The 56,250-nt window shown below is 66.4% G+C and carries 56 protein-coding genes and 1 pseudogene (2 of these 57 running past the window's edge); 31 read left to right on the forward strand and 26 right to left on the reverse strand.

Going from position 1 to position 56,250, the window contains the following annotated elements; all coding sequences use genetic code 11:
• Positions 1-98, forward strand: partial view of a class I poly(R)-hydroxyalkanoic acid synthase gene (gene phaC, locus IPV08_RS02010; protein ID WP_207410493.1) — the 3' end only. Its footprint begins 1,705 nt before the window's first position; only the last 98 of its 1,803 coding nucleotides appear in the window; its start codon lies off the left edge, out of view; it ends in the stop codon at positions 96-98.
• A gap of 248 nt (positions 99-346) precedes the next feature.
• Here the strand turns inward: phaC and IPV08_RS02015 are convergent, their stop codons facing one another.
• Positions 347-1,663 carry an outer membrane protein transport protein gene (locus IPV08_RS02015; protein ID WP_246747739.1) on the reverse strand — a complete coding sequence of 439 codons (1,317 nt, stop codon included), beginning with the start codon at positions 1,661-1,663 and terminating at the stop codon, positions 347-349.
• A 396-nt stretch (positions 1,664-2,059) separates the two neighbouring features.
• Here IPV08_RS02015 and IPV08_RS02020 point away from each other — a divergent pair, with 396 nt between their 5' ends.
• The 3 genes from IPV08_RS02020 (at position 2,060) to bioB (ending at position 5,157) form a co-directional block, all read left to right on the forward strand.
• Positions 2,060-2,944 carry a fumarylacetoacetate hydrolase family protein gene (locus tag IPV08_RS02020; protein ID WP_207410496.1) on the forward strand — a complete coding sequence of 295 codons (885 nt, stop codon included), beginning with the start codon at positions 2,060-2,062 and terminating at the stop codon, positions 2,942-2,944.
• Positions 2,945-3,053: 109 nt separating this feature from the next.
• Positions 3,054-4,046, forward strand: a complete 993-nt coding sequence (locus IPV08_RS02025; RefSeq protein WP_207410498.1) for a DUF808 domain-containing protein — start codon at positions 3,054-3,056, stop codon at positions 4,044-4,046.
• 91 nt (positions 4,047-4,137) lie between these two features.
• On the forward strand, positions 4,138-5,157 hold the full coding sequence (bioB, locus tag IPV08_RS02030) for a biotin synthase BioB (RefSeq protein ID WP_056423798.1): 1,020 nt from the start codon (positions 4,138-4,140) through the stop codon (positions 5,155-5,157).
• Positions 5,158-5,159: 2 nt separating this feature from the next.
• On the opposite strand, the gene IPV08_RS02035 is transcribed toward bioB, so the two are convergent.
• The 4 genes from IPV08_RS02035 to mnmA all read right to left on the reverse strand — a co-directional run bounded on the left by IPV08_RS02035 (position 5,160) and on the right by mnmA (position 9,505).
• On the reverse strand, positions 5,160-6,620 hold the full coding sequence (locus tag IPV08_RS02035; RefSeq protein WP_246747755.1) for a HAMP domain-containing sensor histidine kinase: 1,461 nt from the start codon (positions 6,618-6,620) through the stop codon (positions 5,160-5,162).
• A 216-nt stretch (positions 6,621-6,836) separates the two neighbouring features.
• Positions 6,837-7,619, reverse strand: coding sequence for a VTT domain-containing protein (locus tag IPV08_RS02040; protein ID WP_207410502.1), 783 nt, complete (start codon positions 7,617-7,619; stop codon positions 6,837-6,839).
• Between the two features lie 22 nt (positions 7,620-7,641).
• A complete protein-coding gene (locus IPV08_RS02045) occupies positions 7,642-8,292 on the reverse strand; it encodes a class I SAM-dependent methyltransferase (protein ID WP_207410505.1) in 651 nt (216 codons plus the stop codon).
• A gap of 55 nt (positions 8,293-8,347) precedes the next feature.
• The gene (gene mnmA, locus IPV08_RS02050; protein WP_207410508.1) at positions 8,348-9,505 is read right to left on the reverse strand and encodes a tRNA 2-thiouridine(34) synthase MnmA; all 1,158 of its coding nucleotides are present in this window, start codon (positions 9,503-9,505) and stop codon (positions 8,348-8,350) included.
• 265 nt (positions 9,506-9,770) lie between these two features.
• On the opposite strand from mnmA, the gene IPV08_RS02055 reads away from it, so the two are divergent.
• The 10 genes from IPV08_RS02055 (at position 9,771) to IPV08_RS02100 (ending at position 19,485) form a co-directional block, all read left to right on the forward strand.
• Positions 9,771-11,384, forward strand: coding sequence for a flagellar hook-length control protein FliK (locus tag IPV08_RS02055; RefSeq protein WP_246747740.1), 1,614 nt, complete (start codon positions 9,771-9,773; stop codon positions 11,382-11,384).
• A 10-nt stretch (positions 11,385-11,394) separates the two neighbouring features.
• Entirely contained in the window at positions 11,395-12,075 is a 681-nt protein-coding gene (locus tag IPV08_RS02060; protein WP_207410511.1) for a flagellar hook capping FlgD N-terminal domain-containing protein, read from the forward strand.
• Positions 12,076-12,179: 104 nt separating this feature from the next.
• The gene (locus tag IPV08_RS02065; protein ID WP_018044452.1) at positions 12,180-12,455 is read left to right on the forward strand and encodes a DUF1153 domain-containing protein; all 276 of its coding nucleotides are present in this window, start codon (positions 12,180-12,182) and stop codon (positions 12,453-12,455) included.
• Positions 12,456-12,703: 248 nt separating this feature from the next.
• Positions 12,704-14,317 carry a flagellar basal-body MS-ring/collar protein FliF gene (fliF, locus tag IPV08_RS02070; protein ID WP_056424440.1) on the forward strand — a complete coding sequence of 538 codons (1,614 nt, stop codon included), beginning with the start codon at positions 12,704-12,706 and terminating at the stop codon, positions 14,315-14,317.
• A gap of 55 nt (positions 14,318-14,372) precedes the next feature.
• Complete coding sequence (fliG, locus tag IPV08_RS02075) at positions 14,373-15,422, forward strand: flagellar motor switch protein FliG (RefSeq protein WP_056423785.1); 1,050 nt, start codon at positions 14,373-14,375, stop codon at positions 15,420-15,422.
• A complete protein-coding gene (locus IPV08_RS02080; protein WP_056423783.1) occupies positions 15,419-16,012 on the forward strand; it encodes a FliH/SctL family protein in 594 nt (197 codons plus the stop codon). Before fliG ends, IPV08_RS02080 begins: the two co-directional genes overlap by 4 nt.
• A gap of 45 nt (positions 16,013-16,057) precedes the next feature.
• Positions 16,058-16,402, forward strand: a complete 345-nt coding sequence (fliN, locus tag IPV08_RS02085; protein WP_056423780.1) for a flagellar motor switch protein FliN — start codon at positions 16,058-16,060, stop codon at positions 16,400-16,402.
• A 52-nt stretch (positions 16,403-16,454) separates the two neighbouring features.
• Positions 16,455-17,819 carry a sigma-54 dependent transcriptional regulator gene (locus IPV08_RS02090; protein WP_056423778.1) on the forward strand — a complete coding sequence of 455 codons (1,365 nt, stop codon included), beginning with the start codon at positions 16,455-16,457 and terminating at the stop codon, positions 17,817-17,819.
• Between the two features lie 145 nt (positions 17,820-17,964).
• Positions 17,965-18,264, forward strand: coding sequence for a (2Fe-2S) ferredoxin domain-containing protein (locus tag IPV08_RS02095; RefSeq protein ID WP_244478134.1), 300 nt, complete (start codon positions 17,965-17,967; stop codon positions 18,262-18,264).
• Between the two features lie 144 nt (positions 18,265-18,408).
• The gene (locus tag IPV08_RS02100) at positions 18,409-19,485 is read left to right on the forward strand and encodes a lysylphosphatidylglycerol synthase domain-containing protein (protein WP_207410762.1); all 1,077 of its coding nucleotides are present in this window, start codon (positions 18,409-18,411) and stop codon (positions 19,483-19,485) included.
• A 7-nt stretch (positions 19,486-19,492) separates the two neighbouring features.
• On the opposite strand, the pseudogene IPV08_RS02105 reads toward IPV08_RS02100, so the two are convergent.
• From IPV08_RS02105 to IPV08_RS02150, 10 genes and pseudogenes are all read right to left on the reverse strand, one after another.
• Positions 19,493-20,299 (reverse strand): annotated as a pseudogene (locus IPV08_RS02105) (SDR family oxidoreductase).
• 143 nt (positions 20,300-20,442) lie between these two features.
• Positions 20,443-20,832, reverse strand: a complete 390-nt coding sequence (locus IPV08_RS02110; RefSeq protein ID WP_207410514.1) for a glyoxalase superfamily protein — start codon at positions 20,830-20,832, stop codon at positions 20,443-20,445.
• Between the two features lie 13 nt (positions 20,833-20,845).
• A complete protein-coding gene (gene gmk, locus IPV08_RS02115) occupies positions 20,846-21,499 on the reverse strand; it encodes a guanylate kinase (protein ID WP_056423771.1) in 654 nt (217 codons plus the stop codon).
• Between the two features lie 11 nt (positions 21,500-21,510).
• Positions 21,511-22,389, reverse strand: a complete 879-nt coding sequence (locus IPV08_RS02120; protein WP_207410518.1) for a YicC/YloC family endoribonuclease — start codon at positions 22,387-22,389, stop codon at positions 21,511-21,513.
• 158 nt (positions 22,390-22,547) lie between these two features.
• Complete coding sequence (gene mltG, locus IPV08_RS02125; protein WP_207410763.1) at positions 22,548-23,924, reverse strand: endolytic transglycosylase MltG; 1,377 nt, start codon at positions 23,922-23,924, stop codon at positions 22,548-22,550.
• 628 nt (positions 23,925-24,552) lie between these two features.
• Positions 24,553-25,812, reverse strand: a complete 1,260-nt coding sequence (gene fabF / locus IPV08_RS02130; RefSeq protein WP_056424431.1) for a beta-ketoacyl-ACP synthase II — start codon at positions 25,810-25,812, stop codon at positions 24,553-24,555.
• A gap of 93 nt (positions 25,813-25,905) precedes the next feature.
• Positions 25,906-26,142, reverse strand: a complete 237-nt coding sequence (locus IPV08_RS02135; RefSeq protein WP_018044468.1) for an acyl carrier protein — start codon at positions 26,140-26,142, stop codon at positions 25,906-25,908.
• Between the two features lie 292 nt (positions 26,143-26,434).
• Positions 26,435-27,175, reverse strand: a complete 741-nt coding sequence (gene fabG / locus IPV08_RS02140; RefSeq protein WP_207410520.1) for a 3-oxoacyl-[acyl-carrier-protein] reductase — start codon at positions 27,173-27,175, stop codon at positions 26,435-26,437.
• A gap of 14 nt (positions 27,176-27,189) precedes the next feature.
• Positions 27,190-28,131: an ACP S-malonyltransferase gene (gene fabD / locus IPV08_RS02145; protein WP_207410523.1), complete on the reverse strand. Its 942-nt coding sequence runs from the start codon at positions 28,129-28,131 to the stop codon at positions 27,190-27,192.
• 241 nt (positions 28,132-28,372) lie between these two features.
• Positions 28,373-29,095 carry a carbonic anhydrase gene (locus tag IPV08_RS02150; protein ID WP_207410526.1) on the reverse strand — a complete coding sequence of 241 codons (723 nt, stop codon included), beginning with the start codon at positions 29,093-29,095 and terminating at the stop codon, positions 28,373-28,375.
• Between the two features lie 255 nt (positions 29,096-29,350).
• Between IPV08_RS02150 and rpoZ the strand changes: the two genes are divergently transcribed.
• The 4 genes from rpoZ to IPV08_RS02170 all read left to right on the forward strand — a co-directional run bounded on the left by rpoZ (position 29,351) and on the right by IPV08_RS02170 (position 33,924).
• Complete coding sequence (rpoZ, locus tag IPV08_RS02155; RefSeq protein WP_019904660.1) at positions 29,351-29,761, forward strand: DNA-directed RNA polymerase subunit omega; 411 nt, start codon at positions 29,351-29,353, stop codon at positions 29,759-29,761.
• Between the two features lie 179 nt (positions 29,762-29,940).
• A complete protein-coding gene (locus tag IPV08_RS02160) occupies positions 29,941-32,178 on the forward strand; it encodes a bifunctional (p)ppGpp synthetase/guanosine-3',5'-bis(diphosphate) 3'-pyrophosphohydrolase (protein WP_056423761.1) in 2,238 nt (745 codons plus the stop codon).
• A gap of 104 nt (positions 32,179-32,282) precedes the next feature.
• On the forward strand, positions 32,283-32,873 hold the full coding sequence (gene pyrE / locus IPV08_RS02165) for an orotate phosphoribosyltransferase (RefSeq protein WP_056423759.1): 591 nt from the start codon (positions 32,283-32,285) through the stop codon (positions 32,871-32,873).
• Between the two features lie 352 nt (positions 32,874-33,225).
• Complete coding sequence (locus IPV08_RS02170) at positions 33,226-33,924, forward strand: NYN domain-containing protein (protein ID WP_056423758.1); 699 nt, start codon at positions 33,226-33,228, stop codon at positions 33,922-33,924.
• Between the two features lie 78 nt (positions 33,925-34,002).
• Here the strand turns inward: IPV08_RS02170 and IPV08_RS02175 are convergent, their stop codons facing one another.
• Positions 34,003-34,626: a prephenate dehydrogenase/arogenate dehydrogenase family protein gene (locus IPV08_RS02175; RefSeq protein WP_207410528.1), complete on the reverse strand. Its 624-nt coding sequence runs from the start codon at positions 34,624-34,626 to the stop codon at positions 34,003-34,005.
• A 246-nt stretch (positions 34,627-34,872) separates the two neighbouring features.
• Between IPV08_RS02175 and IPV08_RS02180 the strand changes: the two genes are divergently transcribed.
• Positions 34,873-35,013 (forward strand): hypothetical protein, encoded by a 141-nt coding sequence (locus tag IPV08_RS02180; protein WP_207410530.1) that lies wholly within the window; start codon positions 34,873-34,875, stop codon positions 35,011-35,013.
• A gap of 223 nt (positions 35,014-35,236) precedes the next feature.
• On the opposite strand, the gene smpB is transcribed toward IPV08_RS02180, so the two are convergent.
• On the reverse strand, positions 35,237-35,710 hold the full coding sequence (gene smpB, locus IPV08_RS02185) for an SsrA-binding protein SmpB (protein ID WP_018044478.1): 474 nt from the start codon (positions 35,708-35,710) through the stop codon (positions 35,237-35,239).
• A gap of 136 nt (positions 35,711-35,846) precedes the next feature.
• Positions 35,847-36,746 carry a 4-hydroxy-tetrahydrodipicolinate synthase gene (gene dapA / locus IPV08_RS02190; protein WP_056424428.1) on the reverse strand — a complete coding sequence of 300 codons (900 nt, stop codon included), beginning with the start codon at positions 36,744-36,746 and terminating at the stop codon, positions 35,847-35,849.
• A 185-nt stretch (positions 36,747-36,931) separates the two neighbouring features.
• Here dapA and IPV08_RS02195 point away from each other — a divergent pair, with 185 nt between their 5' ends.
• Positions 36,932-39,238 (forward strand): transglycosylase SLT domain-containing protein, encoded by a 2,307-nt coding sequence (locus IPV08_RS02195; RefSeq protein ID WP_207410532.1) that lies wholly within the window; start codon positions 36,932-36,934, stop codon positions 39,236-39,238.
• Positions 39,239-39,266: 28 nt separating this feature from the next.
• Here IPV08_RS02195 and IPV08_RS02200 read toward each other — a convergent pair whose 3' ends face one another.
• From IPV08_RS02200 to IPV08_RS02225, 6 genes are all read right to left on the reverse strand, one after another.
• Complete coding sequence (locus IPV08_RS02200; protein WP_207410534.1) at positions 39,267-39,650, reverse strand: hypothetical protein; 384 nt, start codon at positions 39,648-39,650, stop codon at positions 39,267-39,269.
• Positions 39,651-39,662: 12 nt separating this feature from the next.
• Positions 39,663-41,672, reverse strand: coding sequence for a BON domain-containing protein (locus IPV08_RS02205; protein WP_246747742.1), 2,010 nt, complete (start codon positions 41,670-41,672; stop codon positions 39,663-39,665).
• 812 nt (positions 41,673-42,484) lie between these two features.
• Positions 42,485-44,299: an ATP-binding cassette domain-containing protein gene (locus IPV08_RS02210; protein ID WP_207410544.1), complete on the reverse strand. Its 1,815-nt coding sequence runs from the start codon at positions 44,297-44,299 to the stop codon at positions 42,485-42,487.
• Between the two features lie 57 nt (positions 44,300-44,356).
• Positions 44,357-44,587 (reverse strand): hypothetical protein, encoded by a 231-nt coding sequence (locus tag IPV08_RS02215; RefSeq protein ID WP_056162480.1) that lies wholly within the window; start codon positions 44,585-44,587, stop codon positions 44,357-44,359.
• Positions 44,588-44,669: 82 nt separating this feature from the next.
• Complete coding sequence (locus IPV08_RS02220) at positions 44,670-44,987, reverse strand: polyhydroxyalkanoic acid system family protein (RefSeq protein ID WP_027172816.1); 318 nt, start codon at positions 44,985-44,987, stop codon at positions 44,670-44,672.
• A gap of 213 nt (positions 44,988-45,200) precedes the next feature.
• Positions 45,201-45,506 carry a septal ring lytic transglycosylase RlpA family protein gene (locus IPV08_RS02225; RefSeq protein ID WP_018044485.1) on the reverse strand — a complete coding sequence of 102 codons (306 nt, stop codon included), beginning with the start codon at positions 45,504-45,506 and terminating at the stop codon, positions 45,201-45,203.
• A 646-nt stretch (positions 45,507-46,152) separates the two neighbouring features.
• Between IPV08_RS02225 and IPV08_RS02230 the strand changes: the two genes are divergently transcribed.
• On the forward strand, positions 46,153-47,346 hold the full coding sequence (locus IPV08_RS02230; protein ID WP_281435311.1) for a site-specific DNA-methyltransferase: 1,194 nt from the start codon (positions 46,153-46,155) through the stop codon (positions 47,344-47,346).
• 67 nt (positions 47,347-47,413) lie between these two features.
• On the opposite strand, the gene mutY is transcribed toward IPV08_RS02230, so the two are convergent.
• Positions 47,414-48,739, reverse strand: coding sequence for an A/G-specific adenine glycosylase (gene mutY, locus IPV08_RS02235; RefSeq protein ID WP_246747757.1), 1,326 nt, complete (start codon positions 48,737-48,739; stop codon positions 47,414-47,416).
• A 136-nt stretch (positions 48,740-48,875) separates the two neighbouring features.
• On the opposite strand from mutY, the gene IPV08_RS02240 reads away from it, so the two are divergent.
• The 9 genes from IPV08_RS02240 to IPV08_RS02280 all read left to right on the forward strand — a co-directional run bounded on the left by IPV08_RS02240 (position 48,876) and on the right by IPV08_RS02280 (position 54,999).
• The gene (locus IPV08_RS02240; protein WP_056430444.1) at positions 48,876-49,367 is read left to right on the forward strand and encodes a DciA family protein; all 492 of its coding nucleotides are present in this window, start codon (positions 48,876-48,878) and stop codon (positions 49,365-49,367) included.
• Between the two features lie 130 nt (positions 49,368-49,497).
• Entirely contained in the window at positions 49,498-50,151 is a 654-nt protein-coding gene (locus IPV08_RS02245) for a DsbA family protein (RefSeq protein WP_056430592.1), read from the forward strand.
• A 204-nt stretch (positions 50,152-50,355) separates the two neighbouring features.
• Entirely contained in the window at positions 50,356-50,751 is a 396-nt protein-coding gene (locus IPV08_RS24405) for an AtpZ/AtpI family protein (protein WP_207410550.1), read from the forward strand.
• Between the two features lie 82 nt (positions 50,752-50,833).
• Positions 50,834-51,589, forward strand: coding sequence for a F0F1 ATP synthase subunit A (locus tag IPV08_RS02255; protein WP_018044492.1), 756 nt, complete (start codon positions 50,834-50,836; stop codon positions 51,587-51,589).
• Between the two features lie 90 nt (positions 51,590-51,679).
• Positions 51,680-51,907, forward strand: a complete 228-nt coding sequence (locus IPV08_RS02260; RefSeq protein ID WP_018044493.1) for a F0F1 ATP synthase subunit C — start codon at positions 51,680-51,682, stop codon at positions 51,905-51,907.
• 106 nt (positions 51,908-52,013) lie between these two features.
• A complete protein-coding gene (locus IPV08_RS02265) occupies positions 52,014-52,577 on the forward strand; it encodes a F0F1 ATP synthase subunit B' (RefSeq protein WP_207410551.1) in 564 nt (187 codons plus the stop codon).
• Positions 52,578-52,649: 72 nt separating this feature from the next.
• Entirely contained in the window at positions 52,650-53,135 is a 486-nt protein-coding gene (locus tag IPV08_RS02270) for an ATP F0F1 synthase subunit B (protein ID WP_207410765.1), read from the forward strand.
• Positions 53,136-53,284: 149 nt separating this feature from the next.
• The gene (locus IPV08_RS02275) at positions 53,285-54,211 is read left to right on the forward strand and encodes an ABC transporter ATP-binding protein (RefSeq protein WP_207410552.1); all 927 of its coding nucleotides are present in this window, start codon (positions 53,285-53,287) and stop codon (positions 54,209-54,211) included.
• A gap of 26 nt (positions 54,212-54,237) precedes the next feature.
• Complete coding sequence (locus IPV08_RS02280) at positions 54,238-54,999, forward strand: ABC transporter permease (protein WP_207410766.1); 762 nt, start codon at positions 54,238-54,240, stop codon at positions 54,997-54,999.
• 6 nt (positions 55,000-55,005) lie between these two features.
• On the opposite strand, the gene IPV08_RS02285 is transcribed toward IPV08_RS02280, so the two are convergent.
• Positions 55,006-55,770 (reverse strand): alpha/beta hydrolase, encoded by a 765-nt coding sequence (locus IPV08_RS02285; protein ID WP_207410553.1) that lies wholly within the window; start codon positions 55,768-55,770, stop codon positions 55,006-55,008.
• 263 nt (positions 55,771-56,033) lie between these two features.
• On the opposite strand from IPV08_RS02285, the gene IPV08_RS02290 reads away from it, so the two are divergent.
• On the forward strand, positions 56,034-56,250 hold the 5' end (the start) of the coding sequence (locus tag IPV08_RS02290; RefSeq protein WP_207410554.1) for an SRPBCC domain-containing protein. It continues 230 nt past the right edge of the window; only the first 217 of its 447 coding nucleotides appear in the window; it begins with the start codon at positions 56,034-56,036; the stop codon falls past the right edge of the window.

Consider the following 56,250-nt stretch of genomic DNA (forward strand, 5'->3'; position numbering starts at 1 on the left):
AGCAGGCCCCCGCCCGCGTGCCTGCCCGGATTCCGGGAGAAGGAGGCCTCGCCTCCCTCGGGCCGGCGCCCGGGACCTATGTCCGCATGAAGGCGTGATCGGATCGAATGGCCGAGTCGAGAACGGGATCGTCGGTGGCTCGTGCGGCCGGCTGACAAGTGTTCGACTGCCTTTTTTCGAATCCCCGTCACCTCATTCTGAGGTGACGGAGCGTAGGCTTTGAGGGAGCCCTCCAGTTCGCGCAACGGTGTCTGGAGGGCTCCTTCGGGGCGGCTATCGCTGCACCTCAGGATGAGGTCGAGGGGGGAAGATCTCCTCAAAGCCGCGGTGTTGCGGTCGAGGACCCTCAGAATTTCCGCACCAGCGGCGCGGGAGCGATCGGAGCGGCCGGCGTTCCGAAGACGTAGCGGAAGCCCACTGAAACGATGTCCGCGCTGCCGCTCGTATCGGCCGCTAAGGGGATGTCGCGGAAGTTGTAGTCGCGGCCCGGCCCAGCGAGGAGCTTCGAATCGCCCACGAGGAAGAGGTGGGAATAGGCGATGTTCAGGGTCAGCTTCTCGCTCCAGCGATAGCTGCCGCCGAGCGAGACGTTGAAGCGGTCGCTGTCGGGCAGCCGCACCGAGCGGTTCGAGAAATCGATGGGCGATTGTTCGTAGGCGAGACCGGCCCGAACGGTAAGGGCCGGCGACCAATCGTACTCGCCGCCGACGGAATAGGTGTAGCCGTCCTTGTAGTTCAGGGGCAGCGTGGTCGCGATGCCGCCGGTGGTGCGGCCGACGATGCCGACATCGCCGAGCCTCGACCAATTGTCCCACTCGAAACCGAGATTGATACGGGCGACCGGGCTGACGGCCTGGGTCAGGCCGACGCTCAGCTTTTCCGGGGTGTTGAGGTTGGCGGTCACCTGCTGGCTCAGGAAGGCCGCCGGCCCCGGCAATAGGAAGGCACCTTCGATGTCGTGATGCACGGAGGAGCGATAGCCGACGCCCAAAGCCGTCCCGGCCCAGGGGGTGATGAGCACGCCCGCCGTGAAGCCGACGCCCCAGGATTCCCCCTTGAGCGACGCGTTGGGGGCGATGAGCGGGCTGAAGGAGAGCGGGAAGGCTTGGCGAAGGGTCAGCCGGAAATACTCGATGTTCGGCCCGGCGGCGATCGAGAGCCACTCGTTGACCTTGAAGCCGATGGTCGGGTTGAAAGAGAGCGAGAAGATGCGGCTCGACCGTCCATAGACTTCGCCCGCCCAATCGTCGCGGGGCTTGGTCACGAGGCCGAACGGAGCGCCGGTTTGGATACCGATCCAGAGCCGGTCGGTGAGCTGATAGGAGGTGGCGCCGGCCGGGATCACGGCTCCCTGGCCGATATCGCCGCTGCCGCCCAGTGGCGCGAATAACGGCGAGGTGCCGTCGGTCGGGGTGATCTTGGAGGAGAGGTTGATGAAGCTGAGATTCTGCTCGCTGACCCAGCCGGGGTTCATGGTGATCGTGGCCGGGTTCCAGAACATCGACGAGACGCCACCGGAGCCGGACGCCGCACCGGCGAAAGCCTGACCTTGGGCAAGGGTGCTCTGTTCGCGGATACCGAACGCGCCGGCCAGGGCTCCCCCCGCCGTCAGGGTCAGGAGCGCGGTAGAAATTCCCGCCAGAGCCGCGTTGCGAATCGTCATGGCCATGTCCTCTTCCCGACCCTTGCTTACGATGCTCGGATTTACCGTGGAGTGATCCCCGGCCCGCATCTTGAGCAGAAGAGTGCCGTTCTTGGCCGGTCTATGCAATCCATGTTAGTTGAGGTGTTAATCGTTTCCTAATTTGAGATTTACTTTGAAGATGCATTCGATGACATCATCGGCCTGTGTCACCGAAAAGCATCGCGGTAGATGGTTCACATCTAAACTGTCGGATTTACGTATCGGCGTTCATGCAAGAAAATGCGTATTCTGGCGGGTTTCCCGAGCGGTGTATGAATTATGCAACATGCGCCTGTCCGGCCTCTACACCTTGCCAGGGACGGTGGTGGAACCGATCTCAGTGCCAGTCCATCGATCGAAGGGGAGTGAGAGCCGATGAAGCTGGTGCGTCATGGTGATGTGGGCGACGAGAAGCCGGGTCTGATCGATGCTCAGGGCGGATTGCGGGATCTGTCCGGTGTCCTGCGCGATATTTCCGGTTCCGCCCTCGCGACGACGTCGCTGGAGCGGCTGCGGTCCGTCGATCCCGAAACCTTGCCGCTCCTGTCGCCGGAGACACGCCTCGGTCCTTGTGTCGGCGGAACGCGCAACTTCATCGCCATCGGGCTGAACTATACCGATCACGCGGCGGAGATCGGCGCGGATATCCCGGCCGAGCCGATCGTCTTCAACAAGGCGCCGTCCTGCATCTCCGGTCCCAACGACCGGGTCATTCTGCCGAAAGGGTCGGCCAAGACGGATTGGGAGGCGGAGCTCGCCATCGTCATCGGCGCACGTGCATCCTACGTCCATGCCAACGAGGCTTTGTCCTATGTGGCCGGCCTCTGCCTCTGCAACGACGTCTCCGAGCGGGAGTACCAGTTCGATCGCGGCGGGACATGGAGCAAGGGCAAGGGCTGCCCGACTTTCGGCCCCCTCGGGCCCTGGCTGGTGACGCTGGACGAGATCCCCGACCCGGCGGCCCTCGACATCTGGCTCGACGTGAATGGCGAGCGGATGCAGACGGGGTCGACCTCGAGGATGATCTTCGACGTCGCCCAGATCGTCGCCTATCTCTCGCATTTCATGATGCTGGAGCCGGGCGACGTGATCACCACGGGAACACCCCCTGGCGTCGGCATGGCGCGCAAGCCTCCGCGTTTCCTCAAGAGCGGGGACGTGATGACCCTCGGCGTCACCGGCCTCGGTGAGCAGCGGCAGGAAATCGTCGCCTTCGACGATTGGACCGCGAAGGTCGCGGCCGGCGAACCGACTCATTGAAACGGGGCGGGGATCGAAATCCCCGCTCGCTCGTCTCCTCTGCTAGAGGCAGCTTGGCCGGTAACCTGCGTCGCGCGGCCCGGCCCATGGCAGTTGGAAGGACCTAATCTTGAGCATCGGACTGATCGCCCTCCTCGACGACATCGCGGGGCTCGCCAAAGTCGCGGCCGCTTCCCTCGACGACGTCGCCGGGCAAGCCGCCAAGGCCGGTGCGAAGGCGGCGGGGGTCGTCATCGACGACGCCGCCGTGACGCCGCGCTACGTCGTGGGCTTCGCGGCCGAGCGCGAATTGCCGATCGTGGGCAAGATCGCCATCGGTTCGCTGCGCAACAAGATGCTGTTCCTGCTGCCGGCGGCCCTGCTGCTGCAGGCCTTCGCCCCTTGGGCCATCACCCCGCTGCTGATGCTCGGCGGGGCCTACCTCTGCTACGAGGGCACCGAGAAGGTCTACGAGGCGCTGTTCCCGCACAAGGCGCATGCGCATGAGGCCAAGCTCGACGCCGATGCCGGCGACGGCGCGGCTCTGGAAGCGCGCAAGGTCTCCAGCGCGATCAAGACGGATTTCATCCTGTCGGCCGAGATCATGGCGATCTCCCTGGCCTCCCTTCCCGAAGGCAGCATCTGGACGAAGGCGATCGTGCTCGCGGTCGTCGCCATCGGCATCACGGTCTTTGTCTATGGCGGCGTGGCGCTCATCGTGAAGGCGGACGATGCCGGGGTCGCGATGGCGAAGAACAATTCGACGTCCGTGTTCGGCAGCGCGATCCGCGGCTTCGGCCGTGCCCTGGTCAAGGGCATGCCGGTCTTCCTGCAGCTTCTGGCCATCATCGGCACAGCCGCGATGATCTGGGTCGGCGGCGGCATCCTCGTCCATGGTCTCGAAGGTTACGGCCTGCCCCAGGTCGCCCACGTGATCCACGAAGCCGCTGCTGGCAGCGCGAAGATGGTGCCGCCGGTTGGGGCCATCGTCGAATGGATCGTCACCGCCATCGGCTCCGGCATCGTCGGTCTGGTGGTCGGGGCTGCGCTGATTCCGATTACCAGTTACCTCATCGCCCCCCTCTGGTCGGGCCTGTCGGGGTTGCGCGGCAAGACGGCGTGAGGGGGCTATCCTGGCCGGCCTGAAGCCAAATGCACCGGGGCATGCGGCCGGCCCGGCTTGATTTTCCGGCGAAGATTCGCCTCATGGGGCCATGACTGACACCGTGGCCCCCCTCGCCCCCTTCCCCGCCACCGAGATCCCTGCGATCCGGCACGATTGGACCGTGGCGGAGATCCAGACGATCCACGACCTGCCGCTCCTCGACCTCGTGTTCCGGGCGGCACAGGTCCACCGCGCGCATAACGACCCGGCCGATATCCAGCGCGCCGCCCTGCTGTCGATCAAGACCGGCGCCTGTCCGGAGGATTGCGCCTATTGCCCACAATCGGCGCATCACAAGGGCACCGGCCTGCCGCGTGAGCGCCTGATGGCGGTGGACAAGGTGCTGAAGGAGGCCGCCGCCGCGAAAGCCGCCGGGGCCCATCGTTTCTGCATGGGTGCCGCCTGGCGCCAGCCCAAGGACGGGCCGGAATTCGATGCGGTCCTCTCCATGGTGCGCGGTGTCCGCGGCCTCGGAATGGAAGCCTGCGTCACGCTCGGCATGCTCACCCCGTCCCAGGCCGGGCGCCTCGCCGAGGCCGGGCTGACCTCCTACAACCACAACCTCGATACCGGCCCGGATTTCTACGGCGACATCATCTCGACGCGGACCTACGAGGATCGCCTCAACACCCTTCAGAACGTGCGCGATGCCGGGATCGGCGTCTGCTGCGGCGGCATCGTCGGCATGGGCGAGGGCGTGAAGGACCGCGCGGCGATGCTCCAAGTGCTCGCCAACCACGCCCCCCATCCCGAGAGCGTTCCGATCAACGCCCTGGTGGCCGTCGAGGGGACACCTCTCGAGGACCGTCCGCCCGTGGACCCGCTCGATCTCGTCCGGATGTGCGCCACCGCCCGCATCGTCATGCCGAAGGCGCGTGTGCGTCTCAGCGCCGGCCGCAAGGGGCTCACCCGAGAAGCGCAGATCCTATGCTTCCTCGCCGGCGCGAACTCGATCTTCTACGGTGAGCGTCTTCTCACCACGGCCAATAACGAGACCGACGCCGATGCGGAACTGCTTCGCGACATCGGCATCACCGTGCCGGGCCTGACCCTGGCGGCGGCGGAATAAGCTCAGAGCGAAATTGGCGCGCGGTCCGGGATCACGATCCGGAAGCGGGCGCCCTCGCCTTCCTGCGTCTGATCGAGGGTGAGACGCCCGCCCTGAAGCTGGATCAACTCGGCGGCGATCGGCAGGCCGAGCCCCGTCCCCCCCGCGCGCATCGACCCCTCGAAGGGCGCGAACAGGTTCGCTCGCGCCCGTTCGGGAAGCCCGGGTCCGTTATCCGAGACGACAACGGTCAGGTTTCCCGAACCCGGCTTACCGTGGCGGCTGGCCTCGATCTCGATGACCGGATCGGGCGCTCCGGCTTTCTCGGCGCCCATGGCCTGCACGGCGTTGCGCACGATGTTGGTGAGCGCGCGCGAGAACTGGTCCGGATCGATCTCCACCTCGATATCCGGCTCGCAGACGACGCGGATCGTCACGCGTGACGCGTCGTCGAGCCTCGCCAGATCGGACAGTTCGGCCAGCAGCGGTGCGAGCTGGATTGTGCGCCGCTGCGGCATTGCCTCGGTCGCCCGACCATAGGCCAAGGTCTCCTCGCAGAAACGGATCGCCCGGCCGAGCGTGGCGAGGAGGCGGGGGGCGATACGCTCCACCGCCGGGTCGGACACCGCCTCGAGACGGTCTCCGAGCAGCTGGGCGGTGGTGAGGAGGTTGCGCAGCTCGTGGTTGATCTTGCTCACCGACAGGCCAAGCTCGGCGAGGCGGCGCTTCTGGCGTAGCTCGCCCGCGAGCGCCGTCTCCATACGGGCGAGGGCCACCTCAGCGTGGCCGATCTCGTCGGTCCTGCGCGAGGGCGTGATGATGCGGTCGCTCCCCTGGGGATCGTCCGCGAATTCCGTGATGTTGCGGGCGAGGCGCCGAACCGGGCGAACGATGATCCGCTGCAGCATCAGGAAGACGAGGCCGGCCACCGTGGCGGCGATCGCCAGCGACGAGAGCAGCAGACGATCGGCGAAGTCGATCAGCGCCTCGCGCAGGGGCGCTTCGTCGAGCAGGATCTCCACGAGGTCGAATCCGTCCCGCCCATGGCCAATGACCCGGATCGGACCCTGATTCTCGGAGAAGACGGTCCGCCATGCCCCCCCGATGGAGGTGATCCAGTCATGCGAGCGCAGGTCGACATGGCCGGTGACCTCCGACGGCACGGCGTCCACCGCGAGCAGGCGGCGTGTCCCGTCGCCACGAACCGCGATGGCACTGGCACCGACACCCTTCAGAAGATGCCGGGCCAGTTCATCCGAGACATGCTGATCCGGCGAGGCATCGAGGACGAGAGCGGCGATCTGCGCGGCGGCGATCCGGTCCGACAGCCACATGCGCCGGTAATTCGCGACGGTGGGCACGTAGATCAGGATTTCGACGAGGGCGACGAAGGCGATGGTCACGAGGAACAGCCGGCCCGACAGGCCGAGATGTCGGCCGATCCCCGCCCGAGCCTCCGCTGCGACGGGGACAGGTGTTTCCATGTCGGCGCGTGGCGTCGCGTCCATCACGGGGTCCCGATCATCCCTGCTCCCGGGGTTCTTTGCTCGTCCCGGTTGCTCCGGCGCGGCACCGGGCCAACACCGACACTCCGTTCCCTCGGCGTCGAACGACACATGTCGATCTTGTTGTTTGCGTGACGGTTACGCTTCGCGCGCGGCCCCGTCGAGTACCCCGCAATGGGGATCTGGTGTGAGGGGCTAGGACGGACCCGCGCGTCTGCGGGCGAAGCGGCGTCTCAACGCGATGGAGAGGAGCGCGAAAGCGGCGATCCCGCCGAGGCCCGCGGCTGTCTTGACGGTCACCAGCGACCGCAGGGACAGGGCCTCGTCGCACGCGGCGGCGCCGCTCTCCAGGCACGCCGCCTTGGCGGCTTCGTTGGCCGCGATGACGTCCTCGATCGCCGCTCCGGCCGCCGCATAGACGAAGGCGCCGGGGGCCAGGCCGAGAAACGTGGCGAGCACGAAGGTGCGTAGGGATACGCCAAAGGCCGCCGGGGCGAGGTTGGTCATCCAGAACGGAAAGATCGGCAGGAGCCGCAGGACGAGGATGTAGCCGAACGCGTCGTCGCGAAATCCGGCGGCCAGACGTCCGAGGCGCGGTCCGGCGCGGGTGACGAGAAACTCGGACATCGGACCACGGCCGATGGAGAAGACGATGGCCGCCCCGGTCGTCGCCGAGACGAGAGCGATCCCCGCCCCGGTGGTCGTCCCGAATAGAAAGCCCGACAGGATGGTCAGCACCAGCGAGGCCGGCACGGACACGATCACGCAGCCGATATAGACGAGGCAGGCGATCCCGATGGACCGCAACCGGTCCTCGGCCACCGCCTCCATGAGCGCTGCGCGATAGGACAGCAGGCGGTCCAGGCTGAAGAGATGCGGCGCTCCGGAGACGAGCACACCCAGCGACAGGGCCACCAGGGCGAGGACGGGCAGCCACCGCATGGCGCGTCGGAGCGCGCCGCTCGAGTTGCGTGTCATTTCCCCGCTTCGCCGCGCCGGATCAGCCGGCCTTCCGCATCCTCAGGATCTTGAAGAATCCACCGGGAAAGGTCGGTGAGACGCCGATGAACTCGACGCCGTTGCGCTGAGCCCAGGCCTCGATCCGGGTCGATTTGAACGCCGAGGACCAGCCGATCTTGGTGCAGAGCGGCGCCACGATCTCCTCCACCTTCGCCACGGCCCCCTTGGTCTGGCCGAAATGGTTGGCGAGCACGATCTCTCCGCCCGGCCGCACCACCCGGAGGAATTCCGACAAGGCGGCCTCCGGGTCGGGCACCAGGGTGATCAGGAACTGCGCGACCACGGCATCGAAGCTGGCATCGGCATAGCCGAGACGGCACACATCCATCACTTGAAGACCGCGGACATGGGTGAGCCGGCGGCGGAGTACCTTGGCGCGGGCGCGCTTCAGCATGTCTTCGGAGAGATCGACGCCGCAGACGAAACTGCCCGCCGGATAATAGCCGAGCGATAAGCCGGTGCCGACGCCGGCCTCCAGGATGCGCGGCCCGCAGGCGGTGGCGGCCATCACTGCATCGCGCGCGGCAGGCTCGGTCAGCTTGTCGTAGACGACGTCGTAGACCGGTGCCCAACGGGCATAGGCCTTGCGCATCAGGGCCGTGCTCGGACCGGCCTGCGGCTCGCTCAGCATATCGTCTCTAGATCCTGCGGATGGGAAGGTTTTGGCTCGGGTCTGCGGGTCGGCGTCAGGCGGCTTGCGCCGCTCCGGCTGCCAACGCGTCGATGCGACGAATGGTGCCGCCGCCGAGCACACGTGAGCGTGGGCCGTCATCGGCATAAATGACGCAGGCCTGGCCCGGAGAGACGCCGTCTTCCGGTGTGGCCAGGACGACCTCGGCAGCCGCCCCGTCCCGATCGACCGTCAGATGCGCGGCGCGTGGCTCCCGGGTCGAGCGGACCCGCACGGCCACCGGCATGTCGACGACCCCGCCGGGGGGCATGCCGCCGAGCCAGTTCAAGTCGTCGAGCCGGATGCGGCTGGTGGCCAGGGCGGAACGCGGACCCACCACCACGCGGGCGGAACCCGGCTCCAGGCGGATCACGTAGAGCGGCTCTCCGACAGCGAGGCGAAGGCCCTTCCGCTGCCCGATCGTGTAATGGATGATGCCGTCATGCTGGCCGAGCACACGGCCTTCGAGATCGACGATGTCACCGGCGCGCGCCGCATCCGGCCGCAGCTTGGCGATGACGTCGGCATAGCGACCCTGCGGAACGAAGCAGATGTCCTGGCTGTCGGCCTTCTCGGCAATGGCGAGGCCGAGTTCGCGGGCGAGGCGACGGGTCTCGTCCTTCGGCAGTTCGCCCAGGGGGAAACGCAGGAAATCGAGCTGCTCGGCTGTGGTGGCGTAAAGGAAGTAGCTCTGGTCGCGGGCCGGATCCAGGGCGCGGTAGAGGCCGCGCCCGCCGGCTTCGAGGGGGCGACTGGCCACGTAATGGCCGGTCGCCAGCACGTCGGCATCGAGGTCGCGGGCGGTGGCCAGAAGATCGCGGAACTTGATCGAGCGGTTGCACTCGACGCAGGGGATCGGCGTCTCGCCAGCCAGATAGCTTTCGGCGAAACGGTCGATCACCGATTCCCGGAAGCGGTCCTCGTAATCGAGGACGTAGTGCGGGATGCCGAGCGTCTCGGCGACCCGGCGCGCATCGTGGATGTCCTGGCCCGCGCAGCAGGCACCCTTGCGATGGACCGCCGCCCCATGGTCGTAGAGCTGCAGCGTGATCCCAACGACATCGTAGCCCTGTTGGCTGAGCAGGCCTGCCACCACGGAGGAATCCACGCCGCCGGACATGGCGACGACGACACGTGTCTCGTGCGGGGCCTTGGGGAGGTCGAGGGAGTTCATCACGTCACGGGTTCGCCGGCAGGCCGCAGCGCCCGCATATGCGGAGTCTATAGCGATCTTGAGGTCGAACTTCCAGGCACGCGCGAGGCAGGGCTCGCATACCGGAGCACCGAACCCGGCAAATCCTGCCGGGACGGGGACGATTTCGCCGGGTCGCGTCGGTAAGATTCAAAAGCGGGAAAAAATTTGGTTGTTAGAACAACGGGTTGTGGTGTGTGAATCGTGGCTCGAAGTTTGCGCGGTGGGGGCGAGGAGATGACGCCCCATGGCTACCACGTCGATCAGCGGAGAAAAGGGCGTGCGGTTGGCGAGCGCGGTCGCCGCGCGTCCCGCCGCGCTTCATTCGACCGCTTCGGATGGCCTCGAACGCTTTAGCATTCCCGTGGAAGGACCCGCCCCGTCCGCGATACCGGTCTTACGCGGAGCGGCAGAGCCGAAGGCGGCGACCCGCGACGGTGGAGCAGCCAAACCTGTCGCTTCGGCGTCGCTGGGTTCGGCGATCGCGCAATCCGCCCTGCCGATCTCGGATCTGGTCCGGTCGGCAAAGGCTACGATCCCGTCGTCACCGCCTTCGACAGACAGTGCCGCAGGACAGATGGCGGATGCGGCCGAGACAGGACTGCCGCGAGCCCGAGAGGACGAGGATCTGGCGACGCCGCCGAGCGAGACCGGCCTCGGCGGTTTCCCGTGGCTGAGCGAGCAGCAGACCAATGTTGTCGCCAAGCCAGCTCAAATGCCGCAGCAAGGCGGCAAGGCAGGCTTGCCGATCATCGACGGCGCCGGATCTTTGCCCGTGCAGGCTCGGCAGGGGCAGTTCTCGGACGTTCCGTCGGGTCAAGCCTTGCTGCCCATTGCGGGAAACGGTCGTCTGTCCGCCTCCCGGGTTCAGACCGGAAGTGCCTTGCCTTCCTCGACCTTGCCTTCCTTGACAATGGTACAGGCGGCCGCGACCGCTCCGATTCAGGCCATCGTTTCCGAGGCTGCGGAGGCCAACCCGGTCACGACGGCGGAAGAGCCGAGCGAGGACGTGGCGGTCCCAGCGGACGGTATGGTGCCCGATGCGACCGGCATGATGACTCTCGCCTTCGCTCCGCCCGAATCCGTCGCGCTTCCGCCCGCGGCGAACGCCCCCGCGATGGCGACACAGGCCGGTGCCGCGCCCCCTCCGAACACCGGGGAAATCGTTTTACACGGCATAGGCGCTGCGAAAGCCGCCGACGGTCGCCCTGCCGCCCTCGCCGCGCTCGGAACCGACCGCTCGGCCTCCTCCGAGCGCGAGACCATATCGGTCAAGGCTTTCGATGAGTTCGCTTCCGGTTCGGCAATGGCCTCCGGCGATCTCGCTTCAGCCCCAGCCACGCCGTTCGGCCCAGCGCCGGCGGCCCCGCTTCCCGCGCCCGCACCAGAACCCGCCAGCCTCCTCCCCCAGGCCCAGGCTGCGCCGGTCCCCCTCGGCGCGGTGGCGATGACCATCGGGCTGCGGTCGTTGGCCGGGTCCAACCGTTTCGAAATCAGCCTCGATCCCAAGGATCTCGGACGGATCGACGTGAATCTCGACATCGACAAGGACAACGGCACGGTCACTGCGCATCTCACGGTCTATCGGCCGGAGACCCTGGCCCTGCTGCAACGCGATGTCGGCAACCTGCAACAGGCCCTGTCACAGGCCGGTTTCGACTCAGGGGATGTCGGCATCAACCTGTCCCTGCGCAGCGACACCGGCTCTACCGGGGGCAACGGCGCCGAGCGGGATGGCGGGGGCAGCCGTGACGGCCGTTCCGGCAACGGCGGCTCCGACCTGAAAGAACAACGCCTTCCCAACGACGCCGTGCCGCTGCGAATGCTGCGCGGTCTCGGCGGTCTCGACATCCGAATCTGAGGACACTGCCATGACATCGGGCATCACCGGAGCTTCGAGCAGCTCCTCCATCACGAACCCGAATACCGCCACCGGCGCTTCGCAGGAGATCGCCGGTAATTTCCAGCAGTTCCTGACCCTGCTGACGACACAGCTGAAGAACCAGAATCCGATGGACCCGCTGGACACCAACCAGTTCACGCAGCAGCTCGTGCAATATGCCGGCGTCGAGCAACAGCTGAAGTCGAACGACCGGTTGGACTCGATCCTCAACAATGCGAAGGCGTCCAGCGCCGCCGCAGCGACCGGTTTCATCGGTCAGAGCGTGACGGCGGACGGGCGGGTCGCCAACCTGAAGGACGGTTCGGCGGTCTGGACGCTGACCCCGGCGCGGGCCGCCAAACAGGCGACGATGACGATCAGCGATGCCAAGGGCAACGTGGTGGCGACACAGTCGAAGGCCCTGACCGCGGGTGCGCAGACCTTCGCCTGGGACGGGCGATCCACCTCGGGTTTCACCTCCGCCAACGGCAGCTACTCGATCAAGATCGATGCCTTCGACGCCACTGGTGCACAGGTTAGCGTCGATACGCAGGTCGCCGGAAAAGTCGATGGCGTCGATCTCACCGGTACAGAACCGGTGCTGCTGATTGGCAATTCGCGGCTGCCGATATCGAGCGTTCAGAACATCGGAGCCGGGTTGTCCACATGATCGTGGAAAAAACGAATCAGATGCAATCGATCCGCTTCAACATATCTTAAGCGGGCGCAAGTACCTTCCTGGCTCGACAGGTCAGTCGAGTTGTAGAGCGTATCATGACCGAACCAAGCCGCCCGAGAGTCAAATACGTCATCGGGCCAGATGGCAGTCCGTTGACCATTGCCGATCTTCCGCCGACCACGACCAGACGGTGGGTTATCCGCCGGAAGGCGGAAGTCGTCGCAGCCGTACGTGGCGGACTTCTCAGTCTCGAGGAAGCCTGCCAGCGCTATACCCTCACCACCGAGGAATTCCTGAGCTGGCAGTTCTCCATCGACCAGCACGGTCTCGCCGGATTGCGCACAACCCGCATCCAGCATTACCGCCACTGAGGTCAATGGAGTTCGGCGTCCGTTCCGGATGCCGAGACAATGCCTCGGACCATCGTCGATCCACGAAAGAACCGCGCCCTCTCAAGGGCGCGGTTCTTTCGTTATGGGCATCGCCGCGGCAGGACCGAGCCACACCCTTTTTCATTCGTTAAGACAATCGTTAACCGAACGCTAACCACGGCCTGGGCAAATTTTGCCGAGTGAGCGCGGCCCTTCCGTCGCTCCGGTTCGGGTGGGTACGTCGCGTCGTGAAGTCGGTTCTCGAACTGGTGACGAAGTTGGGACCGGCACGGCTCGCGGCCATGGCGGCCGTGACGCTGACGTTGATCGGCTTCTTCGCCTTCGTCATCCTGCGCGTCTCGAAGCCCGATATGGGTGTCCTCTTCGCCGACCTGTCGATGCAGGATTCGGGCGCCGTGATCCGCGACCTCGATGCGCGCGGCATCAAATACGAAACACGGGGCGATGCCGGCCAGACCATCATGGCGCCTCGGGCCGACCTGCCGCGCCTGCGGATGGACCTCGCCGGCAAGGGTCTGCCCAGCGCCTCCGGCGTCGGCTACGAGATCTTTGACAAGGGCGATGCGTTCTCGTCGACCAATTTCGTTCAGAACGTCAATCATTTGCGCGCGCTCGAGGGCGAGCTCGCACGCTCGATCCGGGCCATCGGCCGGGTCCAGGCGGCGCGCGTGCACCTCGTCATACCGGAGCGCCGCCTGTTCGAGCGCGACCGCGAATTGCCGAGCGCCGCCATCGTGCTCAAGCTCGTCGGCGACATGGACCCGTCCCAGGTCCGTGCCATCCGTCACCTCGCCGCCTCGGCGGTGGAAGGCCTGAAGCCGGAGCGGATCTCCATCGTCGACGAGCGCGGTCGCCTGCTGGCGGACGGGGCACGGGGTGCTGAGGCCGAGACCGGCGCCGGCATGGAGGAGAAGCAGGTCGGCCTCGAGCGCCGTCTGCGGTCCCAGATCGAAGAGATCGTGGCCGGTATCGTCGGCACGGGTCGCTCGCGGGTGCAGGTCACCGCGGAGCTCGACCGGAACCGCATAGAGAGCCGTTCGGAGACCTTCGATCCAGAGAGCAAAGTCATCCGTTCGACCCAGACCCGCAGCGAAAGCGCGCTCACCGGTGGGACAGAGGGCGCCGTGACGGTCGGCAACGAATTGCCGGGCGCCAACCAGCCGACACCGAATCCCAACTCGAAGGATTCCACGAAGAAGGACGAGGAGACCACGAATTACGAGATCTCCCGCGTCACCAAGACGGTGGTCGAGGAAGGCGGACGTCTGAAGCGCCTGTCCGTGGCGGTCCTCGTCGACGGCGCCTACGTGCCGGGGGCCGATGGCCGGCCTGTCTATCAGCCGCGCCCCGCCAACGACATCGAGCGGATCGCCACCCTGGTCCGCACCGCTATCGGATACGACAAGGACCGGGGTGACCAGGTCGAGGTGGTCAACCTGCGTTTCGCCGAGACGCCCGCTCCCGTCGAGTTCACCGAGCCGTCGCTGATCCAATCGTTCCTGGCGCCGTCCAAGGAAGACGTCATGCGGATGGTCGAACTCTCCGTGCTTCTGATCCTGACCGTGATCGTCCTCATGGCCGTGGTCCGTCCCCTTCTACGCCGCGTCCTCGCCTCGGAGCCCGCCCAGGCCATCCTGATGGCGGGTCCGGCACTGGCCGGCGGCGAGCCGGGCCCCGACCAGGTCCTGGTGGCACGCGACAACCCCACCGCCCGCCTCGTCGACTTCGCGCAGCTGAACGGCAAGGTCCAGGCGGAGACCGTCCAACGGGTGGTGGACATGGTCCGCGGCAGTCCGAGCGAGACGGTAGAGGTCCTGCGCAACTGGATCCACGACAGTTGAGCGGGTGGGCGATGGTCTTCGAAACGGCAGCCACAACGGTGAAGAGGAGTGAGGCATGTCCTCGGGGTTGAGCGTCATCCCGGATCAGGAACTCGGCAAGGCGGGCTTGAACGCCATGACCGGTGCCCAGCGCGCGGCTGCTCTCCTCCTGCTCCTCGGCGAGACGGAGGGCGCGCCGATTTGGCAGATGCTCGACGAGGAAGAGGTCAAGATGGTCTCGCACGCCATGGTCCAGCTCGGATCATTGGAGGCGGAGACCGTCGAGAGGCTGATCGTGGATTTCGTCTCGCGGCTCTCCTCGGGCGGCGGCATCACCTCGAACTATGAGCGCACCGAATCGCTGCTTCTCAAGATCTTTCCCACCGAGCAGGTCTCGGCGATCATGGCGGAGATCAAGGGCGCTTCGGGCAAGCGGGTCTGGGCGAGCCTGACGCAGATCGACCCCGAGATCCTCGCCTCGTTCCTGCGTAACGAATACCCGCAGACGGTGTCCGTCGTGCTGTCGAAGGTGCGGCCGGATTACGCCGCCAAGGTCCTGACGATCCTGCCCGAGGATTTCGCCATCGACGTCCTCAACCGCATGCTGCGGATGGAGACCGTGCAGAAGGAAGCCCTGCGCCATATCGAGGAGACGTTGCGCGTCGAGTTCGTCTCGACCATCGCGCAGACCACGCGGCGCGACGCCCATGAACTGATGGCGGACGTGTTCAACGCTTTCGACCGCCAGACCGAGGGTCGGTTCCTCGCGGCCCTGGACCAGGCCAATCGCGGCTCGGCCAAGAAGATCCGCCAGCTCATGTTCACCTTCGAGGATCTCCTGAAGCTCGATGCGGGCAGCGTGCAGACGCTGTTGCGCAAGGTCGACACCGATACCCTGTGCCGCGCGCTCAAGGGCGCCGACGAGCGCGTGCGCAACTTCTTCCTCAAGAACATGTCCACCCGCGCGGCCAAGAACATCAACGACGAGATGGGCTCGCTGGGGCCGATTCGGCTCAAGGACGTCGATGAGGCGCAAGCCAAGATGACCGAGCTCGCCAAGGAACTGGCCGAGAAGGGTGAGATCATGATCGCCAAGTCCAGTGGCGAAGAGGAGCTGGTCTATTGAACGCCCGCCGGTTCCTGTTCGACACCGATTTCCGGCCGCGCGAGGGCGCGACTGTCTCGCCGAAGGAGGCGGCGGCCCTGGCCGAGGCCGTGGCGCAGGCCCATGCGAGGGGTGTCCAGGAAGGGCGCGCCCAGGCCGAGGCCCAGGCCCAGGCTCGCATGGCGGATGCCCTCACCCGCGTCGGCCTCGCCGCCGCCGGCCTCATCGGCCAGGCGGATTCGCGGGACGCGGCCCGCGAGGAGGAGGCCATGGCCTTCGCCGTATCCCTGGCGCGTCGTATCGCCGGCGATGCCCTCGATGCCCATCCGCTGGCGGCGATCGGCGACGCGGCGCGGGCCGCCCTGCAGCACCTGCGCGGCGTGCCGCATCTCGTCGTGCGCGTGAACGACAGACTGGTGGACGAAGTCGAGGCGCTGGTGAAGAGCCTCGCCCGCGAGCGCGGCTTCGAAGGGCGTCTGATCGTCCTCGGGGAGCCCGACCTCGCCCCCGGCGATGCCCGCATGGAATGGGCCGATGGCGGGGTGGTGCGTGACCGTGCCCGTATCGAGGCCGCCGTGCTCGAAGCCATCGGCCATCCTCTCGAATCCTGATCCGTCGACGACCCCCCCTGTAACGCGCGACTTTGAAAGATCCTGATGGCCGACGATTTCAGCCTGCCGCTTCTCAATGGCGGCGACGCGTCCTTCGACGGGCTCGGCTCCGAATCGATTCGTGAGGCGCCCACCACCCCGAAGAGCGCCGCCGATCTCGAACAGGTCTTCGATGTCCCGGTCATGGTCTCCGCCGTGCTGGGGTCGTCCCGCATGCCCATCGGCGACCTGCTGCGGCTGCAGCCCGGCGCGGTGCTGGAACTCGACCGCAAGGTCGGCGAGGCCATCGACATCTTCGTCAACAACCGCCTCGTCGCGCGCGGGGAGGTCGTCCTCGTAGAGGAGCGCCTCGGCGTGACGATGACCGAGATCATCAAGAGTGACCACTGATCCCGCCCGCCGCGCTGCTGCGCGAGGCTCCACCGACACAGGATACTAGACCATGCGGCTCCTCATCATCGGACGCTTGAGCGGCGAACTCGTCACCGCCTCGAAGATCGCCATGAGTCGCGGCGCGGCCGTGACCCATGCGGACGGGGTGGCGCAGGGTCTCGCCGTGCTGCGCGCCAAGGGCGCCGACCTCGTCATGATCGATGTGGGCCAGCCGATCCGCGAACTCGTGACCGCGCTCGCCGACGAGCGCATCCGCACCCCGGTGGTCGCCTGCGGCGTCGCCACCGATGCCAAGGCGGCCGTGGCCGCGATCCAGGCGGGTGCCCGCGAATACATCCCCCTGCCGCCCGATCCGGAATTGATCGCCGCCGTGCTGCAGGCGGTCTCCGAGGACGGACGCGCCTTCGTCTGGCGCGACGCCTCCATGGAGCGGGTGGTGAAGCTCGCCGAGCAGGTCGCGCGGTCGGAAGCCTCGGTGCTGATCACCGGCGAGAGCGGCACCGGCAAGGAGGTGCTCGCCCGGCACGTCCATATGAAGTCGACCCGTTCGAGCCGGCCCTTCGTCTCGGTCAACTGCGCCGCGATCCCGGAAGCTCTGCTCGAATCCGAACTGTTCGGCCACGAGAAGGGCGCCTTCACCGGCGCCGTCGCCCGCCGGATCGGCCGGTTCGAGGAAGCCAATGGCGGCACGCTGCTGCTCGACGAAATCTCCGAGATGGATGTCCGCCTGCAATCGAAACTGCTGCGCGCGCTGCAGGAGCGGGTGATCGATCGGGTCGGCGGCACGGCCCCCGTGAAGGTCGATATCCGGGTGCTCGCCACCTCCAACCGCAACCTCATCGACGAGGTCCGCAAGGGCACGTTCCGCGAGGATCTGTTCTACCGCCTCAACGTCGTGCACCTGCGCCTGCCGCCGCTGCGCGAGCGCCCGGCCGACATCCTCGAGCTGGCCTCCCACTTCGCCAAGAAATACGCCGAGGTGAACGGCGTGCCGGTCCGTGTCCTGAGCCGCGAGGCGCAGGCGATCATTCGTGAGAATCCGTGGCGCGGGAACGTTCGCGAACTCGAGAACACCCTCCACAGGGCGGTCCTGCTGGCGACGGGCCCGGAGATCGACGCCGACGCGATCTCTACCCCGGAGGGCGAATCCTTCGCCCGTTCTGCCGGGCCGGTGGAACGCGCCGCCCAGGTCGCCGAGGCCGCCACCCGTGGCCTCGTGGGGCGGACGGTGGCTCAGGTGGAATGCGAGCTGATCCTCGACACGCTCGACCATTGCCTCGGCAACCGCACCCATGCCGCCAAGATTCTCGGCATCTCGATCCGCACCCTGCGCAACAAACTCAATGAATATGTCGATGCCGGCATCAGCGTCGCCGAGCCCGGCAGTGTCCGGGCCGTGGCGGCCTACGGCTGAACGGCGCGGAGCCGGCGAGGCGACACGCCCCGTTGCCGCCCCTCCCCCCCATGGTTAGGTGTGGCGGCGGCGGCGCCCACTCCCCTCGGCGCGCCGGATGTGGAACGGGCACCCGGATTTGGCAAAGCACGACAAGGACACAACCGTGCGGACGGCGAAGTCGGGTTATTCCGACATTGTCCTGGTCTGCGCGAAATGCACCAAGCGCGTCGGCCTGAAGAAGGACGAGATCCGGGGGCGGCTCAAGCGGGAGGCGAAAAGGCGCGGCCTCGGCGGGATGACCCGCGTGGTGTCCACGGGCTGCCTCGGCCCCTGCCCGAAGCGGTTCGTGGCGGTGGCGACCTCCTTCAGCCTCTCGCGCAACCGCATCGTGCTGATTGATCCCGAGGGTAATGCCGAGCAGGCCCTCGATACGGTCTATCCGCCCGCCCGCCGGTCCGAATGAAGCGATCTCCGATTTCGGCCCCAATGCCGCTTTAGGGCGGATCCGGGATCAATTTGGGTGGCAGGCTTTGCGCCGGATGCGGTGCCCGCCGAGCAGAAGAGGATCGTCGCCCTTGGCGCTCGTCCATTCCACAGGGTTGTACCGGTGACGCGCCGGGTCGTGGCACCTCCTCCCGCCCGTACGGGCGCCGTGAGGCACGTCCTGCGATACCTGCCCGTCCTGGGGACGGTACTCGGCCTCGTCCTGGCGATCTGGCTGGTGGCGACCCACGATATCGCCTCGGTGACGGATGCCTTCGGGCGGATCGGGATCGTCGGGCTCGCCGGCATCGTGCTGATGCGCGTCGTCATCCTGTCGCTCTGCGGTCTCGCCTGGGAGCGGGTGCTGCACCGGCTCGCGGCCACCGCCGAGGCGGGAGCGTTCCTCATCCTCCGTTTCGTGCGGGACGGGATCAACGTGCTCCTTCCTGTGGCCTCCGTCGGGGGGGACGTGGTCGGCGGGCGTCTCCTCACCTTCTGGGGGGTCCCGGGCAAACTCGCCGCCGCCTCGATCCTGGTGGACATGCTGATCCAGGTCGGCACGCAGGCCCTCTTCGTGCTCATCGGCGTCGCGTTACTGATGCAGATGGAAGGCGAGTCCGCCGCATCCCTCGCGGCTTGGGCCCTGCGGGCGCTCGGCGTCACCGCCATCGTGCTCACCGCCTTCTTCGTCTTTCAGCGCAGTCCGCTCATCTGGGGTGTCGAGCGCCGCATCGCCGAGCTCGCCCGTCGCTTCCTGCGCGACCAGGAAGAGGCCGTCCCCGGCTCGGTGCCTGCCGATGCGGGCGTGCATGGCGCTCTCGATACGGTCTGGGCCCCGAAGCGCTGGCTCCTGCTGTTCCAAGGCGTCGTCCTGCACCTCCTCGCCTGGATGCTCGGTGCCACTGAGATCTGGATCGCGCTGACCTGTATGGGCGTGGAGGGCGTGGGCCTCGCCGAAGTCATCATCATCGAGGCCTTGAGCCAGGCCATCAAATCGGCGGCCTTCCCGGTGCCCAGCGGATTAGGGGTTCAGGAAGGCGGGTTCGTTCTGGTTGGCGGCCTGTTCGGCATCGACCCCGGCACCGCCATCGCCCTGTCGCTTGCCAAGCGCGTGCCGGACGTGGTGCTCGGCCTGCCCTCCCTGATCCTGTGGCAGACCCTCGAGGCCCGCCGCGCCACGATCCTCCCGCCGCGCGGCTGAACCCTTCTCAGGTCGAGATCGTCGCCACTGATCCGCCATCGACGCGCAGATTGGCGCCGGTGACGAAGCTCGCTTGTTCGGAGCAGAGGAACGCCACGGTCGACGCTACTTCCTCCGCCCGTCCCCGGCGCTTGGCCACCATGCCGGGGCGCTCCTCGTCGAGGAAGCTCGCGATCGCCACATCGAAGGAGGTCCCCTTCTCCTCGGCGCGCTTCTTCATCATAGCGTCGGTCATCGGTGTGGCGATGAAGGCGGGGGAGACGGTGTTCACCAGGACGCCATCCGGCCCATAGGCCTTGGAGAGACCCTTGGCGAGGCTGAGGATTCCGGCCTTCGCCGCGCAATAGGGCAGTTCCTCGACATAGGGCTGCACCGCGTCTTCGGAAGCGAACAGGACGATCCGCCCCCACCCGGCCTCGCGCATGCCGGGGATGAAAGCGCGTGTTACCCGCACCGCCGCCATCAGGTCGGTCTGGATCGTCTCCAGCCAATCCTCGTCGGTCAGGTCCAGGAAGTCGCCCGTAGCCCCGGTGATACCGGCGGTATTCACCAGGATGGTCGGGGCCGCACCGAAGGCCTCGCGCGCCTTGATCGCCAGCGCTTCGACATCGGTACGCTGTGTGAGGTCGGCCATCACTGGCACCACGGCACCAAGACCGGAAAGCTATGCGGCCGCCTTTTCCAAAGCCTCAGGGACCTTGTCGCTGAGGATGACCTTTGCGCCCTCCTTCAGGAGCAGTTCGGCCGTGGCGTAGCCGATGCCAGAATCGCCCCCGGTGACGACGGCGACCCGTCCCTCGATCCCGAAATCCATTGCTCGCTCCGCTGGCCGCGTGGGTCCGACCGGGGCGACACGTTCTCCGGCCGGTCATGTGCGGGCCAACCCTGACCGGGCCGGGGGTGTTCCAGGCTACGCGACTGTGACGGATCGGGCGAGCGTCCGGCGACCGCGGTGACCTACGGCTCCGCAGGATCTTCGCAGAAACGCAGGGTGTTGCCGAAAGGGTCGGTCACCGTCATCACCAGCCCCCAGGGCAGGTTCTCGATGCCCGGCTTGGCATGGACGTAGTTCCGAGCGCCGAGTTCCGCCTGGAAGGCGTGAATGCCCGCCATCCGCACGAAGGTCGTGGAGCCCGGCGTCGCATCGCCGTGATGGCCGCTCAGATGCAGGATGAGACCGGCACGCGAGACCTGGGCGTAGAGCGGAAAGTCGGCGCCGAAGCGATGCTCCCAATCGAGGCTGAAGCCGAGGAAATCGACATAGAACTCGCGCGCCTTCGCCTCGTCGAAGATGCGCAGGATCGGGCAGGTTTGGTCGAAGCGGATGGTCCGGTCGGGTGTCGACATCGGGCTCGGCTCCTCAGGCGATCCTGTCGGGCTCGGCCAGAAGCCCGTCGACGAAATCCGACAGGCCAGTGTTGCGGGCGCGCTTGAGGCGCTCGGCGACGAGGATTCCCTGGAGCTTTGCGAAGGCGTCGTTCAGATCGTCGTTGACGAGGACGTAATCGTACTCGTTCCAGCGCTGGATCTCGACGCGGGAATTGGCGAGGCGCTTCTCGATGGTCTCGGGCGAATCCTCGGCTCGGCGTTCGAGGCGGTGTCGCAACTCGGCGAGGCTCGGCGGTAGTATGAACACCGTCACCACGTCGTCCGCGAGCTTCGCCCGCACCTGCCGCGTGCCCTGGTAATCGATGTCGAAGATCATGTCCCGGCCGGCGCCGAGCACCTTCTCCACCGGGCGGCGCGGCGTGCCGTAGAAATTGCCGTGGACCTCGGCCCATTCGAGCAGGTTGTCGGCGCCGCGCAGGGCGTCGAAGGCCTCACGGTCGATGAAATTGTAGTGCTTGCCGTCGATCTCGGAGGGCCGGCGCTGTCGCGTCGTCACCGAAATCGAGAGATCGAGCCCCCATTTCGGGTCGCTGGCGACCGCGCGCGTCAGCGTGGTCTTCCCCGCTCCCGAGGGCGAGGACAGGATGAGGATGAACCCGCGCCGCCCGATCGTCGTGGCCTGCATGTCCGAAAAACCTACTCGACGTTCTGAACCTGTTCGCGGAATTGCTCCACCACGGCCTTCAAGTCGAGTCCGATCCGCGACAACGCGATGTCTCCGGCCTTCGCGCAGAGGGTATTCGCCTCGCGGCCGAGCTCCTGGGCCAGGAAATCGAGCTTGCGGCCGATGGCGCCGCCCTTGGCCAGCAACTCGCCGACACTGTCGAGATGGGCGCTCAGACGGTCGAGTTCTTCGCGCACGTCGGCTTTCGCGGCGATGAGGACGGCCTCCTGGTGCAGACGGTCGGGATCGAGCCCGCCGGCCTCCATCAGGGCGGCGATGCTCGCGGACAGCCGCGCCTTCACCGCCTCGGGCTGGCGGCCGGGGCAGGCCTCGGCGGCCTGGCGGAGGCGGGACATGGCGACGAGCTGCCCCTCGATGATGGCGCGCAGCTGGCGCCCCTCGGCGCGGCGCGCTTCCACGAGGTCGGCCACGAGCCGGACCACGCCCTCGGCGAGGTCATGGGCGAGGCTGTCCGATTCCGCCGCCGGCTCTTCGTCGGATTCAATGACGCCGCGGATGCCGAGCAATCCGTCGAGGGAGGCCGGGGCGAGCCCTTCCGGACGCGGCACGCGTGCCGTGGCGGCGGCGAGCTCGGCCAGCAGGGTTTCGTTGATCCGCACCCGCGCCTTGGCCTCGGGCCGGGTGAGGTTGAGCGAGAGCTGGCACTGGCCCCGCGTCAGGGTCTTCTGCAGGGCGGTACGGGCAACCTCGCCCACCGCCTCCAGGCCGTTGGGCACGCGCAGGCGCACGTCGAGCCCGCGCCCGTTCACGCTGCGGACCTCCCAGGCCCATTGCACCGGGCCGGTGGTGCCGGTGGTGCGGGCAAAGCCCGTCATGCTGGAGAGGATCATGATGTCTGAACTTTAGTCGGTCGTGCGAACCTCCCTCCCCCTTGCGGGGAGGGATCGAGAGTGGGGGTGGGTGGGCGACCCTCAGGCAGCGGAGGCCAGCGGCACCAACCCCACCTCCTATTCCTCCCCACAAGCGGGGGGAAAGCGACGGCAGCGCCCTATTGCGGCTTCAGCGCTGGGACGCTTTTGGCCGAGTTGAGGTCGAAGGTCTTGTTGCGCAGCGGGTCGAGCTTGGTGCCTTCCGACGCGTCGAAGGCTTTCGGGCGCGGGGCCGACGGGTCGGGGGCGCCGCCGGCGAAGTTCGTGCCCTCCGGTGCATAGGCGGAGGCCCGGCCCGGCACGCTCGACGGATCGGCCGGAGGATCGGCTTTGTCCACGGGGGCGGCGTCGGTGGGCACCTCCTTGCGGGCGCGCTCCACCTGGCGCCAGCGGGCGACGTTGCGCGAATGGCCTTCCAGGCTGTCCGCGAAGGCGTGGCCGCCGGTGCCGTCGGCGACGAAGTAGAGGTCCTTGGTGCGCGACGGGTTGGCGACGGCTTCGAGCGCGGCGCGGCCCGGATTGGCGATCGGCCCCGGCGGCAAACCCTCGATGACGTAGGTGTTGTAGGGCGTGGCCCGGTCGATCTCCGAGCGCTGGATGCCACGGCCGAGCGTGCCGCGTCCGCCTACCAGACCGTACACGATGGTGGGGTCCGATTGCAGCTTCATCCGCTTGTTGAGGCGGTTCACGAACACCCCTGCGACGCGGGGGCGCTCATCGGCCCGGCCGGTCTCCTTCTCGACGATGGAGGCCAGGGTCACCATCTCGGCCGGGGTCTTCACCGGGATCTCGGCCGAGCGGCGCAGCCAGATCTGGTTGAGCACCTCGCGCTGCTTGGCGCGCATCAGGTTGACGATCTGCTGGCGGGTGGCGCCGCGCTCGAATTTGTAGGTATCGGGCAGGAGCGAGCCCTCGGGCGGGATCTCGTTGATGTCGCCGGTGAGGATGTCGTTCTCGTTGAGACGCACCACGATCTGCTCGGAGGTCAGCCCCTCGGGGAAGGTGATGGCGTGCTGCACCTGCCGGCCGGTGGACAGGGTTTCGATCGTCTCGCCGATGCTGGCATGAGCCTTGAACGTGTACTCGCCGGCCTTCAGCGCCTTGCCCGAGAAGCGGGAGGCCCATTCGAACAGGGCGGTGTGGCTGATGACGCCCTCGCGGCTCAGAGCCTCGGCGATCTCGGAGGTGCCGCTGCGCGGCGGGATGACCACGACCTTATCGGCGGCGAGCGGGCCGGGCTCGCGGATCTGCCGGTCGAACAGCGTCACGCCGATCATCGCCGCGATGGCCAGGATGACGGCGGCGGTGAGCAGGCCGCTGATCGTGCTGAGCAACCCGCCGCGCTCGCGCACCGGACGGTCCGGCGGGGGCGGCGCGGCCGTGGGCTTGATCGCCTCGCTGGGGCTGCGCGGGGACGCGCGGTTCAGCTGTGCCGGCTCTTCGGAGGGGACCGGAAACGGCGCCGGGTCCGGATTTTTGCGCTTGCGGAAGAACATGGACATCCTGTTCGGGCCTCGCCTCTCGCCAACCCCTTCTCGGCCCGACGATGCGGTCGTCGTGTTGTCATGTCCGACCGGGGGCCATGCGTGCCACGAGTCTCAGGCAATGAGGTGCCGGTGCATGGGTGGACCTCCCGGATGGAGGCCACAGGTTCCGTGCGTCAAACCTGACTACACCCGGGCGGCCGGGTTATACGAGACGGAGTGAACCGGTTTTGTGGCAAAAAGGCGTATTACCGCTCCATCGTCATGTCCCCGCCCCCGTTGCCGACAGCCCTTTGGCGTGAACCTCACGAGGCGTTCGAGGAAGGCCCCCGCTTGCCGCTCGAGCAGGCGATACGAGGCCGGGGCGATCAGGATCTTCGCCGTGAGCGAGATGACGAGGTTAGGGAGCAGGTGGAACGAGGAGGATGCATCACCGCTGATCTACAGCGCGCGTAATAAAGAAAGCCACCATGCAGAAGTAGACTTTCGCCTATGGGCGACTGGTTTCGGCTTTGCCGTCCGTTTCCGACGAATGTCGCTATCGATGGAAAACAGGACTTTCGGCTGGGGACCAACGGGTCAAGCTGCGTTGGCCCTTACTGGGGCCGCCGTCCATCTCGCCGGTGACAGCATTCTGCCGTCAGACCCGCCGCATCACCAGCGACGCATTCGTCCCGCCAAATCCAAAAGAATTCGACAGCACGACATCCACCTGCTTGCGCTTGGCTTCATGCGGCACGAGGTCGATGGCCGTTTCCACCGACGGTGTGTCGAGGTTCAGCGTCGGCGGCATCACGCCGTCGCGGATGGTGAGGATCGAGAAGATCGCCTCGATGGCGCCAGCCGCGCCCAAGAGATGCCCCACCGCCGATTTGGTGGAGGACATGGCGGCCTTGGCCGCGTTGTCGCCGAGCAGGCGCTCGACGGCCTTGAGTTCGAGCTCGTCGCCCATCGGCGTCGAGGTGCCGTGCGCGTTGATGTAGTCGATGTCGCCAGCCGAGATGCCGGCGCGTTTCACGGCGGCGCTCATGCAGCGGAAGGCGCCGTCGCCGTCCGGGGCCGGCGACGTGATGTGGTAGGCGTCGCCCGTGAGGCCGTAGCCGACCACCTCGGCATAGATCCGAGCGCCGCGCGCCTTGGCGTGCTCGTATTCCTCCAACACCACCACGCCGGCGCCTTCGCCCATGACGAAGCCGTCGCGGTCCTTGTCATAGGGGCGCGAAGCCTTGGTTGGCTGGTCGTTGAAACCTGTGGAGAGGGCGCGGCAGGCGGCGAAGCCCGCGAGCGCGAGGCGGTTCACCGGAGATTCGGCACCACCCGCCACCATGACGTCGGCATCGCCGAACTGGATCAGGCGGGCCGCGTCGCCGATGGCATGGGCGCCGGTGGAGCAGGCGGTGACCACTGCGTGATTCGGCCCCTTGAGCCCGTGCGCGATCGAAACCTGGCCCGAGGCGAGGTTGATGATGCGGCCGGGAATGAAGAACGGCGAGATCCGCCGCGGCCCCTTGTCGTGCAGGGTCACGGAGGCGTCGTAGATGCCACCGATCCCGCCGATGCCGGAGCCGATCATCACGCCGGTGGCGCATTGATCCTCGTGGGACTTCGGATGCCATCCGGCATCATCGAGCGCCTGGCCAGCGGCGGCCATGGCGTAGACGATGAACGGATCGACCTTGCGCTGCTCCTTCGCCTCCATCCACCGGTCGGGATTGAAGGTGCCGTCGCTGCCGTCTCCGAACGGGACCGAACAGGCGATGCGGCAGGCGAGATCGGACACGTCGAAGGCTGTCACCTGCGACGCTCCGCTATCTCCCGCGATCAACCGGCTCCAGGTGGTCTCGACGTCGCTTCCCAGCGGCGTCACCATGCCTAAGCCCGTCACCACAACCCGACGCATCGCGTTATCCCGAACCGGTCCCGTCATCATCATTCCAAATGGCGCACGGGGCGATCGAGCCCCGCTTGTCGATGCGCCTTTTGCCCCTCGCGCTTAGGCGGAGTTCTTCTCGAGGAACTTCACGGCGTCGCCGACCGTCTGGATGGTCTCGGCGGCATCGTCGGGGATCTCGACGTTGAACTCTTCCTCGAACGCCATCACGAGCTCGACGGTGTCGAGGCTGTCGGCGCCGAGATCATCGATGAAGTTTGCGCCCTCGACTACCTTTTCCGGCTCAACGCCGAGGTGCTCGACAACGATCTTCTTCACGCGCTCAGCGATATCGCTCATCGTTCTTGGTCCTTAGCTATTCGATCGTGATGGTGAAGGCGCCGTGGCCGCCATCCCGCTTGTGAGGATTTTGAAGGCGGCCGGTGTCCGATCGCGCGTGGCCTTGAGAACCCGCAACACGCAGAACCGTCAACCCCCCTCGCACGGCAGCCGGGGTGGTAGCACAGGGTTTTCGTGCTGGCGAGGGGCGGTTCACAAACCGTTCATCGCTGTGGCTTTTTCGAGCGAAGGAACACTTATTTTTCGTGTGCAGTGCAGCAAAGCGATCTGCGTCAAGGCAATAAAAGACGCCTCAATACATCGCCATGCCGCCATTCACGTGCAAGGTCTGGCCGGTGACGTAGCCGGCCTCGGCGGAGGCGAGATAGACGGCTGCCGCGCCGATCTCGTCCCCGGTGCCCAGGCGGTTCATGGGCACGCGGGTGAGAATTCCCTCACGTTGCTTCTCGTTGAGCACGTCCGTCATCGGCGAGGTGATGAAGCCCGGCGCGATGCAGTTGACGGTGAGGTTGCGGGTGGCGACCTCGGCGGCCAGGGCCTTGGTCATGCCGACGAGGCCGGCCTTGGCGGCGGCATAGTTCACCTGGCCGGGATTGCCGGTGGCGCCCACGACGGACCCCACATTGATGATACGGCCGTGCCGCCGCTTCATCATGCCTTTCACCGCCGCCCGCGAGAGCCGGAACGCCGCCGTAAGATTCACGGCGATCACCGCATCCCACTCGTCGTCCTTCATCCGCAGCATGAGGTTGTCGCGGGTGATGCCGGCATTGTTGACGAGGATATCGAGGCCGCCCATCGCGGCCTCGGCCGCCGGCACCAGGGCCTCGACGGCATCCTTGTCCGACAAGTTGCCGGGCACGAGGTGGACGCGCTCGCCGCCGAGTTCGGCGGACAGGGCTTCCAGCGCCTCGGGGCGTGTGCCGGAAATGGCGACGATGGCACCCTGCGCGTGGAGCGCCTTGGCGATGGCGCCGCCGAGGCCGCCGGTCGCGCCGGTGACGAGGGCCTTGCGGCCGGTCAGGTCGAACATGGGCAATCCTGTTGTCAGCTGAGCGTCGGGAAGGCGGCGACGTCGTCGGGCGTGCCGACGGGAGTCGCGGTGGAGCCGGAAGCGATCCGCTTGACGAGGCCGGTGAGCACCTTGCCACTGCCGATCTCGTAGAACTGATTGATGCCGGCGGCCGCCATGGCCTCGACGCATTCGCGCCAGCGCACGGTGCCGGTCACCTGCGCGACGAGGGCCTGCCGGATGGCGGCGGGCTCGACGACCGGCGAGGCCAGCACGTTGGAATAGACCGGGACCAGGGGTGCCTTCATGGCCACGCGGGTCAGGGCATCCTGCATGGCCTCGGCAGCCGGCGACATCATCGAGCAATGGAACGGGGCGGAGACGTTGAGCATCACCGCACGCTTGATGCCGCGCGCCTGGGCAATCGCCACCGCGCGCTCCACCGCGGCCTTCCCGCCCGAGAGCACCACCTGCCCGGCGCCGTTGTCGTTGGCGACGTCGCAGACATCTCCTTCGGCGGCTTCCGAGGCGATGGACAGGGCCAGCTCGGCATCGGCGCCGATCAGGGCGGCCATGGCCCCCGCCCCCGGTGCGACCGCGCCCTGCATCGCCTCGCCGCGAATGCGCAGGAGCCGGGCGGTATCGGAGATCGTGAACGTCCCGGCGGCGGCGAGCGCCGTGTATTCGCCGAGCGAGTGGCCGGCTACCGCCGCCACGTCGCGAACGAGATCGAGGCCGCGTGTCGCCTGGAGCACGCGCACGACCGCGAGGCTCGCCGCCATCAGGGCGGGCTGCGCGTTGGCGGTGAGGGTCAGTTCCTCCGTCGGTCCCTCGAACATCAGCGTCGAGAGGGACTGACCCAAGGCCTCGTCCACCTCATCGAAGACGGCTTTCGCCTGGGGGAAGGATTCCGCCAGGGCCCGGCCCATGCCGACGGCCTGACTGCCCTGGCCGGGAAAGATGAATGCGCGCGCCATGTTCGTCGAAATCCTTTGCCACGTCGTCGCACGGGAAAGGGCGGCGCAGTCGCACCGTGTGCAGCAAGTGTCAACACGAGCGGAGACGAAGCAATGGACGAATACCGGTCTCGACCGATATCGAGACCACGATGTCGATGAGAATGCCGCGCTTGTTCTCTGGCTCGGCCACCGCCGGACGCCCATCACCGAAACGCGGGCGTCCGGTGGTCGGCGTACGGCGGCTGCCGATAGGTCCGTCTCAGGCTTCGTTGAAGAAATCGACCGTGCCGGTGTCGAGGCTGTAGGATGCGCCGACGATACGCAGCTTGCCCGCCTTCAACGGGTCGAGCAGCGCCGGCTCCGAGGCGGTGCGCATGCGGTTCACCACGCGGTCGACATTGGCGCGTACGCAATTCTCCAGGAAATCGCCGGGCTTGCCGCGCACCGAGAGCACCGCCGGAACGATCGGTTCGATCATCCGGCCGATGGAGCCCGGATAGACGGTGTTGTTCTCGACCACATCCGCCGCAGCCTGGACCGCGCCGCAACGGCTATGCCCCATGACCAAGATAAGCGGCACGCCGAGCTGGGAGACGGCGTATTCCACCGATCCGAGGGCGGCGGTGTCGGCGGTGTTGCCGGCATTGCGGACGATGAAGAGTTCGCCGAGACCGCGCCCGAACAGGATCTCCGGGGAGACGCGGGAATCGGAACAGCTCACCAGCACGCAGAACGGGGTCTGGCCGAGGGCGATCTCGATCCGGCGCTCACGCCCTTGCACCGCGCGGACGGGGCTGTCGGTCTTGTAGAGCCGGTTGCCCTCCTTCATCAGCTCCAGCGCCTGATCCGCCGTCAGGTCCGTCTTCTTGGTGGACGGGCTGGCCGCCAGACCGAGATTCGGCATGGCGGTGGCGGCGAAGGCCGCTGCGCCGAGATGGCAGGCACAGCTGAACAGGCCGCGGCGGCTGAGCGTCTTCGTCATGAGGTTTGGGCCCTCTTCAATTCCCATGCGAAAGCTCGCACGAGCTTAACCGTGCCACGCATAACTGTGGGGCGGGGCGCTGTCTCCCGGGCGATAAGCAGCGGCCTCGAGCGGGAATGGAACGCCGGTCCCGAACGTGCTGCCCGTGGCGGCGTCGGGGGCAATATTCCGGTCGCGCTTGTTGCGCCACGCGAGGCGGTGTAAGAGGCGCGTTCAATCATACTATTCCCGGTCCTATGGAAGGAGCCGCTGCGCATGGCTCGCGTCACCGTTGAAGACTGCATCGACAAGGTCGAGAACCGCTTCGAGCTCGTCCTGCTCGCGAGCCACCGCGCCCGCCTGTTGGCCGCCGGGGCGCCGCTTACGATCGACCGCGACCGCGACAAGAACCCCGTCTGCGCCCTGCGCGAAATCGGCGACGAGACCATCACCGCCGACGACCTCAAGGAACAGCTGATCCATTCGATGCAGAAATACGTCGAGGTGGATGAGCCCGAGGCCGAGACGGTGCCGCTGCTGTCGAGCTCGCCGGCCGCCGCCGCCGTCGCGCCGCAATCGTCCAGCGATGACGGCGCCGTTCAGTTCGACCGGATGAGCGAAGAAGATCTTCTGCGCGGTCTCGAGAACCTCGCTCCTCCGACCGAGACGGACGAAGAGGCCGAGTGATCGGACGACACGTTTATTACTGACGATCCTGCGAAGACCCGGCCCAGCGCCGGGTTTTTCGTTTTTCGGGGCGAGAAACCGGTGTCATACGGCGCCATGGGTCTGGCGTGCCCGGCCGCGATGCGGGACAACATGGGACAGAGGCGGGCAGTGACGATGAGTGAAGGGTGTTGCGGCGGATGATGCGCCAGTACGAGCTCGTCGAGCGGGTGAGGCGTTACAACCCCGCCACCAACGAGGCCCTTCTCAACCGCGCCTATGTTTATGCCATGCGGGCCCATGGGACGCAGAAGCGGGCCTCGGGCGATCCGTTCTTCGCCCATCCGCTGGAAGTCGCCGCGATCCTCACCGATCTCCGGCTCGATGACGCCACCATCGTCGCCGCCGTGCTGCACGATACGGTCGAGGACACGGCAGCCACCCTCGACGAGATCAGCGAGATCTTCAGCCCGGAGATCGGCGCCCTGGTGGACGGGCTGACCAAGCTCAAGCGCCTGGACCTCGTCTCGAAACGTGCGGCGCAGGGCGAGAACTTCCGCAAGCTGCTGCTGGCCGTCGCGGCGGACGTGCGCGTGCTGCTGGTCAAGCTCGCCGACCGCCTGCACAACATGCGCACGCTTCATCACATGAAGCCGGAGAAGCGTGAGCGGATCGCCCAGGAGACGCTGGATATCTACGCGCCGCTGGCCGGACGCATGGGTATGCAGGAACTGCGCGAAGAGCTCGAAGACCTCGCGCTGCGCAACCTCAAGCCCGAGATCTACGCGACGATCACCCAGCGGCTCGCCGACCTCGCCGTGAAATCCGAACGACTGGTCGAGAGTATCGAACGGGACCTGACCGCCAAGCTCGCGGCCCAGGGCATCAACGCCGTCGTCACCGGGCGGCAGAAGCGGCCCTTCTCCATTTCCGCCAAGATGGAGCGTAAATCCGTCGCCTTCGAGCAGCTCTCGGACATCTTCGGCTTCCGCATCATCGTGGAATCCCTGTCCGAATGTTACGGGGCGCTGGGTGTCGTGCACACCACCTGGCCGATGGTGCCGGGTCGCTACAAGGACTACATCTCCACCCCGAAACAGAACGATTACCGCTCAATCCACACCACCGTGATCGGGCCGAAGAGCCAGCGCGTCGAGCTGCAGATCCGCACCGCGGCCATGGACGAGATCGCCGAATACGGCATCGCCGCGCATGCCCATTACAAGGAATCCGGCGGAAAGGACGAGATCGGCGGCGTCCATCCGCGCCTCGCCACGGAAAGCGGCGCCTATCAATGGCTGCGGCGGACCATCGAACTCCTGGCCGAGGGCGACAGCCCGGAGGAATTCCTCGAACACACCAAGCTCGAATTGTTTCAGGATCAGGTGTTCTGCTTCACGCCGAAGGGGCGCCTCATCGCCCTGCCGCGCGGCGCGACGCCCATCGACTTCGCCTATGCGGTCCATACCGATGTGGGCAACACGGCGGTGGGGGCCAAGATCAACGGCCGCATGGCGCCGCTGCTGATCGAGCTCGTGAACGGCGACGAGGTCGAGATCGCCCGGGCCGACGGGCAATCGCCTCCGGCCGCCTGGGAATCCCTCGTGGTCACCGGCAAGGCCCGCGCCGCGATCCGGCGTGCCACCCGCTCGGCCGTGCGCCGCCAATATGCCGGCCTCGGCCGCCAGATCCTCGACCGTGCCTTCGAGCGGGCGGCTAAGAACTTCTCCGAGGACAAGCTGCGCGGGGCGCTTCCTCGCCTCGCCCGGCAGAGCACCGAAGATGTGTTCGCGGCGGTGGGGCGGGGCGAGATGTTCTCGGGCGACGTGGTCCGCGCGGTCTATCCTGACCACAAGGACGAGCGCCGGACGGCGCCGGCAGCCCTACAGCAGCCGATGGACGGGGGCGCCGGTCGCCTCAGCCTCGCCAAGGGGCAGGCCATGCGGCTCACCTTCCCCGAGGGCACCGCCGATATGGGCCGGCCGGACGCCATCCCGATCCGCGGCCTCGACAACGACCTGCCGGTGAGCTTCGCGCCGAATGGCGGCGCGGTGCCGGGGGACCGCATCGTCGGTATCCTCACCCCCGGTGTCGGGGTCACGATCTATCCGATCCAGTCGGCGGCGCTCGCGGATTTCGACAACGAACCGGCACGCTGGCTCGATGTGCGCTGGGATGTCGAGGCGGGCGGGAGCGAACGTTTTCCCGCGCGCCTCGCCCTGCAATCGATCAACGAGCCCGGCGTTCTGGCCCAGATCGCGCAGGTCATCGCCGACCACGACGGCAATATCGACAATGTCTCGATGAAGCGACGCACCCAGGACTTCACCGAGATCGTGATCGATCTTTCGGTCTGGGACCTGAAGCACCTCAACGCCATCGTCGCCGAGCTGCGCGGTAAGCGCACCGTGAGCAGGGTCGACCGCGTCAACGGCTGAGCGTCCGTACCCCTCTGGGCGCGTCGTCGGCGCGCGCCTTGCGCCAGGTGGCCCGCGCTGCCACAAACGCGGCCCTCACTCGCTATCCAAGGAACACGTTTCTCATGACGCCAGACGCGGTGCTCGCGGAATTCCGCGATGCAGGGGCTCTGCTCGAAGGACATTTCGTGCTCAGTTCCGGGCTCCATTCCGGCGTCTTCCTGCAGAAGATGGCGATCTTCTCCGATCCGGTCCGGACCGAGCGCCTGTGCAAGGCCCTGGCGGAGGTCATCGTCGCCCGCTTCGGCCCGATCGACATCGTCGTGTCCCCGGCGATCGGCGGGATCGTTCCGGGATACGAGACGGCGCGTCATCTCGGAGCACGCGCCATCTTCGTCGAACGTGATCCCGGCGGGCCCTTCAGCCTTCGTCGCGGCTTCAGCATTCCGGCCGGCCAACGCGCCGTGATCGTCGAGGATATCGTGACGACGGGGCTTTCCGCCCGCGAATGCCTCGCATCGCTCCAAAGCGAGCCCGGGGAGGTCATCGGCGCGGCCTGCCTCATCGACCGTTCGGGCGGGCGCGGCGAAATCGGCCTGCCGCTCGTTACCCTGGTCACTCTCGACATTCCGGCTTATGCTGCCGATGCCTTGCCGCCGGAACTTGCCGCGCTGCCTGCCGTCAAGCCTGGTAGCCGGGTGATGCCTCCCGCCTAATCTTAAGCAAGGCTAAAACTGAATGTGGTCGATGAACTGATGCGCAATTGGGCGCAACAGTTGTAGACCGGCAAATATTCTCGGCAGAACCTGGTTTTATCCTCAATTTCAGGTGATTGTATACCAATCGTGGTTGACAGGTATGTCAATCCGACAATAACAAAGGAGAGGCTTGGCCGTTGCCTGTGGCATTCGACCGGTTCTTAGAATTTATTATTAATTCTAACGTTCTGTCCGTTATCAACCTTGGGTTGTCAAGGCATCGGGCGGCGAATGATCAGTCAAATGTGACGAATTATTAAGACTGCAACATCTTACGTCTGAAAATTCTGATGAGAAAATGGATCTTTCAATGAGCGCACAACAGCGCAGTGCTCTGTTTATCGACGGAGCGAATCTTTACGCGGCAACGAAGGCGCTTGGCTTCGATATCGATTATCGCCGTCTGCTTAAGGAATTTCAAGCTCGCGACAATTTGATCCGGGCTTTTTACTACACAGCTATGGTCGAAGACCAGGAATATTCATCGATCCGACCGCTGATCGATTGGCTCGATTATAACGGTTATCGGGTCGTGACCAAACCAGCCAAGGAATTCACCGATTCCGCCGGTCGTCGCAAGATCAAAGGCAATATGGACATCGAACTCGCCATCGATGCCCTCGAACTCGCGCCCCGCATCGATCATATGGTCCTGTTCTCGGGCGATGGCGATTTCCGCTCCCTGGTAGAGGCGATGCAGCGCCGCGGGGTCCGGGTCACCGTCGTCTCGACGATCCAGACACAGCCGGCCATGATCGCCGACGACCTTCGCCGACAGGCCGACGAGTTCGTCGACCTCGTCCACCTCATTCCCCGTGTCGGTCGCGATCCGGGGGAGCGCGGCGTCCGGACCCAGGGTGAGGGCTTGGCCCGCAATCCTCGGGACGTGCCGCGGGAGGCTCCACGGGACATGACGCGCGACGTGGCCGAGCGGCCGGTCGCCCGCGCCAATCCCGGACTGGAGACCCGCTACGGTATCCGTCAGGGCGACGACGTCAGCGAGCAGTAGACGTTCACTCGACCGGGGGAAGTCTGCGTCTCGCCTCCCTCCCCCGGTATGCGGATGCCCGAAGCCGCGATTGCCGGTTCACCCCATGGCGTTGGAGCGAGGCTCCGAGAGTTCACGCTCCAGCCGTGATGCATGCGCGAAGAACCGGCGGCGCACATCCGCCGCGTAGGGGTTCGCCCGCTCGATCGCGTCGAAGACTTCCGGGGCATCGTGCCTGACCATGCCCACCGCCTGCATCAGCAGGTCGAAGCTCTTTGTCGTCATCCGGGTCGGGAGCGGCTCCATCTCGACGAAGACCTTGGCGATGAGATGCGTCAGGCCCTGAACCGAGGCGGCTGCCCGGTCATGTGCCTCGGGATCGGTGAGGATGACATCGAGGCCGAGATGCTTCCGTAGGAAGGCCGCGGCGCGCAGGCCTCCCCGCCCCCGGATCGGACATACGGCGATCTTCAGCCCCTTCAGGCCGGAGCGCGCGCTTTGTGGGCCGAAGAGCGGATGCGTGGCGACGATCCCGACGTGATCGGGCAACCCTTCCGCCATGATCCGTGCGGCGACCATCTTCACCGAGGCGACATCGAGGACGAGTGCGCCCGGCCGCAGATGAGGTCCGATGGCGGAGACCACCTCGGCGAGCTTGGAGACCGGAGCGGCCAGCACGACCACGGGACAGGAAGCCGCCTCGGCGAGCGAGCCGAGCCGCACCCCGGCTTTCCTCGCCCCTTTCTGCGTACCGGATTCACATGTCTGGTCGCCGGCCGTTCTCCCTTCCCAAGCGGGTTCGACATGAGGCGCGACGGGCTCCCTCTCCTGGAAGGAGAGGGCTGGGGTGAGGTGTGGTCCGCCTCCGAAAAGGTCACACACCTCACTCTGTCCCTCGCCTTCCAAGAGAGGGGACCCGCGCATCCCGCGAAATGTGTGAACGCCGTAGCCTTCTAGGAGAAGGGACCCGTGCTGCCCGCGAGATGCCTGAATATCGTCGGCGTGCGGCAGGGCGGGATCGTAGGCGCGCAGCGGGAAATACCGCCCGAGATGTTGGGCGATCAGCTGGCCGAACGCGCCGAATCCGATGATCCCGACGGTGATGCGTGATGGAGGGGACGTAACCAAAGACACGGAACTGACCTCTATGGAGCCGAGGGGCCAGCGGTGCTTGGAAGAGGGTCAACCGCCGACGACCGGGGCGGTTGAGACGTGACAGAGCACCTCGCCGCTATGGGAGCGGCGCGTAATACAATCCGGAAAGGATCGGGTTCGTCGTCATGGGCGGTGTCTTGGCAGGACGGGCATCGCCCGTCAACGGAGCGTTCGCCGATCAGCCCTTGTCGCGCATGATCCGGGCGCGGTCGCGCTCCCAGTCCCGCTCCTTGGCGCTCTCGCGCTTGTCGTGGAGCTTCTTGCCCCGGCCGAGGCCGAGTTCGATCTTCGCGCGGCCCTGCTCGTTGAAGTAGATCTTCAGCGGCACCACCGTGTAGCCCTCGCGCTTCGTGGCGCCGATGAGCTTGTTGATCTGTTTGCGGTGGAGCAGCAGCCGGCGCGGACGCTTGGTCTCGTGGTTGAAGCGGTTGGCTTCGAGATATTCCGGGATGTAGGCGTTGAACAGGAACAGCTCGTCACCCGACGGACCGGCATAGGCCTCGCCGATGGCCGCCTTGCCCTTGCGCAGGGATTTGACCTCCGTCCCGGTCAGGGCGATGCCCGCCTCGAGGACGTCGGAGATTTCGTAATGGAAGCGGGCGGCGCGGTTGTCGGCGACGACGCGGCGGGTGTCTTGCGGTTTGGGAGCCATCACATCGTCGGTTCTGGTGCATCGGCCTATCCGAGCCGATGCCCCTTGTCTGGAAGGAAGCTGATGCCGTCGCCGGCCGCGCGACGCGGCCGATCGACACTCATATGGTTCGCCGGGGTTTCGCCTGCGAGGGGGCTCAGCCGTCGATCAGGCCGGCATGGCGCAGGGCGGAATCGACGATCGCCTTCGTGGCATCGCTGACCGTCAGGAGCGGGAGGCGCACCTCGTCGCTCATATGGCCCAGCCGCGAGAGACCGTATTTCACCGGTGACGGGTTCGACTCCGCGAACAGCCCCACATGCAGCGGCAACAATTGGTCCTGGATCCGCAGGGCCGTGGCGTAATCGCCGGACAGGGTCGCTTCCTGAAGCTTGGCGCAGAGGCGCGGCGCCACGTTGGAGACCACCGAGATGCAGCCGACGCCGCCCTGAGCATTGAATCCGAGCGCCGTCGCATCTTCGCCCGAAAGCTGGATGAAGTCTTCACCCATGGCTTGGCGTTGCAGGCTGACACGGTCGAGCTTGGCCGTGGCGTCCTTCACGCCGGCGATGTTCTTGAGCTCATACAGCCGCGCCATGGTTTCGACGCTCATGTCGACCACGGAACGCGGGGGAATATTGTAGATGATGATCGGAATACCGATGGCGTCGTTGACGGCCTTGAAATGCGCGTAGAGCCCGGCCTGCGTCGGCTTGTTGTAGTAGGGCGTCACGACGAGAACGGCGTCGGCACCGGCCTTCTCCGCGTTGACGGCCCGGTCGACGGCCTCGGCCGTGGAGTTCGAGCCCGCGCCCGCGATGACCGGTACCCGGCCGGCGGTCTCGGCGATGCAGGCAGCCACGACACGGTCGTGCTCGTCATGGCTCAGGGTCGGCGTCTCGCCGGTGGTGCCCACGGGCACGAGGCCATGGATGCCCTGCTCGATCTGCCAGTTCACGAATTTGCGAAAGGCGTCCTCGTCGAAGGCGCCATCGCGAAACGGAGTGGCGAGCGCGGTCATGGCGCCCCTGAGGCGCTGTGTCGTGGTGTCGGTCATCCTGGCGTTCCCGGCCGTCGATTTTTCGGTGGGCCGGTGTGCCGGCCGCATCACCGCTCTCGCGGACGGGCAGACATAGGGCCTTGCCGGCACGCGCGCAAACGCTCTGTCGGCGCGGTTAATGACTTCTTAATGCCCTCCGGGACAGCTTAGGCATGTCCGCATCTGACGGGACTTGAAGAACCATGGCGTTCTGGACACGCTCGCATCGTGCCGCCCTCCCCGTTTCCCTCGCCCTTGCCTTGGCGGGGACGACGATGCTGGTCGTGCCGAACACGATCTTCCCGGCCGCCGCGGCCCAGGGGGAGGATGTCACCACCCGCCCGTCGAGCGACGCCGTCGCCCCCTCCGTCATGGTGCCGGACAGCAAGGCCGCGGAGACCGAGGCGGTCGCCGCCGATGCGCTGAAGCTGGATGACCGCAGCGCCGAGACCGTGGCGAGCAAGGCCCTGCCCGCCGCCGCCAAGGCCTATGCCTCCGCCGATCCGGAAGCGCCGATCGCCTTCCCGCTTCCCGACGCCGCCATGACGCCGGCCGCGCCCGTACCGGAAGTGCCCGACCCCGCCCGCGCGGCGCAGGTCGCGCCGGATGTCGACCTCCCCGCTCTGCGCCAGGCCATCGACGCCTATCGGCGCGGCAAGGTCTCCGAAGGCGACCGCCTGCGCGACGGCTTCACCGATCCGGCGGCTCTCGCGCTGCTCGAATGGGTGGCGATCCGCGCCGGCTCCGGCATCGGCTTCGAGCGCACTGTCTCCTTCACCCGGACGAACCCGGAATGGCCGGCGGGTCCGCTCCTCCGCCGCCGCGCCGAGGAGGCACTTCTCACCGAGCGCAAGAACCCGGCGACCGTGCGCGCCTTCTTCGCCGGAACACGTCCGTCGAGCGCTCCCGGCAAGTTCGCCCTCGCCCTCGCCTTCCGGGCCGATTCCTTCGACGAGGACGCCGCCTCCCTGGTCCGCGACCTGTGGCGCTCGGAAACCTTCGGGCGCGCCCTCGAGACCAAGGTGATGGACGCCTTTCCGGGTGTCCTCACCCGCGTCGATCACCGCTTCCGCATGGAGCGCGCGCTCCTGAAGGAGGATTACGAGACGGCCGGGCGGGCCGCCTCCTATGCCGGCGGCGGCTACGCCAGTCTGGTCCGCGCCCGCCGTGCCGTGGAGGACAAGAGTTCGTCGGCCGCCTCCGCGCTGAACGCCGTGCCGCCGTCGCTCCGCAGCGATCCGTCCTACATCCTGTCGCGGGCGCAATACCTGCGCCGAGCCGACAAGGCGGTGGAAGCCGCAGCTATCCTCGCCACCGCCCCCACCAACGGCGATGTCCTGGTGGATGGCGACGAATGGTGGGTCGAGCGCCGGATCGTCGCCCGCAAGCTCATCGATATCGGCAATCCGAGCCTCGCCTACGAGGTCGCCGCCGGCCATAGCGGCCGCACCGTGGAGAAGCGGATCGAGGCCGAGTTCCATGCCGGCTGGATCGCCCTGCGCTTCCTCGACGATCCGGCCAAGGCCACCAACCATTTCGCCAAGGCCGCGACCATCGCCGAGACGCCGATCTCGCTGGCCCGCGTGGCCTATTGGCAGGGCCGCGCCGCCGAGGCGGCAGGCGAAGCCGGGCTGGCCAAGACCTTCTACGAGCGCGCGGCGCTTCAGCCGATCGCCTATTACGGGCAGCTCGCGCGGGCGAAGCTCGGGCAGGCGAGCCTGCCGCTCCGCGTCGTCCCCGATCTCGAACCCGCTGCCGCGGCCGCGTTCGACAACCGCCTGACCACGCGGGCGCTGCGGATGCTGGAGGCGGCTTCGCTGAAGGATCTGGCGCTGCCGCTCTACATCGACACGGCGAATCGCCTGACCAACCCGGCCGAGCTCAGCGCGCTCGGCAACCTCGCCGTGGAGGTGCGGAATTCCCGAGCCCTCGTGGCGGTGGGCAAGCTCGCCGTCCAGCGTGGGCTGCCCCTCGACGCCCATGCCTACCCGACCATCGGCATTCCCGATTACGAGGCCTCCGCCGCCGTTCCCCTGGTGGAGAAGGCCATGGTCTTCGCCATCGCCCGCCAGGAAAGCCAGTTCGATCCCCGCGCCCAGTCGAGCGTCGGCGCCCGTGGGTTGATGCAGATGATGCCGGCCACCGCCCAGCGCACGGCACGACGGGTCAGCGCTTCCTACGACCAGGACCGCCTCACCAGCGATCCCGCCTACAATGCCCGCCTCGGCCAGGCCCATCTCGGTGAGCTGATGGAGGATTGGCGCGGCTCCTACATCCTGGCCTTCGCCTCCTACAATGCCGGTGGTGGCAACGTGAAGAAGTGGATCGACGCCTATGGCGATCCGCGCCGGACCGGGGTCGATCCCATCGACTGGGTCGAGCGCATCCCCTTCACCGAGACCCGCAACTACGTCCAGCGCGTGATGGAGAACCTGCAGGTCTATCGCAGCCGGCTGGAAGGCAAGAGCGCGCTGCTGATCGAAGGAGACCTTCAGCGCGGGGCGCGGTGAGCGGAGGGGTTATCCTCTCCCGGCCACCTCACCCCGAAGCTTTCCCACGAAGCTTCCGCTCGGCACTGGCAGCCGGTCGAGGCGACGAGGCGAGGCGGTCGGGGGAGCCGCTGACACCGTCGAGGCCCGACACCCTCGGCGATGGACGCGCCAGCCTCGCCAGGGCTCCGGTTCCGGCGCCGACGATATAGGCCGTCAGGTTCAGCGCCGCGCTCTCCACCCAGAAGCCCGGGCGGCCCGGTACGATCCCGCTGAAAGCGAGCCCAGCGAGCGCAACGGCCCCGGATCCGAGTCCGAGCCCGATGGCGGTCGAAAGCCGGTCGCGTGGCGGTCCGAAATGCCATCCGATGGCGGTGCCCAGCGCGAAGCTGGCGGCCAGCGCGGGCCAGAGAATCGTCAACAGCAGAAGCATCGGGACGATCTCTCAGGAGCGCAGGGCGAGGCCGACGCCCTGCCCGGTGGCATTGGCGCGACCGGCGGGCGCGGCGACGATCCTGTCCGCCGGGATGCCGGCTTGGAGCAGATACTCGACGATCACAAGCGCTCGCTGTCGAGCCATGTCGGGTTCCGGCTCCGCCGGTTTCGCCTCTTTCGGGGCCTCCGTCTTGGCATCCTTCTCCTTCGCCGCCTTGTCGCCGGTCGCCTTGTCCTTGCCGTCCTTCGCCGGAGCCGGTTTGGGATCGGCGGGCTTCACCGGGGGCTTGTCGGTCTTCGCGACCACCGGCTTCGAGGCCTTGTCGGCGTCCCGAGCCTTCCCCGAATCGACGGAAGAGGTGTTCTCCACTCCCGCATCGAGGGCGGGTTTCGGTGCGCCCGCGGCACCGGCCGGGTCGACATGCCCCGTCACCTCGATGCGCAGGCCGGTGCAGGCTTTCGCAGCTGAAGCCACCGCGTCGAGGGTCGGATAGAACTCCGCCTTCAGGGTGACGCTGCCGGGGGCGAAGAGCAGGCGGCGCCCCTCGATCGCGCGGTCGAACGAGCCCCGGCAGGCCGTATCCTCCATGGTCTCGCTGGCTGGCGGCTTGACCTCGGCCTGCCCCTGCCAACCGGCCGGCATCCGCCGGGAGAGGTCCATTTCGAAGCGTCCGGCACTCTCGCGGTAGAGGCTATTCCCGGAGAGCGCGAGAGTCCTGTCCGAGATGCGGATTTCGCCCGTGGCGAGCAGGGACAGCGCGCTGATGCCGGCCTCGATGGCGCCGCTGAGATTGGCCGGCGCGCCCTCCGCGATGCGGCTTTTGTCGACGATGCGTTCGCGGAAGAAGCGCGGTCGCAGCGTCGCCAGGATACGGTCGCGCGTAGCGCCGTCGGGAAGATGTCCCGTCAGCGTCACCGCATCGCTCTCACGCCGGACCATGAAGCGATAGGGCGAGAGCGGCATGGCGGCGAGATCGACAGGCCCAGCCCTGGTGCCGGACGGTCGCCCGTCGCGCAAAAGCGCGTCGATCTCGCCGATGGCCTGCCCGTCGAGGGCGGTTCCTGAGACCGACAGGCGCGAGTCGGAATAGGTAACGCTGCCGTCCTGCAACAGGGACGAAAGCTGGAAGGCGAAGCGGCCGAGCGTGGTCGGATCGATCCCATCCGCGAGACCACGGGCGGTCTGCATCCGGTCGTCCACCGTGGCGCCATCGGCGGCGTCGTCGGCCATGGCGCGGATCTCCTCGCGTGCCGTCTCCGACACGACATTACCCGAAAGGACGAGGTTGCCGCCGCGCTCGCGGGTCACCGCAAACCGGAAATCGGGGGTCGCTGCTGGCCGGATGTCGACCTTGCCCATGGTGAAGCCGGTCGGGGGATGGGCCAAGGCCTGCCTGACGGCCTCGTAATCGGCCACCGTCGATGCCTCGCCGCTGAGCGACACCGTGGTATCGGCGATGGTGGCGCTGGCGCCCGGAGCCAGCGGCTTCAGCTGTTCGAGCGCGAAGGCAGAGGCGGCGGAAAAGTCCGGCGGTGCCCCGCGCGCGGCTTTCGCCTGATCGACGATCCTGGTCTCGGAGGGAAGTTCCGGGGCGAGCTTCGCGGCAAGGGCACTCGGACCGATCTCGACAGGCCGGTTGCCGGTCAGTTCGATCCGTTCCGGGCTGGTGCGTGTCGCCGTCCAGACGAAGGGCGAGGCATCCTCGACGATCCCGATACGCCCGACCACGTGGCGCAGGCCAGGCAGGCGCTTGAGCCTGTCGAGGGCCGCGACGCGCCCGGCCTCGTCGGGCGCCTCCCCGGTGGCGATGAGGTCACGGCCGCGTACCGTCAGGCGCAGCCAGGGCTCCAACCCCGTCTCGGCCGTCGCACGCACGACCGCCCCGGCGTTGTCTTCGAGCCTCCGCTCCGCGCGGCTGGCGAGGAACGGCGTCGCGACGCCGACGATGAGCGCCAGTCCGGGCAGGCCGACGGCCCAGCCGAATTTCTGGAGCAAGGGGTAGGACGGGAGGGCGGGCAATGCGAACCTCGGGGATCGGCCGCCACCAGACACCCGCTTCGCGGCATCTTGAAGACGCCGCAGGCTCATTCCCATCGATCGCCGCCTCTTTCCTTGTCCACATGCCTTCACCCCCGCGCGCGGACAAGCGCCGGGGGCATGGCCCAGAAGAAGCCCCAAACAGGGGACGCGGGACGCCGCGGAACCCATTGAGCGCTATAAGAGTTTGCCGGTCCCCCGGCGTCCCGTCAGGCTCCGGCGTTCCCGCCGGGGCCTGTTTTGCGTCGCGGTGTCTCCAGCGGTCCTCGCGTTGCGTCGCGCCTGAGGTGGTCGTGTTGCATCCCAGCCCGGCTGTTCGAACGGACTTTGCCCCGCACGCCCTCTCGTATTGGAGGGGCCGCAAACCTCGTCATGGCAGCCCAGAACGGGGTCGGTGCCGGGGCATTTAACTCCCGACCTACCGCGCCCCCATCCGAGCCACCAGACTATCGAGCCGCCGCCCGGGGCGATGGTGACCGACACCACCGACGCAGGCACCGCCCCGCCGCCCCTTTCGGCCCACCCGGTCGGTCACCGGACAGGCCCCCTTCGCTGGGCGGCAGGTGCGGGGATATAGGCATAGAATAGGAATTTTATCAAGGAGTTTCATGTGGCGGAGAACGGTCTCGGCCATGGGACCCCTATCGGGAAGCCTCGGAGTTCTCTGGCATCCCATCGGGGGCGAAGGTCTCGTGAACGCTCCGTCTTCCCCCGGTCGAGGGGCGCGCGTCATCGAGCGGGGGAGCCCGAGCCGACACGCTCTGCCGGGCGTCCGGTGCGGAGGGCGACCCGCCTCACCCTTCCCGCTGCATCTCCAGCTCCAGCCAGCGGTCCTCGGCCGCCGAGAGGTCGGCCTCCGCCGCCGCGAGGGTCGCCGAGGCCTTCTGGAACAGGACCGGATTGCGGCTGTAGAGCTGCGGGTCGGCGAGGACGGTGCGGATCTTGGCGATCTCGGTCTGCAGCTTCGCGATTCGCTCCGGCAGGGTCTTCAGCTCGTGCTGGTCCTTGAACCCCATCTTCGTCTTGGGCGCCGGGGGCGCGGACGTGCTGACGAGGCGGCCCGGCTTCACCTTGCCGTCGGGGCGAGGCGCGGTGGCGCTTTTGCGCGCCTCGACGCCCTGGCCGCGCTGCGTCACCATGTCGGTATAGCCGCCGGCATACTCGACCCAGCGCCCCTCCCCCTCGCTGACGAGGACGCTGCCGACGACGCGGTCGAGGAAGTCACGGTCGTGGCTCACCAGGATCAGCGTGCCGGAATAATCGGACAGCATCTCCTGCAGGAGGTCGAGGGTCTCTAGGTCGAGGTCGTTGGTGGGCTCGTCGAGGACCAGGAGGTTGGCGGGCTGGGCCAGGGCTCGGGCGATGAGAAGGCGGTTGCGCTCGCCGCCGGAGAGCACCCTCACCGGGGTCCGGGCCTGTTCCGGGGCGAACAGGAAGTCCTTGAGGTAGCCGATGACGTGACGGCTCACGCCGCCGACGACTACGCTGTCACCGCTACCGCCGGTGAGCACCTCGGTGACCGTCATCGATGGGTCCAGCACAGCCCGGGCCTGGTCGAGGAGCATCATCTTGAGGTTCGTGCCCAAGGCGACGGTGCCGGAATCCGGTGCAGATTGTCCCGTGAGCAGGTTGATGAGGGTGGTCTTGCCGGCGCCGTTGGCGCCGACGATGCCGAGCCGGTCGCCACGCATCACCCGGATCGAGAGATCGTCGACGATGCGGCGCTCCCCATAGGCCTTGGCGGCATTCTTGGCCTCGATCACCAGGGCGCCGGAACTCTCCGCCTCGGTGGAGGTCATCGTCGCGGTGCCGACGGGGCGGCGGTCCTCCCGTCGATCCTTGCGCAGGGCGTGGAGGTTGCCGAGCCGCCGGACGTTGCGCTTGCGGCGCGCCGTGACGCCGTAGCGCAGCCAATGCTCCTCGTCGGCGATCTTGCGGTCGAGCTTGTGCCGGTCGCGCTCCTCCTCCTCGAAGAAGGCGTCGCGCCAGGCCTCGAAGGTGGAAAAGCCCTGCTCGATCCGCCTCGTGATGCCGCGATCGAGCCAGACGGTGGTCTTCGACAGGGCCGAGAGGAAGCGTCTGTCGTGGCTGATGAGAACGAGTGCGCCGCGCACGGACTTCAATTCCGCTTCGAGCCATTCGATGGCCGGCAGGTCGAGATGGTTGGTAGGCTCGTCGAGCAGCAGGATGTCGGGCTCGGGTGCCAGAGCCTGCGCCAGGGCCACGCGCCGCCCCTCACCGCCCGACAGGCTCGCCGGGTTCTCGGCGCCGGTCAGTCCCAGGCTCTCCAGCAGGTAGCGGGCGCGGTAGGCGTCGTCGCCATGGGTGAGACCGTGCTCGACAAAATCGAGGGTGGTGGTGAACCCCGAGAAATCCGGCTCCTGCGCAAGGTAGCGGATCGTGGTGCCGGGCTGGACGAAGCGCACGCCCTTGTCGGGCTCGATGAGCCCACAGGCAATCTTCATCAGCGTCGACTTGCCCGAGCCGTTGCGGCCGACGAGGCAAGTCCGTTCACCGGGGGATATCGCAAGGTCGGCCTGTTCGATCAGCGGAGTGCCGCCGAAAGTGAGCGCGACGTTCTGGAGGGTGAGAAGCGGGGGAGCAGCCATGATGCGGGCTTATGGCAGCGCAGCCGCTCCCGAACAAATGCGGTTTTGCCTGTGAGGCTACATCGTCGGGTTAGCCGGGCCGGTTGGCGACGGATCGGGCGAGACGGGAGCGGGGCTCGGATCGATCACGGGGATCTCCGTCGGGCTCTCGGTGGGCGCCTCGGCCGGCGTCGACGCGGGGATATCCGGCCCGGGAGCCGGCGGCGGCGTTTGGGGGGCCTCGTAGGGCGTATCGGGAACCGGAGCTTCCGGGATGGGCGCGGGATCTATCGGGCCTGGATTCGACATGGGCGGCGCCACCTGCTCGCGAAGTTTCGGGAGAGGGCTGGAAACGGGCGAGTGCCCGTTGCCGTTCCCCCGATGGCGCTCCTCAGCCCTTCTTGATCAGGAGCTGGTTGCCTTCCTTGCCGATGATCTTCTTCATCCGCTCGGCGAACAGGGCCAGCAGCATCGGCAGGCGCACTTCGATACGGACCGTCTCCGGAAGGACGTCGACCTCGCCGTCCACCTTCTGGCCCATGGCGGACATGGCGAAGTTCAGACGGTCGTCTGTCCAGGTCATGTGTTCGACATTGATTCCGGCCTTGGCGCAGGCCGCCTTCGCCTTGTCCAGCCCGCTCGAGATCCGCCGTTTCGCCTCGACGGGGCCGATCTCGTGGGGAATCTCGACGATCAGGGGCTTTGCCATGGGGGAACCATCCTCAAACACGCATCCAGCCGTCAAGATGGGGCCGATCGCCATCCATGCAACGGCAACCGGCCCCTTAGTTGATCAAGCGCGGCAGTGAAACCCGCCTTTCGCGGAATCACCATGCGGCATCAGGAGGATGAGGCATGCCGCACGTCGTCGCGACCCGGCACCGCCATCCTATGGCATGCCCATGACGTCACGGGTTCCGCGTCAGTTCACGACCTTGAGCGAGACGTAGGTCGTGCCGCCCATGCCGAGCGCTCGGGCAGAGCCTTTGGCGAGATCGATGATCCGGCCGCGCACGAAAGGCCCGCGATCGTTGATGCGCACCACCACCGAGCGGCCGTTGCGCTTGTTCTCGACCCGGACACGGGTGCCGAACGGCAGGCTGCGATGGGCGGCGGTCATCCCGTTCGGATTGAAGCGCTCGCCATTCGCGGTCTTGCGACCGCTACCGTACCAGGAGGCCGCGCCGGATTGGGCTGCGGCCGGTGCACTGAGTGCGGCGAGAGACATGGCGGTTCCAATAGCGGCAGCGGTCCAACGAACAGGCTTCATATTCATCCGCATTCCCTTTGTTGTTGCAGAGGCTGCGGAACATAGAGCCAATGAAGGCTGAAATGAGATCAGTAGAATGTGGCAAGACCTGCCTTCATTAGCCTTCGACGGTCTCAGGATGTGTGAATAAAATCTAAAGACATTGCAAATCGGGCGTGCGCTGAAATTCTATATTGAGAGCGGATGGAGGCGGTCGTTGACAGGTCTGGTCCCGTTCTCCAACTCCGTCACGGCCCCTGCCACATTGATGGCGAGACATCGCCGTAACCCGGCGTGCGGTGCATGGGAGGCGCGCGTCGCCCGTGACCCTGACGATTCCGGAATGGCTGCCGATGGGGTGCGCGTGGGCTGAAAGCATCCGCGACGGGCCCGGACGAAGTTCCAAGTCGAACTCCAGATCAGCTGGTTGATATACGTTCGCCTGTGATTTCATGGTGAACGGATGGTTAAATTTATCAAGCAAGAGATGAAAATTCGTTAGTATTGGAGCGGGTAGGCAAAATCTGCAGCCCCAAATCGAGACGCATTGTCTACACCCCGGCAACCTGCCCTTTACGTTAACGGCCCCATGGTCTGCCGGTCAGTCGCGTAACCGGTGTTTGCCATGGCTTCCCTGCGTACCGCGGTTGCCGACACCGTCGCCCGGAAAAGTGTCTCGCGTACCGGGCGACTCGTGTCGGCGCCGCGGATGGGTCTCGTACCCGCCGCCCAGCGTCTCCCTCTCGACGAAATCCTCGTCGGGGATTGCATCGCCGCCATGAACGCCCTTCCGGCGGCAAGCGTCGACTGTGTCTTTGCCGACCCGCCCTACAATCTCCAACTCGGGGACGGCTCGCTGTTGCGGCCCGACCAGAGCCGGGTCGACGCCGTCGACGACGCCTGGGACCAGTTCTCGAGCTTCGCAGCCTATGACGAGTTCACCCGTGCCTGGCTCACCGCTGCCCGCCGGGTGATGAAGCCGAACGCGACCCTCTGGGTCATCGGCTCCTACCACAACATTTTTCGCGTCGGTTCGGTGCTTCAGGACCTCGGGTTCTGGATCCTCAACGACATCGTCTGGCGGAAAGCCAACCCGATGCCGAACTTCCGCGGCAAGCGCTTCACCAATGCCCACGAAACCCTGATCTGGGCTTCCCGCTCGGCGGAATCGAAGGGCTACACCTTCCATTACGAGGCGCTGAAGGGCGGTAACGACGACGTCCAGATGCGTTCGGACTGGTTCATCCCGCTCTGCACCGGCGATGAGCGCCTGAAAGGCGCCGACGGCCAGAAGGTCCACCCGACCCAGAAGCCCGAGGCCCTGCTCGCCCGGACCCTGCTCTCGGCGACGAATGCCGGCGACGTGGTGCTCGACCCGTTCTTCGGCACGGGCACCACCGGGGCCGTCGCCAAGCGGCTCGGCCGGCGCTTCATCGGCATCGAGCGGGAGACGGTCTATGCCGAGGCGGCCCGCGCCCGGATCGACGCCGTGGAGCCCCTGTCCAAGGCCGCCCTCCTCGTCGCCCCGACCAAGCGGGCCGAGCCACGCGTCGCCTTCCTCAGCGTGATCGAGGCCGGCCATATCCGCGCGGGTGAGATCCTCACCGATGCGCGCGGTCGCCACGAAGCCGTGGTGCGTCCCGATGGGACGCTGATGGTCGGGCCGGCCATGGGCTCGATCCACAAGATCGGCGCCCTCGTTCAGGGCTTCCCCTCCTGCAATGGGTGGGATTTCTGGCACGCCAAGCGTGACGGAAAACTGGTTCTGATCGACGTGTTCCGGGGCCGGATGCGGGCCGCGATGGGGCCGGCCGCCTAGCTCTCTCAAAGGTGAGAGGATCGGACGCGAGCCGACTTCTCCCGCAGGGTGAGGGTTCGCGCTCGTCCTATCTAGGACGCGTTTTTGGCCTGCCGCGCTTGCGCGGCGCCACAGGCGGGGGCGATTCCTCCGGCTCGTTGAAAAACCCCTCCCCGTCCTCGATCGGCGGCTTTACCACCTCGCGCGGCACCGGCTTGGGCACTGGGCGAAAGCTCGGGCGCGGCTCGGGCGGCGGAGCCTCGACTTCTGCGAAGAGTGGCGTGTCCTGGACCGCCCGCATGGCCTTCGGCCGTCCGCGCTTCACGGCCTCGGGCTTCGGATCGAACGCATGGGCCAGCACCTTTTTCATGACGCCGGGCAACGGTTCCTCTTCGAGGTCGCGTCTGGGCGTGAAGCGCATGCCGGCCGGTGCCTTCGTGGCGAGGCCGACGCGGGCGACGAAGACGGTCAGTCCCAACGGGAAATGCGTGAAGACGTGGCGCACCACGCCCGGCAGCCGCTTCCATCGCGCGTCCAGCGGAGCGTCGAGCAGGGCCTGGGCGACGTCGTAACCGCTTTCCCATGCGCTGGTCGGAGGCTCCGCCATGGCACCGAGCAGCCCCTCGGGAGGGCGGGTCCGTAGCAATACGGCCTCGTCGCCGCTCCGGATCGCCACGAACGCGGCGCCATAGCGCTCGACGCCCTTCGTTTTCTTGATCTTGCGTGGAAACGTTTCCTGCAGCCCCAGGGTGCGGGCCTCGCAGGGGGCCATCCAGGGGCAGAGGGCGCAGGCCGGTCGCTTCGGCGTACAGATGGTCGAACCAAGATCCATGAGACTCTGGGCGAAGTCACCGGGCCGCTGCGCCGGGACGAGGCTCTGGGTCAGCCGCCGGATCTCGGGACGCGCGGCGGGGATCGGCGTCTCAATTGCGAAGAGCCGGGTCACCACCCGCTCGACATTGCCGTCCACTGCCGCTTCCTGCCTGTCGAAGGCGATGGCCGCGATAGCGCCGGCCGTATAGGCGCCGATGCCGGGCAGCTTGCGCAAGCCGTCGAGCGTGTCGGGAAAGGCGCCGGCTTCCACGACCGCCTTGGCGCAGGCATGGAGGTTGCGGGCGCGGGAGTAATAGCCGAGGCCGGCCCAAGCCGACATGACGCTCTCCTCCGGCGCCGCCGCGAGGGCCTCCACGGAGGGGAAGCGTTCCAAGAAGCGCAGGAAGTACGGTTTGACCGCCGCGATCGTGGTCTGTTGCAGCATCACCTCGGACAGCCAGACCCGATAGGCGTCCGGAGCTTCCCCCGGCAGGGCGCGCCAAGGGAGGACGCGGCGATGCCGGTCGTACCATGAAAGGAGATCGGCGGCCTGCGGGCCTCCAACAGAAGAACCGGTCGCTGCCGTGAAGTCCGGTGACATGAAATCCCGCGACATGAGATCCGGCGTGTTGGGCGCCCGTCCATACAGGGTGGCGGCGAACGATCAAAGCATTCGAAAGCCGGCGCCGTTCGGGCTATCATGCGGCGTCCGCCCGCATCGGAAACTCTCGGAGCTCATGGCCCGCATCAAACCCCTCGCCGAGCTGATCGAGACCTGTATCGGACCGGCTTTCGCCGCGCAGGGGTTCGCCTCCACCGATATCCTCGCGGCCTGGCCCGATATCGTCGGCGAGCGCCTCGCCCGTTTCTGTCAGCCTTCGAAGCTCGAATGGCCGCGCCGTGCCAAGCGGGAGGAGCAGGGCCGGCCGGATCCAGGCACGCTCGTGGTGCGGGTGGAGGGCGTCTTCGCCCTGGAATTGCAGCATCTGGCTCCCGTGGTGATCCAGCGCATCAACGCCCATTATGGCTGGGCCTGCATCGGCAAGCTCGTCCTCAAGCAGGGGCGCGTTCATCAAGCCGTTCGCAAGCGGGTCGTGCCGCCCCTCGATCCGGTGAAGCGCGGCGAAGTCGCCCTCGCCGTGTCGTCCATCGGCGACGACGCGTTGCGTGACGCCCTCGATAGGCTCGGCGTGGCGATCGTGGCCTCCTCACCACCGCAATCTCGCTGAATCTCACTTCCGACACCATCCGTGTCGCGGCGCATGGAAGCGGGACCGCAGGTCCCGTCTTGTCAGATTGTTCGCGGGTCTCTACCGCAAGCCGCATGGATCGGATCTTCGAGCGGAGCCCGTCGACATCATGATCACCCGTCGCGACACCTTGAAACTCACCGGCATGGCGATCGGCGCGGCTGCGCTCCTGCCCCGGCTGACCCTCGACGCCTTCGCCCAGGATGCGAACCTCGCTTCCCTGATGGAGCCCGGCCCCCTCGGTGACGTGTGGCTGGGGCCGAAGGACGCCAAGGTCACGATCATCGAATATGCCTCGATGACCTGCTCGCACTGTGCCGCGTTTCACAAGAACACTTGGCCGGCTTTGAAGGAGCGCTACGTCGACACCGGCAAGGTCCGTTTCACGCTGCGAGAGTTTCCGCTCGATCCTCTGGCGACCGCGGCCTTCATGCTGGCCCGCTGCGACGGCGACGCGAAATACTATCCCATCACCGATCTGCTGTTCGACCAGCAGCAGGGCTGGGCCTACGTGCAGAAGCCGCAATCGCCGGTGGATGCCTTGGAGCAGATGTTGCGGCAAGCCGGATTCTCGAAGGAGAAATTCGAGACCTGTCTCAAGGATCAGAAGCTCTACGCTGCCGTGAACGCGGTGAAGCAGAAGGGGCTGGACACCTTCAAAGTCGACTCGACGCCGACCTTTTTCATCAACGGCGAGCGCTTCAAGGGCGAGATGACGATCGACGGGATGGAGAAGGTCATCAAGCCGATTCTGGGTGCCTGAGACCGAAGCTTGGCCTCCGATTGCCCTTCATGCACGGGGCGCATCGTTCAGGATCGTCGCAAGGGCCTGTTTATCTATATTTTACAGGAACTTAAGGCCCATTCGGCGCGCCTTGACACTCAAGATAGGCGAAACTATGGTGCGCCGCGCTTGACGGGGTTTTCAGGCCGGTTCCCTCCACTCTCGCCAATGTGAGTTTTCGCCGTGAGCGGTAACGACGCAGGGGACGGGAATGGAGACGGACGGCAGAAGCCGGACGAGGATCTCTCGGCGAGACTAAAGCATCTCGAGAAGCGGATCGAGGAGAAGCGGCCCGCCGCTCCTTCCCGCCCCTCGTCGGGTGCCGGTGGCTCCAACGGGGCGTCATCCTTGGGCCTGGCGATGCGACTCTCCACGGAGTTCATCGCCGGTGTCCTCGCCGGAGGCATTCTCGGCTGGTTGTGCGATCAGTTTCTGGGGACGAAGCCCTGGGGTCTGATCGTTCTGCTCATGCTGGGCTTCGCAACCGGCGTCTATAACGTCATGCGTGTCTCGGGCTCGCTCTCGAGGCCGGCCGCGAAAAACGCGGTCGACAAGAACCAGGATCGGGAACGGTCCTGATCGGCGAATTTTGCCGCTTTCGAGCGGTCCTGAGGCAAAGCGGGCATCTCGCCCGCTCGTGGACAGAAGGACGGTAGCGGCAATGGCCGTAAAGATGGATCCGATCCACCAGTTCGAGCTCAAGCCGCTCGTATCCTTCGGTCATATCGGCAATCAGGAAATCGCGTTCACCCAGTCGGCGCTGTACATGTTTGCCGCCGTCGGGATCATCGCGCTGATCACGATCGTGGCGACGGCGCAGCGCTCGGTGGTGCCGGGCCGGATGCAGTCCGTGGCCGAGGTGTTCTACGAGTTCATCGGCTCGACCCTCCGTCAGTCGGCCGGGCACGGGTCCGAGCGGTTCATGCCGCTGATCTTCTCCCTGTTCATGTTCGTCCTCGTCCTGAACATGTTCGGCATGATCCCCTATGCGTTCGCCGTGACAAGCCACATCATCGTGACTTTCGCGCTGGCGCTCCTCGTGATCACCACCGTCATCGTCTACGGCTTCATGGCCCACGGCACGAAGTTCCTGAAGGTGTTCGTGCCCTCTGGCGTGCCGGGCTGGCTGATGCCGATGATCGTCGCCATCGAGATCGTCTCCTTCGTCTCGCGGCCGATCAGCCTCGCGGTGCGTCTCTTCGCCAACGTGCTCGCCGGCCACATCGCCCTCAAGATCTTCGCGGGCTTCGTTCCGGCGCTTCTCGCCGCGGGCGCCTGGGGTGCGATCTCTCCGCTGCCGCTGGCTCTCAGCGTCGCGGTGACGGCCCTCGAGTTCCTCGTCGCCGGTCTGCAGGCCTACGTCTTCGCGACGCTCGCCTCGATCTACCTCAGCGACGCCCTCCACCCCGGCCACTAGGCCCCGGCGGTATCCCCTTCCGTCCCCGGTCCGCGGTTGCGGCCGGATTTCTCTCCACGCAACGAACGAACCGACACCAGGAGCAATTTGATGGATCCCTTAGCCGCTAAGTACATCGGTGCCGGCCTCGCCTGCCTCGGAATGGCGGGTGCCGCCATCGGCCTCGGCAATCTCTTCGGCCAGTTCTACGCCGGTGCCCTTCGCAACCCGTCGGCCGCTGACGGCCAGCGCGGCAACCTGCTCCTCGGCTTCGCGCTGACGGAAGCGCTCGGCATCTTCTCGCTGCTCGTCGCGCTGCTCCTCCTGTTCGCCGTCTAAGATCGACGACGTTCGTCGATCCGAGAGCAGACCCGGACCGGGCGCCCCACTCCCCTGGATGCGCGCCCGGTCCTCATTCACGAACTTACTTTGAGCGAAGGACGTCATGGCTCAGCCGGCCCATCCGACCGCAACCCATGAAGGCATCATGGCATCGCCCGCGTCCGAACATGGCGGCGGCTTTCCGCCGTTCGAAAGCCATACTTTTCTCTCGCAGCTGATCTGGCTCGCACTGGCCTTCGGCCTGCTCTATTACCTGATGGACAAGGTGGCCCTGCCCCGCATCCAGGCGATCCTGCACGACCGTGCCACGCGCCTCTCGTCCGATCTCGACGAGGCCCAGCGCATGAAGTCCGAGGCCGAGGCAGCCGGAGCCGCCTACGAGAAGTCGCTGGCCGATGCCCAGGCGAAGGCCCGCACCATCGCAACCGAGACCCGCGCTGCCTTGAGCTCCGAGGCTGAAGCCCGTCGCAAGACGCTCGAGGCCGAGCTCAACGACCGGATCGCCGCCTCCGAAGCCACGATTCGCACCCGCACCGCCGAAGCCATGGGCAGCGTTCGCTCCATCGCCGGCGAAACGGCCTCCGCCATCGTCGAGCGCCTCACCGGGACGGCTCCCGACCAGGCCAGCCTCGATACCGCATTGAACCGCGTCGCCATCCCGCACTGAGTGCGCCTGCAGCAGACGTGACCGGTCCGGCCCTGCCCTGCCGGACGCCAACGAAATAGGACGACGAGAATGTTGTTGGATGCCGAGTTCTGGGTCGCCGTCGCCTTCGTCCTGTTCATGGGCGTCGTGTGGAAGGTCGGCGGCTTCGCTCAGATCACCAAGGCCCTCGACACCCGCGGCCGCCGCGTTCGCTCCGAACTCGACGAGGCCCGCCGCCTGCGCGAGGAGGCTGCCACGGTGCTGGCCGACTACAAGAAGCGCCGCAGCCAGGCTGAGTCCGAAGCCGAAGCGATTGTTGCCGGAGCCCGCGAAGAGGCCCAGCGCATCGCCGACGAAGGCCACGCCCGTCTGAACGAGTTCATTGCTCGCCGCACCAAGTCGGCCGAGACCAAGATTGCCCAGGCCGAGGTTCAGGCGACCGCGCAGGTTCGCGCCGCCGCCGCCGATGCTGCCGTAAAGGTGTCCGAGGTGATCCTGCGGGAGCGCCTCCGGGGCGATGCGGCTCTATCGCTCGTCCGCTCCAGCCTGGACGAGGTTAAGGGGCGCCTTCAGGCCTGAGTGTCACCTCCATCGACGTTCGGAGAAAGCCGCCGCAAGGCGGCTTTTTTGTTCTCCGGCGTGCCGCTTCACACTCGTCCGCGGCACCCGTCTCCATGGTATGGCAGCGCCGTTAGTCGCTCCGAAGAAAAATAATCCACGGAGATTCGATGCCGCCTATCATCTCCATCGCGGGCTTGTCCAAAGTCTACGCATCGGGTCTCCATGCCCTGAAGGATATCGACCTCGATATCGCTAGGGGTGAAATCTTCGCCCTGCTCGGCCCCAACGGTGCCGGTAAGACGACACTGATCAGCATCGTCTGCGGACTCGTCCGGGCAAGCGGCGGCACCGTTACGGTGGACGGCCACGACATCGCAAAAGACTACCGTAATGCGCGAAGAGCCATCGGCCTCGTGCCGCAGGAGCTCACTACGGACGCGTTCGAGACGGTTTGGGCGACAACGAGTTTCAGCCGGGGGCTGTTCGGTATGAAGGCCGACCCTGGTCATATCGAGCGGGTGCTGCGTGACCTGTCGCTGTGGGACAAGAAGGACAGCCGCATCATGACGCTGTCCGGTGGCATGAAGCGGCGCGTACTCATCGCCAAGGCCCTCAGCCACGAGCCGCGTATCCTGTTCCTGGACGAGCCGACCGCAGGCGTAGACGTGGAACTGCGTCAGGATATGTGGCGCTTGGTGCGGAAGCTGCGTGACCAAGGCGTCACCATCATTCTCACGACGCATTACATCGACGAGGCCGAAGAGATGGCCGACCGCGTCGGCGTGATCCGAAAAGGGCAGATCATCTTGGTCGAGGAGAAGGCCGAGCTGATGCGCAAGCTCGGCAAAAAGCGGCTGACTCTGCAATTGCAAGCTCCGCTCCCTGCCCTGCCGGTCGAATTGGCCCCACACGGCCTCGCGCTATCGGCGGATGGTCAGGAGCTTGTCTACACCTACGATACCAAGGGCGAGCGCACCGGCATCACGACTTTGCTCACCGACCTCGCTGCGGCGGGAATCCCATTTCGCGATCTCTCCACGAGCCAAAGTTCCCTCGAAGACATCTTCGTCGATCTCGTGAGGGAGCAGGCATGAAGGTCGCCCCGATGAATCCGCTGGCGATGAATTGGCCGGCGATTCGCGCCATTTACCTCTTCGAAATGGCGCGTTTCTGGCGGACGGGCCTTCAGAGCATCGTTGCTCCGGTCATCGCCACCTCTCTGTATTTCGTGGTCTTCGGCGCAGCGATCGGTGCACGCATGGCTTCCGTGGATGGAGTCGCCTATGGCGCCTTCATCGTGCCAGGCCTGATCATGCTCTCTTTGCTGACGCAGAGCATCGCCAACGCATCCTTCGGCATCTACTTCCCGCGCTTTGCCGGGACGATCTACGAGATCCTGTCGGCACCGGTCTCGCCGTTGGAGATCGTGCTCGGCTATGTCGGTGCCGCGGCTTCGAAGTCGATCCTGATCGGCCTCATCATCTTGGCGACGGCGGCCCTGTTCGTACCGTTGAGGATCGAGCATCCGCTTTGGATGGTAGCGTTTCTCCTGCTGACCGCGACCACGTTCAGCCTGTTCGGTTTTTTGATCGGATTGTGGGCAGATGGGTTCGAGAAGCTGCAACTGGTGCCGCTTCTCATCGTCACGCCGCTCACCTTTCTCGGCGGCAGCTTCTATTCCATCGAGATGCTGCCGCCCTTCTGGCGGACGGTGAGTCTCGTGAACCCGGTGGTCTATCTCATCAGCGGCTTCCGCTGGAGCTTCTTCGGCACGTCCGATGTCGGGGTGGAGATCAGCCTCGCGATGACGTTGATCTTCCTCGCCCTTTGCCTTGCCAGCGTGACGTGGATCTTCCGCACCGGCTATCGGCTGAAGAGCTGATCGCCGTCACGGCCGCTCGTCGAGGAAGGCCAGAACGCCCTGCCGGTGCAGCTTGTCGCCGACAGCCGTGCTGTGATCGCGGTTGGGAAGTTCAAGGCTCTTCGCATGGGGCATGAGCGCCGCCAAAGCCGGGGCCGAGCCTGCTACAGTATCGAGGGTGCCCACCGTGACGAGCGTGGGAGCCTCGATCTGAGAGACTTCCTCCCGTGACAAGGTCTGGCGTGAGCCGCGCATACAGGCGGCGAGCGCCCGAAGGTCGCTTTTGGTCTGTTCGGCGAAGGTACGGAAGGCAGCGGCCGTGAGATTGGGCGCCTTTTCGCCAGCCGGAGCCTCCAAAGCCTCGGCGATGCCATTCGGCAAGCCCTTCCCCTCCACCAGATGCAGGCCGAGGCCCCCTAAAAGCACCGAACGCACCCGCTCCGGGTTGTCGAGTGCGAGATAGGCCGAGATCCGCGCGCCCATGGAATAACCCATGATGTCGGCGCGCTCGATACCGAGATGGTCCAGGAGCTGCCTTGTATCCTGCGCCATGATGTCGGAGCCATAGGCTTCCGGCGCGTAGAGCTTCTCGCTCTCACCATGGCCGCGATTGTCGAGAGCGACGACCCGGCGCCCCGCCTCGGACAGGGTCTTCACCCAGAATGTATTGACCCAATTCACGGAATGGTTGGAGGCGAAGCCGTGGATCAGCACGATCGGATCACCGCTGCCTCCCTTCGCCGGCACATCGATATAGGCGATGGTGGTCCCGTCGGAATCGAACGTCTGCATCGCGCTGCATGCTCCTGTCGGAAGGTCGATGGCGGCCCGAGGGCCATGCCTATTGGTCGCCAAAATCGTCCTTGAGCGGCATTGAGGCAAGGCGCGAGTGATCAGAGGGGTGACAGGACGGCCTTTCCCTTGTCCTCATCGTGCTCCAACCATCTTCCTCCCCTTGCCGCACGGAACTTGCGGGGCGAAGAACGATCTGGCCGCCCCAGCTAAACGATTCAGGGCGTGCCATGCGGCTCGATCTTTCAGGATATGGACGGCCCATGATTCAGATCGTTCCCGTCGTCGTTCTCAAACACGTGGTGCGCGCCCCGCAGCCGGACGTCTTCCGAGCCTGGACGGACCCATTGCTCGCGCAAGGCTGGATGGCGCCGGTTGGAACCGTGGCGGAACATGTGGAGATCGACCCACGGGTCGGGGGGACATTCCTGCTGCGTGGGCGGGATGAGGCGGGCGCACTTCACGCGGTTACCGGTCATT

Origin of the sequence: Methylobacterium sp. SD274 (assembly GCF_017355285.1) — a bacterium.
GTDB lineage: Bacteria > Pseudomonadota > Alphaproteobacteria > Rhizobiales > Beijerinckiaceae > Methylobacterium.

Bases quoted from the DNA above. Each gene is read 5' to 3' on its own strand.
- IPV08_RS02015 (WP_246747739.1), bottom strand. From the start codon at position 1,663: ATGACGATTCGCAACGCGGCTCTGGCGGGAATTTCTACCGCGCTCCTG.
- IPV08_RS02020 (WP_207410496.1), top strand. From the start codon at position 2,060: ATGAAGCTGGTGCGTCATGGTGATGTGGGCGACGAGAAGCCGGGTCTG.
- bioB (WP_056423798.1), top strand. From the start codon at position 4,138: ATGACTGACACCGTGGCCCCCCTCGCCCCCTTCCCCGCCACCGAGATC.
- IPV08_RS02035 (WP_246747755.1), bottom strand. From the start codon at position 6,620: ATGGAAACACCTGTCCCCGTCGCAGCGGAGGCTCGGGCGGGGATCGGC.
- IPV08_RS02040 (WP_207410502.1), bottom strand. From the start codon at position 7,619: ATGACACGCAACTCGAGCGGCGCGCTCCGACGCGCCATGCGGTGGCTG.
- IPV08_RS02045 (WP_207410505.1), bottom strand. From the start codon at position 8,292: ATGCTGAGCGAGCCGCAGGCCGGTCCGAGCACGGCCCTGATGCGCAAG.
- mnmA (WP_207410508.1), bottom strand. From the start codon at position 9,505: ATGAACTCCCTCGACCTCCCCAAGGCCCCGCACGAGACACGTGTCGTC.
- IPV08_RS02055 (WP_246747740.1), top strand. From the start codon at position 9,771: ATGGCTACCACGTCGATCAGCGGAGAAAAGGGCGTGCGGTTGGCGAGC.
- IPV08_RS02060 (WP_207410511.1), top strand. From the start codon at position 11,395: ATGACATCGGGCATCACCGGAGCTTCGAGCAGCTCCTCCATCACGAAC.
- IPV08_RS02065 (WP_018044452.1), top strand. From the start codon at position 12,180: ATGACCGAACCAAGCCGCCCGAGAGTCAAATACGTCATCGGGCCAGAT.
- fliG (WP_056423785.1), top strand. From the start codon at position 14,373: ATGTCCTCGGGGTTGAGCGTCATCCCGGATCAGGAACTCGGCAAGGCG.
- fliN (WP_056423780.1), top strand. From the start codon at position 16,058: ATGGCCGACGATTTCAGCCTGCCGCTTCTCAATGGCGGCGACGCGTCC.
- IPV08_RS02090 (WP_056423778.1), top strand. From the start codon at position 16,455: ATGCGGCTCCTCATCATCGGACGCTTGAGCGGCGAACTCGTCACCGCC.
- IPV08_RS02110 (WP_207410514.1), bottom strand. From the start codon at position 20,832: ATGTCGACACCCGACCGGACCATCCGCTTCGACCAAACCTGCCCGATC.
- gmk (WP_056423771.1), bottom strand. From the start codon at position 21,499: ATGCAGGCCACGACGATCGGGCGGCGCGGGTTCATCCTCATCCTGTCC.
- IPV08_RS02120 (WP_207410518.1), bottom strand. From the start codon at position 22,389: ATGATCCTCTCCAGCATGACGGGCTTTGCCCGCACCACCGGCACCACC.
- mltG (WP_207410763.1), bottom strand. From the start codon at position 23,924: ATGTTCTTCCGCAAGCGCAAAAATCCGGACCCGGCGCCGTTTCCGGTC.
- fabF (WP_056424431.1), bottom strand. From the start codon at position 25,812: ATGCGTCGGGTTGTGGTGACGGGCTTAGGCATGGTGACGCCGCTGGGA.
- IPV08_RS02135 (WP_018044468.1), bottom strand. From the start codon at position 26,142: ATGAGCGATATCGCTGAGCGCGTGAAGAAGATCGTTGTCGAGCACCTC.
- fabG (WP_207410520.1), bottom strand. From the start codon at position 27,175: ATGTTCGACCTGACCGGCCGCAAGGCCCTCGTCACCGGCGCGACCGGC.
- fabD (WP_207410523.1), bottom strand. From the start codon at position 28,131: ATGGCGCGCGCATTCATCTTTCCCGGCCAGGGCAGTCAGGCCGTCGGC.
- IPV08_RS02150 (WP_207410526.1), bottom strand. From the start codon at position 29,095: ATGACGAAGACGCTCAGCCGCCGCGGCCTGTTCAGCTGTGCCTGCCAT.
- rpoZ (WP_019904660.1), top strand. From the start codon at position 29,351: ATGGCTCGCGTCACCGTTGAAGACTGCATCGACAAGGTCGAGAACCGC.
- IPV08_RS02160 (WP_056423761.1), top strand. From the start codon at position 29,941: ATGATGCGCCAGTACGAGCTCGTCGAGCGGGTGAGGCGTTACAACCCC.
- pyrE (WP_056423759.1), top strand. From the start codon at position 32,283: ATGACGCCAGACGCGGTGCTCGCGGAATTCCGCGATGCAGGGGCTCTG.
- IPV08_RS02170 (WP_056423758.1), top strand. From the start codon at position 33,226: ATGAGCGCACAACAGCGCAGTGCTCTGTTTATCGACGGAGCGAATCTT.
- smpB (WP_018044478.1), bottom strand. From the start codon at position 35,710: ATGGCTCCCAAACCGCAAGACACCCGCCGCGTCGTCGCCGACAACCGC.
- dapA (WP_056424428.1), bottom strand. From the start codon at position 36,746: ATGACCGACACCACGACACAGCGCCTCAGGGGCGCCATGACCGCGCTC.
- IPV08_RS02195 (WP_207410532.1), top strand. From the start codon at position 36,932: ATGGCGTTCTGGACACGCTCGCATCGTGCCGCCCTCCCCGTTTCCCTC.
- IPV08_RS02200 (WP_207410534.1), bottom strand. From the start codon at position 39,650: ATGCTTCTGCTGTTGACGATTCTCTGGCCCGCGCTGGCCGCCAGCTTC.
- IPV08_RS02210 (WP_207410544.1), bottom strand. From the start codon at position 44,299: ATGGCTGCTCCCCCGCTTCTCACCCTCCAGAACGTCGCGCTCACTTTC.
- IPV08_RS02215 (WP_056162480.1), bottom strand. From the start codon at position 44,587: ATGTCGAATCCAGGCCCGATAGATCCCGCGCCCATCCCGGAAGCTCCG.
- IPV08_RS02220 (WP_027172816.1), bottom strand. From the start codon at position 44,987: ATGGCAAAGCCCCTGATCGTCGAGATTCCCCACGAGATCGGCCCCGTC.
- IPV08_RS02225 (WP_018044485.1), bottom strand. From the start codon at position 45,506: ATGTCTCTCGCCGCACTCAGTGCACCGGCCGCAGCCCAATCCGGCGCG.
- IPV08_RS02230 (WP_281435311.1), top strand. From the start codon at position 46,153: ATGGCTTCCCTGCGTACCGCGGTTGCCGACACCGTCGCCCGGAAAAGT.
- mutY (WP_246747757.1), bottom strand. From the start codon at position 48,739: ATGTCACCGGACTTCACGGCAGCGACCGGTTCTTCTGTTGGAGGCCCG.
- IPV08_RS02240 (WP_056430444.1), top strand. From the start codon at position 48,876: ATGGCCCGCATCAAACCCCTCGCCGAGCTGATCGAGACCTGTATCGGA.
- IPV08_RS02245 (WP_056430592.1), top strand. From the start codon at position 49,498: ATGATCACCCGTCGCGACACCTTGAAACTCACCGGCATGGCGATCGGC.
- IPV08_RS02255 (WP_018044492.1), top strand. From the start codon at position 50,834: ATGGCCGTAAAGATGGATCCGATCCACCAGTTCGAGCTCAAGCCGCTC.
- IPV08_RS02260 (WP_018044493.1), top strand. From the start codon at position 51,680: ATGGATCCCTTAGCCGCTAAGTACATCGGTGCCGGCCTCGCCTGCCTC.
- IPV08_RS02265 (WP_207410551.1), top strand. From the start codon at position 52,014: ATGGCTCAGCCGGCCCATCCGACCGCAACCCATGAAGGCATCATGGCA.
- IPV08_RS02275 (WP_207410552.1), top strand. From the start codon at position 53,285: ATGCCGCCTATCATCTCCATCGCGGGCTTGTCCAAAGTCTACGCATCG.
- IPV08_RS02280 (WP_207410766.1), top strand. From the start codon at position 54,238: ATGAATTGGCCGGCGATTCGCGCCATTTACCTCTTCGAAATGGCGCGT.
- IPV08_RS02285 (WP_207410553.1), bottom strand. From the start codon at position 55,770: ATGCAGACGTTCGATTCCGACGGGACCACCATCGCCTATATCGATGTG.